Source organism: Klebsiella sp. BIGb0149 (genome assembly GCF_004362605.1).
Lineage (GTDB): Bacteria > Pseudomonadota > Gammaproteobacteria > Enterobacterales > Enterobacteriaceae > Klebsiella > Klebsiella terrigena.
Map to the genome: position 1 here is coordinate 57,672 of NZ_SNYG01000003.1, position 55,727 is coordinate 113,398.

56 protein-coding genes (2 of these 56 cut by a window edge) are annotated in these 55,727 nt (G+C 58.1%); 24 read left to right on the forward strand and 32 right to left on the reverse strand.

The window, feature by feature from the left end; all coding sequences use genetic code 11:
* The 5 genes in view from EDF75_RS12015 to EDF75_RS12035 are tightly spaced (at most 18 nt apart) and all read left to right on the forward strand, a layout consistent with a single transcriptional unit that may run on beyond the window.
* Positions 1–30, forward strand: partial view of a C45 family autoproteolytic acyltransferase/hydolase gene (locus EDF75_RS12015; RefSeq protein ID WP_045858584.1) — the 3' portion only. Its footprint begins 1,077 nt before the window's first position; 30 of the gene's 1,107 nt are visible here — the last part of the coding sequence; the start codon falls outside the window, past its left edge; the stop codon is at positions 28–30.
* Positions 31–43: 13 nt separating this feature from the next.
* Positions 44–1,588, forward strand: coding sequence for an ABC transporter substrate-binding protein (locus tag EDF75_RS12020; protein WP_133599535.1), 1,545 nt, complete (start codon positions 44–46; stop codon positions 1,586–1,588).
* Positions 1,589–1,606: 18 nt separating this feature from the next.
* Positions 1,607–2,548: an ABC transporter permease gene (locus tag EDF75_RS12025; protein ID WP_045858579.1), complete on the forward strand. Its 942-nt coding sequence runs from the start codon at positions 1,607–1,609 to the stop codon at positions 2,546–2,548.
* Complete coding sequence (locus tag EDF75_RS12030) at positions 2,545–3,366, forward strand: ABC transporter permease (protein WP_133599536.1); 822 nt, start codon at positions 2,545–2,547, stop codon at positions 3,364–3,366. The genes EDF75_RS12025 and EDF75_RS12030 overlap by 4 nt, the downstream gene beginning before the upstream one ends.
* Positions 3,366–5,003 carry a dipeptide ABC transporter ATP-binding protein gene (locus tag EDF75_RS12035; protein ID WP_133599538.1) on the forward strand — a complete coding sequence of 546 codons (1,638 nt, stop codon included), beginning with the start codon at positions 3,366–3,368 and terminating at the stop codon, positions 5,001–5,003. Before EDF75_RS12030 ends, EDF75_RS12035 begins: the two co-directional genes overlap by 1 nt.
* 88 nt (positions 5,004–5,091) lie before the next feature.
* Here the strand turns inward: EDF75_RS12035 and nemA are convergent, their stop codons facing one another.
* The gene (gene nemA / locus EDF75_RS12040; protein ID WP_133599540.1) at positions 5,092–6,189 is read right to left on the reverse strand and encodes an alkene reductase; all 1,098 of its coding nucleotides are present in this window, start codon (positions 6,187–6,189) and stop codon (positions 5,092–5,094) included.
* Between the two features lie 53 nt (positions 6,190–6,242).
* Positions 6,243–6,842: a TetR/AcrR family transcriptional regulator gene (locus tag EDF75_RS12045; protein ID WP_041145842.1), complete on the reverse strand. Its 600-nt coding sequence runs from the start codon at positions 6,840–6,842 to the stop codon at positions 6,243–6,245.
* A 143-nt stretch (positions 6,843–6,985) separates the two neighbouring features.
* On the opposite strand from EDF75_RS12045, the gene EDF75_RS12050 reads away from it, so the two are divergent.
* The gene (locus tag EDF75_RS12050) at positions 6,986–7,225 is read left to right on the forward strand and encodes a DUF1289 domain-containing protein (protein WP_045858568.1); all 240 of its coding nucleotides are present in this window, start codon (positions 6,986–6,988) and stop codon (positions 7,223–7,225) included.
* Between the two features lie 48 nt (positions 7,226–7,273).
* Positions 7,274–8,170, forward strand: a complete 897-nt coding sequence (locus EDF75_RS12055) for an aldo/keto reductase (RefSeq protein WP_123708160.1) — start codon at positions 7,274–7,276, stop codon at positions 8,168–8,170.
* A gap of 95 nt (positions 8,171–8,265) precedes the next feature.
* Here the strand turns inward: EDF75_RS12055 and EDF75_RS12060 are convergent, their stop codons facing one another.
* Genes EDF75_RS12060 through EDF75_RS12070 form a run of 3 tightly spaced genes read right to left on the reverse strand, consistent with a single transcriptional unit; the run spans position 8,266 to position 11,433 of the window.
* Positions 8,266–10,290 (reverse strand): FUSC family protein, encoded by a 2,025-nt coding sequence (locus tag EDF75_RS12060; RefSeq protein ID WP_133599542.1) that lies wholly within the window; start codon positions 10,288–10,290, stop codon positions 8,266–8,268.
* Entirely contained in the window at positions 10,290–11,186 is an 897-nt protein-coding gene (locus EDF75_RS12065; protein WP_133599544.1) for an efflux RND transporter periplasmic adaptor subunit, read from the reverse strand. The genes EDF75_RS12060 and EDF75_RS12065 overlap by 1 nt, the downstream gene beginning before the upstream one ends.
* 10 nt (positions 11,187–11,196) lie before the next feature.
* On the reverse strand, positions 11,197–11,433 hold the full coding sequence (locus EDF75_RS12070; protein ID WP_133599546.1) for a DUF1656 domain-containing protein: 237 nt from the start codon (positions 11,431–11,433) through the stop codon (positions 11,197–11,199).
* Positions 11,434–11,603: 170 nt separating this feature from the next.
* On the opposite strand from EDF75_RS12070, the gene slyA reads away from it, so the two are divergent.
* Positions 11,604–12,044, forward strand: a complete 441-nt coding sequence (gene slyA / locus EDF75_RS12075; protein ID WP_071844932.1) for a transcriptional regulator SlyA — start codon at positions 11,604–11,606, stop codon at positions 12,042–12,044.
* A 38-nt stretch (positions 12,045–12,082) separates the two neighbouring features.
* Here the strand turns inward: slyA and EDF75_RS12080 are convergent, their stop codons facing one another.
* Positions 12,083–13,438 (reverse strand): sensor domain-containing diguanylate cyclase, encoded by a 1,356-nt coding sequence (locus EDF75_RS12080; RefSeq protein WP_133599548.1) that lies wholly within the window; start codon positions 13,436–13,438, stop codon positions 12,083–12,085.
* A gap of 224 nt (positions 13,439–13,662) precedes the next feature.
* Positions 13,663–14,130, reverse strand: a complete 468-nt coding sequence (gene slyB / locus EDF75_RS12085; protein WP_095103095.1) for an outer membrane lipoprotein SlyB — start codon at positions 14,128–14,130, stop codon at positions 13,663–13,665.
* 363 nt (positions 14,131–14,493) lie between these two features.
* Between slyB and anmK the strand changes: the two genes are divergently transcribed.
* The 5 genes from anmK to pdxY all read left to right on the forward strand — a co-directional run bounded on the left by anmK (position 14,494) and on the right by pdxY (position 19,192).
* A complete protein-coding gene (gene anmK / locus EDF75_RS12090) occupies positions 14,494–15,618 on the forward strand; it encodes an anhydro-N-acetylmuramic acid kinase (protein WP_133599550.1) in 1,125 nt (374 codons plus the stop codon).
* Between the two features lie 91 nt (positions 15,619–15,709).
* On the forward strand, positions 15,710–16,033 hold the full coding sequence (gene mliC, locus EDF75_RS12095) for a C-type lysozyme inhibitor (protein WP_041145832.1): 324 nt from the start codon (positions 15,710–15,712) through the stop codon (positions 16,031–16,033).
* A 57-nt stretch (positions 16,034–16,090) separates the two neighbouring features.
* Complete coding sequence (pdxH, locus tag EDF75_RS12100) at positions 16,091–16,747, forward strand: pyridoxamine 5'-phosphate oxidase (RefSeq protein WP_045859593.1); 657 nt, start codon at positions 16,091–16,093, stop codon at positions 16,745–16,747.
* Between the two features lie 248 nt (positions 16,748–16,995).
* Positions 16,996–18,270: a tyrosine--tRNA ligase gene (gene tyrS, locus EDF75_RS12105; protein ID WP_045858552.1), complete on the forward strand. Its 1,275-nt coding sequence runs from the start codon at positions 16,996–16,998 to the stop codon at positions 18,268–18,270.
* 61 nt (positions 18,271–18,331) lie between these two features.
* Positions 18,332–19,192: a pyridoxal kinase PdxY gene (gene pdxY, locus EDF75_RS12110; RefSeq protein ID WP_133599552.1), complete on the forward strand. Its 861-nt coding sequence runs from the start codon at positions 18,332–18,334 to the stop codon at positions 19,190–19,192.
* A gap of 46 nt (positions 19,193–19,238) precedes the next feature.
* Here pdxY and gstA read toward each other — a convergent pair whose 3' ends face one another.
* The 13 genes from gstA to blr all read right to left on the reverse strand — a co-directional run bounded on the left by gstA (position 19,239) and on the right by blr (position 31,392).
* Positions 19,239–19,844, reverse strand: a complete 606-nt coding sequence (gstA, locus tag EDF75_RS12115) for a glutathione transferase GstA (RefSeq protein ID WP_133599553.1) — start codon at positions 19,842–19,844, stop codon at positions 19,239–19,241.
* Positions 19,845–19,952: 108 nt separating this feature from the next.
* Entirely contained in the window at positions 19,953–21,458 is a 1,506-nt protein-coding gene (gene dtpA / locus EDF75_RS12120) for a dipeptide/tripeptide permease DtpA (protein ID WP_133599556.1), read from the reverse strand.
* A 599-nt stretch (positions 21,459–22,057) separates the two neighbouring features.
* A complete protein-coding gene (nth, locus tag EDF75_RS12125) occupies positions 22,058–22,696 on the reverse strand; it encodes an endonuclease III (protein ID WP_041145827.1) in 639 nt (212 codons plus the stop codon).
* Complete coding sequence (locus EDF75_RS12130) at positions 22,696–23,400, reverse strand: electron transport complex subunit E (RefSeq protein WP_133599557.1); 705 nt, start codon at positions 23,398–23,400, stop codon at positions 22,696–22,698. The genes nth and EDF75_RS12130 overlap by 1 nt, the downstream gene beginning before the upstream one ends.
* 3 nt (positions 23,401–23,403) lie before the next feature.
* Complete coding sequence (gene rsxG / locus EDF75_RS12135; protein ID WP_133599559.1) at positions 23,404–24,024, reverse strand: electron transport complex subunit RsxG; 621 nt, start codon at positions 24,022–24,024, stop codon at positions 23,404–23,406.
* Positions 24,025–24,033: 9 nt separating this feature from the next.
* Positions 24,034–25,086: an electron transport complex subunit RsxD gene (gene rsxD / locus EDF75_RS12140; RefSeq protein ID WP_133599561.1), complete on the reverse strand. Its 1,053-nt coding sequence runs from the start codon at positions 25,084–25,086 to the stop codon at positions 24,034–24,036.
* Complete coding sequence (rsxC, locus tag EDF75_RS12145; protein ID WP_133599563.1) at positions 25,087–27,366, reverse strand: electron transport complex subunit RsxC; 2,280 nt, start codon at positions 27,364–27,366, stop codon at positions 25,087–25,089.
* On the reverse strand, positions 27,359–27,937 hold the full coding sequence (rsxB, locus tag EDF75_RS12150; protein ID WP_045858534.1) for an electron transport complex subunit RsxB: 579 nt from the start codon (positions 27,935–27,937) through the stop codon (positions 27,359–27,361). The genes rsxC and rsxB overlap by 8 nt, the downstream gene beginning before the upstream one ends.
* Position 27,938: 1 nt before the next feature.
* Complete coding sequence (gene rsxA, locus EDF75_RS12155) at positions 27,939–28,520, reverse strand: electron transport complex subunit RsxA (RefSeq protein ID WP_015366851.1); 582 nt, start codon at positions 28,518–28,520, stop codon at positions 27,939–27,941.
* A gap of 78 nt (positions 28,521–28,598) precedes the next feature.
* The gene (locus EDF75_RS12160; protein WP_045858531.1) at positions 28,599–29,039 is read right to left on the reverse strand and encodes a DUF2569 domain-containing protein; all 441 of its coding nucleotides are present in this window, start codon (positions 29,037–29,039) and stop codon (positions 28,599–28,601) included.
* Between the two features lie 146 nt (positions 29,040–29,185).
* Positions 29,186–29,401 carry a transcription modulator YdgT gene (ydgT, locus tag EDF75_RS12165; RefSeq protein ID WP_041147653.1) on the reverse strand — a complete coding sequence of 72 codons (216 nt, stop codon included), beginning with the start codon at positions 29,399–29,401 and terminating at the stop codon, positions 29,186–29,188.
* 366 nt (positions 29,402–29,767) lie between these two features.
* Positions 29,768–31,138, reverse strand: coding sequence for a GH1 family beta-glucosidase (locus tag EDF75_RS12170; RefSeq protein WP_133599565.1), 1,371 nt, complete (start codon positions 31,136–31,138; stop codon positions 29,768–29,770).
* A 116-nt stretch (positions 31,139–31,254) separates the two neighbouring features.
* On the reverse strand, positions 31,255–31,392 hold the full coding sequence (gene blr, locus EDF75_RS12175) for a division septum protein Blr (RefSeq protein ID WP_071844930.1): 138 nt from the start codon (positions 31,390–31,392) through the stop codon (positions 31,255–31,257).
* 190 nt (positions 31,393–31,582) lie between these two features.
* Between blr and EDF75_RS12180 the strand changes: the two genes are divergently transcribed.
* Entirely contained in the window at positions 31,583–32,623 is a 1,041-nt protein-coding gene (locus tag EDF75_RS12180; protein ID WP_133599567.1) for an oxidoreductase, read from the forward strand.
* Between the two features lie 37 nt (positions 32,624–32,660).
* Here EDF75_RS12180 and add read toward each other — a convergent pair whose 3' ends face one another.
* The gene (gene add, locus EDF75_RS12185) at positions 32,661–33,662 is read right to left on the reverse strand and encodes an adenosine deaminase (RefSeq protein WP_045858525.1); all 1,002 of its coding nucleotides are present in this window, start codon (positions 33,660–33,662) and stop codon (positions 32,661–32,663) included.
* 278 nt (positions 33,663–33,940) lie between these two features.
* Between add and EDF75_RS12190 the strand changes: the two genes are divergently transcribed.
* The 4 genes from EDF75_RS12190 (at position 33,941) to EDF75_RS12205 (ending at position 37,230) form a co-directional block, all read left to right on the forward strand.
* Positions 33,941–34,891, forward strand: a complete 951-nt coding sequence (locus EDF75_RS12190; protein ID WP_133599569.1) for a bifunctional helix-turn-helix transcriptional regulator/GNAT family N-acetyltransferase — start codon at positions 33,941–33,943, stop codon at positions 34,889–34,891.
* Between the two features lie 234 nt (positions 34,892–35,125).
* The gene (gene cspA, locus EDF75_RS12195) at positions 35,126–35,341 is read left to right on the forward strand and encodes an RNA chaperone/antiterminator CspA (protein ID WP_041145816.1); all 216 of its coding nucleotides are present in this window, start codon (positions 35,126–35,128) and stop codon (positions 35,339–35,341) included.
* A 536-nt stretch (positions 35,342–35,877) separates the two neighbouring features.
* Positions 35,878–36,066, forward strand: a complete 189-nt coding sequence (gene ymcF, locus EDF75_RS12200; RefSeq protein WP_128878043.1) for a cold shock small protein YmcF — start codon at positions 35,878–35,880, stop codon at positions 36,064–36,066.
* A 348-nt stretch (positions 36,067–36,414) separates the two neighbouring features.
* Positions 36,415–37,230, forward strand: a complete 816-nt coding sequence (locus tag EDF75_RS12205) for a MetQ/NlpA family lipoprotein (RefSeq protein ID WP_133599571.1) — start codon at positions 36,415–36,417, stop codon at positions 37,228–37,230.
* A 44-nt stretch (positions 37,231–37,274) separates the two neighbouring features.
* On the opposite strand, the gene EDF75_RS12210 is transcribed toward EDF75_RS12205, so the two are convergent.
* The 3 genes from EDF75_RS12210 to yedE form a co-directional block, all read right to left on the reverse strand.
* Positions 37,275–37,721: a GNAT family N-acetyltransferase gene (locus tag EDF75_RS12210; RefSeq protein WP_133599573.1), complete on the reverse strand. Its 447-nt coding sequence runs from the start codon at positions 37,719–37,721 to the stop codon at positions 37,275–37,277.
* 270 nt (positions 37,722–37,991) lie between these two features.
* Positions 37,992–38,225, reverse strand: coding sequence for a sulfurtransferase-like selenium metabolism protein YedF (gene yedF / locus EDF75_RS12215; RefSeq protein WP_041145813.1), 234 nt, complete (start codon positions 38,223–38,225; stop codon positions 37,992–37,994).
* Positions 38,222–39,433 (reverse strand): selenium metabolism membrane protein YedE/FdhT, encoded by a 1,212-nt coding sequence (gene yedE / locus EDF75_RS12220; RefSeq protein WP_133599575.1) that lies wholly within the window; start codon positions 39,431–39,433, stop codon positions 38,222–38,224. Before yedE ends, yedF begins: the two co-directional genes overlap by 4 nt.
* 263 nt (positions 39,434–39,696) lie before the next feature.
* Here yedE and EDF75_RS12225 point away from each other — a divergent pair, with 263 nt between their 5' ends.
* On the forward strand, positions 39,697–40,725 hold the full coding sequence (locus tag EDF75_RS12225; protein ID WP_045858516.1) for a CorA family divalent cation transporter: 1,029 nt from the start codon (positions 39,697–39,699) through the stop codon (positions 40,723–40,725).
* A gap of 84 nt (positions 40,726–40,809) precedes the next feature.
* Positions 40,810–41,169 carry a TonB family protein gene (locus EDF75_RS12230; RefSeq protein ID WP_133599577.1) on the forward strand — a complete coding sequence of 120 codons (360 nt, stop codon included), beginning with the start codon at positions 40,810–40,812 and terminating at the stop codon, positions 41,167–41,169.
* A gap of 42 nt (positions 41,170–41,211) precedes the next feature.
* On the opposite strand, the gene EDF75_RS12235 is transcribed toward EDF75_RS12230, so the two are convergent.
* Both EDF75_RS12235 and malX read right to left on the reverse strand, forming a co-directional pair.
* Positions 41,212–42,384, reverse strand: a complete 1,173-nt coding sequence (locus EDF75_RS12235; protein WP_133599580.1) for a MalY/PatB family protein — start codon at positions 42,382–42,384, stop codon at positions 41,212–41,214.
* A 50-nt stretch (positions 42,385–42,434) separates the two neighbouring features.
* Complete coding sequence (gene malX / locus EDF75_RS12240) at positions 42,435–44,027, reverse strand: maltose/glucose-specific PTS transporter subunit IIBC (RefSeq protein ID WP_133599582.1); 1,593 nt, start codon at positions 44,025–44,027, stop codon at positions 42,435–42,437.
* Between the two features lie 172 nt (positions 44,028–44,199).
* Between malX and EDF75_RS12245 the strand changes: the two genes are divergently transcribed.
* The gene (locus EDF75_RS12245) at positions 44,200–45,228 is read left to right on the forward strand and encodes a Mal regulon transcriptional regulator MalI (protein ID WP_041145808.1); all 1,029 of its coding nucleotides are present in this window, start codon (positions 44,200–44,202) and stop codon (positions 45,226–45,228) included.
* Between the two features lie 26 nt (positions 45,229–45,254).
* On the opposite strand, the gene EDF75_RS12250 is transcribed toward EDF75_RS12245, so the two are convergent.
* Entirely contained in the window at positions 45,255–46,799 is a 1,545-nt protein-coding gene (locus EDF75_RS12250) for a YdgA family protein (RefSeq protein ID WP_133599584.1), read from the reverse strand.
* A gap of 98 nt (positions 46,800–46,897) precedes the next feature.
* Entirely contained in the window at positions 46,898–48,076 is a 1,179-nt protein-coding gene (gene manA, locus EDF75_RS12255; RefSeq protein WP_133599586.1) for a mannose-6-phosphate isomerase, read from the reverse strand.
* 196 nt (positions 48,077–48,272) lie between these two features.
* On the opposite strand from manA, the gene fumA reads away from it, so the two are divergent.
* Together fumA and fumC are read left to right on the forward strand one after the other, a co-directional pair.
* Positions 48,273–49,919 (forward strand): class I fumarate hydratase FumA, encoded by a 1,647-nt coding sequence (gene fumA / locus EDF75_RS12260; RefSeq protein WP_133599587.1) that lies wholly within the window; start codon positions 48,273–48,275, stop codon positions 49,917–49,919.
* A 204-nt stretch (positions 49,920–50,123) separates the two neighbouring features.
* Positions 50,124–51,524, forward strand: coding sequence for a class II fumarate hydratase (fumC, locus tag EDF75_RS12265; protein WP_045858502.1), 1,401 nt, complete (start codon positions 50,124–50,126; stop codon positions 51,522–51,524).
* Here fumC and tus read toward each other — a convergent pair.
* The 3 genes from tus to rstA form a co-directional block, all read right to left on the reverse strand.
* Positions 51,514–52,446, reverse strand: coding sequence for a DNA replication terminus site-binding protein (tus, locus tag EDF75_RS12270; RefSeq protein WP_133599589.1), 933 nt, complete (start codon positions 52,444–52,446; stop codon positions 51,514–51,516). The two genes, fumC and tus, sit on opposite strands and share 11 nt — an antisense overlap.
* A gap of 73 nt (positions 52,447–52,519) precedes the next feature.
* Positions 52,520–53,821 carry a two-component system sensor histidine kinase RstB gene (gene rstB, locus EDF75_RS12275; protein WP_133599591.1) on the reverse strand — a complete coding sequence of 434 codons (1,302 nt, stop codon included), beginning with the start codon at positions 53,819–53,821 and terminating at the stop codon, positions 52,520–52,522.
* 15 nt (positions 53,822–53,836) lie between these two features.
* Positions 53,837–54,553: a two-component system response regulator RstA gene (gene rstA / locus EDF75_RS12280; protein ID WP_045858496.1), complete on the reverse strand. Its 717-nt coding sequence runs from the start codon at positions 54,551–54,553 to the stop codon at positions 53,837–53,839.
* Positions 54,554–54,680: 127 nt separating this feature from the next.
* On the opposite strand from rstA, the gene EDF75_RS12285 reads away from it, so the two are divergent.
* The gene (locus EDF75_RS12285) at positions 54,681–55,016 is read left to right on the forward strand and encodes a GlpM family protein (RefSeq protein ID WP_045858494.1); all 336 of its coding nucleotides are present in this window, start codon (positions 54,681–54,683) and stop codon (positions 55,014–55,016) included.
* Here the strand turns inward: EDF75_RS12285 and folM are convergent.
* On the reverse strand, positions 55,013–55,727 hold the 3' portion of the coding sequence (gene folM, locus EDF75_RS12290) for a dihydromonapterin reductase (RefSeq protein WP_133599593.1). It continues 11 nt past the right edge of the window; the window shows 715 of its 726 coding nt (coding positions 12–726); the start codon falls outside the window, past its right edge — the gene reads right to left on this strand; it ends in the stop codon at positions 55,013–55,015. The two genes, EDF75_RS12285 and folM, sit on opposite strands and share 4 nt — an antisense overlap.

Here is a 55,727-nt window from a genome sequence, read left to right on the forward strand (position 1 = left end):
CGCGACTTCACGCGCTACACGCTTGATTAACAGAGAGATCGCTATGAAAAAATTATTATCAGCTGTTGCCCTGTTACTGCCGGGCATGGTGGCGCAGGCGGCCGATGGCGAGGTTATCCGTTTTGCGCTGAATCAGGATATCCGCAGCAGCCAGCCGGGCGTCAACCGGGACGGAAACACCGATGATGTCCTGATGCACGTGGTGGAAGGTATGGTGGGCTACCGTGAAGACGGTACCGTGGGGCCGATGCTCTCGTCATCGTGGGACGTGAGTAATGAAGGTAAAACCTATACCTTCCATCTGCGTGAAGGGGTGAAGTTTCACAACGGCGACGCCATGACGGCGCAGGACGTGGTGTGGAGCTGGAAGCACTGGAACGACCCGAAAACCCAGTGGCGATGTTTGCGCGAATTTGACGGCAGCGGGTTGATTCATGTTACCGACGTCAGCGCGCCGGATGCGCATACCGTGGTCATGACGCTGGAGAAACCGGTGGCGCTATTTCTGGACACGCTGGCGCGCACCGATTGCGGCGCGGCTGCGGTTATCAGCTCTAAATCGGTTGCCGCGGACGGAACCTGGATCGCGCCGATCGGCACCGGGCCGTTCAGCTTTGGGGAGTGGAAGCATGGTGAGTACGTTTCATTGAAGCGTTTTGCCGACTACAGCGCGCTGGCGGGGAAAGAGAACGGCTTTGTCGGCGGGAAAAAAGCGCTGGTGGAGGAAGTGCGCTTTATGGCGATCCCCGATGCGGCAACGGTGAAGGCGGGCCTGCAGTCGGGAGCCGTGGATCTGGCGCAGGTGAGCCCGATTGACGGCATCGACCTGAAAAAAGACCCCAATATCTCCCTCGAAGTGGCGCCGAACGCCCAGCGTCACGTGATGCTGATCCAGACCGACGATCCGCTGCTGAAAAACGTCAAGCTTCGTCAGGCGATAGCCTCTGCGCTGGATAGCGAACAGATCGCGCTGGGAACCAGCCAGAATCTGGCGCAGGCATCCAACTCCAACATTTCCGTGGCCTCGGCGTTTTACAGCAATATTCAAAAACAGGGCTATAAGTACGATCCGGCCCGCACGGCTCAACTGCTGAAAGAGGCGGGCTATAAAGGCGAGCCGCTGGAGATTATCGCCAATAAACGGGCGACCGTGCCGAGCTTTGACATGGCCATTATTATCCAGGCGATGCTGCAGTCGGCGGGAATTAACGCCCGCGTTACCACCATGGAGTGGGCGACCCAGCTTGAGCGCTATCAGTCAGGGCGCTATCAGATGATGACCTTCACCTACTCCGCGCGCTTTAACCCGGCGCTGGCGTTTGAGCAACTGGTGGGCGATAAAACGAAGCAGAAACGCAAGGTATGGGGCGATCCGCAGGCTATCGCTATGACCGATGAGCTGGCCACCGTCGACGATCCGGCGCGGATCCAGGCCATCACCGATAAGCTGCACCAGCAGATGATTGCTGATGTTCCGCTGATCATCTTTTATCCCGGGCTGGATATTGTCGCGCACCGTAAGGCTATCAGCGGCTATAAATCCTGGCTCGCCGCCGCTGCGCGGCTGTGGAACGTCAGCAAAGCCTGATGAGATAAGGAGACGCGCATGTTGCAGTTTCTGCTTACCCGTATTTTGACCGCTATTCCGACGCTGCTGCTGGTGACCGTGCTGGTCTTTCTGCTGACGCGCATGGTGCCGGGCGACCCGGCCCTGCTGATGCTGGGGGATATGGCGACGGAATCCAGCCTTGCCGATCTGCGCCATAGCATGGGGCTGGATCAGGGGATAGTGCAGCAGTTCTTTATCTGGTCCGCTAACGTGCTGCACGGCGACTTTGGCCACTCAATTCAGAGCGGTCAGGCGGTGCTGCCTTTGATTCTGCAGCGCTTCGGTGTGACGCTAAGCGTGGTGCTGGTCGCCATCGTTATCGCTTCGCTGCTTGCGGTGCCAGCGGGAATGCTGGCGGCGTGGAAACAGAACTCCTCCCTGGATACCGGGCTGGTGATGTTCTCCACGTTTCTGCTGTCGATCCCGAGCTTCTGGATGGGGCTGCTTATCCTGCTGCTGCTCGGCCTGAAGCTCGGCTGGCTGCCGGTTGTCGGCTACGTCTCATTGAGCGATGACCTGAAGGCGGGGCTGCTGTATCTGCTGATGCCAGTGATGACGCTGGTGCTGGTGGAGATCGGCGCGCTGGTCCGCATGATGCGGGCCAGTACGCTGGAGGTGCTGCGGCTTGATTATGTTTCCCACGCCCGGGCGAAGGGGCTGCGCGAGCGCGCGGTCCTAACGCGCCACGTGTTCCCGAATGCCTTTGGGCCGACGTGGACGCTGATTGGCCTGACGCTCGGCAACCTGCTCAGCGGGGTGGCGGTGACGGAAACGGTCTTCAGCCTGCCGGGGCTCGGCCGCCTGCTGGTGGATGCCATTTATGCCCGCGACTATCCGGTTATTCAGGGATGTATGCTGTTTATCGCCACGCTCTATGTGCTCACCAATCTGCTGATTGATGCGCTCTATCCACTGTTCAATCCGAGGGTTTCTGCGTGAAGAGAAAACATATCGTCCTCGCGCCAAACGCGCTGCTGGGAATCGCGCTGATTGGCACCATCGCGCTGGCCGGCATCGTGGGCTTCTTCTGGACCCCGCTGGACCCGTCGCGGATCAATATTCTGGCGCGCCTGCAGTCCCCGGGAGCGGGTCACCTGCTGGGTACCGACGAATACGGTCGCGACGTGCTGAGTCGCCTGCTGGCCGGAGCCAATGCCAGTATGACTATCTCTCTGGTGACGGTTGGCTTTGCGCTGTTGGTCGGTATTACGCTGGGGCTGATCAGCGGCTACCTGCGCGGCGCGGTGGACCGGCTGATTATGATGCTGACCGATGCGCTGCTGGCCTTTCCCGGCATCCTGCTGGCGCTGGCGCTGTTGAGCATTCTCGGCAACAACCGCTACGGCATTATTCTGTCGCTGGGCCTCGCCTACACCCCGTCGGTGGTGCGCATCGTTCGCGGGACCGTGCAGGGATTGCGCGAGGCGGAGTTTGTCTCTGCGGCCAGGGTGATGGGGCATAACGAATGGGCGATCCTGCGCCGTCATATTCTGCCCAACTGCCTGGCGCCCTTGACGGTGCTGGCAACCTCGATGCTGGGCTGGGTGCTGATTTCAGAAAGCGCGCTCTCATTTCTCGGTCTCGGCGTGCCGCCTCCGGAACCGACGTGGGGCAATATGCTGGCCGCCAGCCGCAGCTATCTCGCCCAGGCGCCGTGGCTGGCGCTCCTGCCGGGCCTCTGTATATCGCTGGCTCTGCTGGGAGTGAACATGCTGGGCGACGCGTTACGTGATTATCTCGATCCGAGGATGCAGTGATGAACAATACAACCGCCTTATTGCAGGTTAGCAACCTGCGGGTTAGCGTCGCGGGGCGAGAGGTCGTAAAAGGCATCTCATTTGCGCTCGCGCCCGGCGAAGTGCTGGCCGTGGTCGGGGAGTCCGGCAGCGGTAAAACCCTGGCGATGCGTTCTTTAATTTCGCTGCTGCCGACGGGAGTGACCAGCTTTGCCGATTCGCTGGTTTTTGACGGCCGCGACCTCAATCATCTTACGGCGGAGCAGCTGCGCGACCTGCGCGGCGCGGGCATTGGCATGGTTTTTCAGGAGCCAATGACGTCGCTAAATCCGGCTATGACGATTGGCCGTCAGCTTGATGAAGGGCTGGCATTACACACTCGCCTTAGCGAGCCCGCGCGAAGGGCAAAGATTATTGCGATGCTGGAGCGCGTCGGCCTGGCGGATGCCGGGAAATTACTAGGCGCTTACCCCCATGAGTTTTCCGGGGGCATGCGCCAGCGGGTGATGATCGCTGCGGTCATGCTGCTTGAGCCGAAGCTGATCGTTGCCGATGAGCCGACCACCGCGCTGGACGTGCTGGTGCAGCATGAGGTTATGGATCTGATGCTGGCGCTCACCGCCGAAAAGGGCAGCGCCGTTATTCTGATTAGCCACAATCTGTCGATGGTGGCACGCTATGCGTCGCGCATTATGGTGATGGAACAAGGCGAAATCGTTGAGCAGAACGACAGCCAGCGGCTGCTGGCCGAACCGCAGCACGCCTACACCCGGCGCCTGCTGGAAGCGCTGCCGGTACGCCAGCCGGCGCCGGACCGCCAGCGGCTGCTGGCGGCAGAAAGCGTGATTGCGCTGACGGATGTCGATATCCGCTACGTAGGCCGCAAGTCCTGGTTCCGCCCGCAAAAGGTGACGCACGCGGTCAAAGGGATCAGCTTTAACGTGCGCGCCGGCGAAACGGTGGCGCTGGTCGGCGCGAGCGGTTCCGGTAAAACCACCATCGGTAAGCTTATTGCGGGCATGCTAAAGGCCAGCCAGGGCGTGCTGGCGTTTCGGGGGCGGGCGCTTAATCCGGCGGATAAGGCGCTGATGACCACCTGGCGGCGGGAGTGCCAGATGATCCAGCAGGATCCCTTCTCCTCGCTTAACCCGAGGATGCGCGTCGCGCAAATTATCGAAGAGCCGCTGCTGCTGCTGGCGACGATGAACCGCAGCGCGCGCGAGCAGCGGGTGCGCGAGGTGCTGGATGAGGTTGGGCTGGGAGACCTGTTTACGTCCCGCTATCCTCATCAGCTTTCGGGAGGACAGCGTCAGCGGGTGGCGATTGCGCGGGCGATTGTCCGGCGTCCGGCCTTTATCATTGCCGATGAGCCGACTTCAGCGCTGGATATGACGGTGCAGAAACAAATTCTCGAACTGCTCAAGCGGCTACAGCAGCACTACGGGTTTGCCTGTTTGTTTATTACGCACGATCTCGGCGCCGTGGAGCAGATAGCGGACAGGGTGCTGGTGATGGAAAAGGGGGTTCTGGTCGAGAGCGGCTGGAGTGATGAGGTTCTGGATAATCCTCTTCATCCCTACACGCAGCGGCTGTTGAGCTGCCTGCCGGTTCTCAAACCGCGGGAGCAGGGAGGATACCAGCTGCAGCAGCCGGCCTGAACGCGTCGCTAAGCGGATTGCGGGCGGGCAGATGAAAAAATAGCGGCGTCAGGCCGCCGCTATTATTTTGTCGCTATAAAAGAAAGCGTTACAGCGTAGGGTAGTCGGTATAGCCTTCCGCGCCGCCGCCGTAGAAGCTCTCCGGGCGCTGCGGGTTCAGCGCCGCCTTGTGCTTCAGACGGGCAACCAGATCCGGATTGGCGATAAAGTCGCGGCCGAAAGCCACGGCGTCAATCAGCCCTTTGCTAATCAGATCGTTAGCCTTTTCAACCGTATAGGCACCCGCGCCGATGATGGCACCCGGGAAACGGTCGCGAACCTTCTGACGGAACTCGTCGCTGTACGGCTGGCCGCCGGCCCAGTCCGGCTCGGACATGTGCAGGTAGGCGATCCCGCGTTTAGCCAGCTCTTCAATCAGATACAGGGCGTCGGCCTCTTCGTTCGGGCCGTTATCGACGTTCTGGAAGCTGCCGATTGGCGATACGCGGATACCGATGCGATCGGCGCTCCACTCTTGACTGACCGCATCAACCACTTCCAGCACCAGGCGCGCGCGGTTTTCAACGCTGCCGCCGTATTGATCGCTACGCTGGTTAGACGTTGGTGACAGGAACTGGTGCAGCAGGTAGCCGTGGGCCGAGTGCAGCTCAACGAGATCGAAGCCGGCGTCGCGAGCGTTGCCTACCGCCTGGCGGAAGTCGTTGACGATCCCCGGGATCTCATCGAGCTCCAGCGCACGCGGCATCGAGGTATCGGCGCGCACGGCGTGGCCGTTCTCATCGCGCAGCGACGTACGGGTGCCGGCGCTGATTGCGGACGGCGCAACCGGCGCCGCGCCGCCCGGCTGCAGGCTATTATGTGAGATACGACCGGTATGCCACAGCTGTACCGCAATATGTCCCGCTTCGGCGTGAACGCCGGCGGTGATTTTCTGCCAGGCCGCGATTTGTTCCGGGCTGTGCAGACCCGGGGCGCCGGCATAGCCTTTAGCCTGGGCGGAGATCTGCGTCGCTTCGGAGATAATCAGCCCGGAGCTGGCGCGTTGACGGTAGTACTCGGCCATCAGCGGAGTCGGGATATCGCCGGGTTCGATGCTGCGCAGGCGGGTCAACGGAGCCATAAACACGCGGTTAGGTACGGTGACCGCACCCACTTTCAACGGGGTAAACAATTTTGATTCGGACATAATGACTCCTGAGTAGACCGGTCGTCTTGCAATTCGTTAAATAAAAACGCCTGTCAAACGCCAGGCGCGGCAATAATACTTTTGGCATGGGCAAGGGCGCTTTCAAGCGGCGTTGCGCTGCGTGTAATCTTGGCCTGCAGGTTTGCACCCAGCCACAGGGAGTAGAGCACCTGCGACAGGGTTAACGCGTCGCCGCTGAAGACCAGGCTGCCTTCCTGACGGCCCTTTTCCAGCGCTTCGCCAAGCAGGGTAATAATCTGGCTGGCGCCTTTATCCATCTCGGTACGCATCGACTCCGACAGATCGCAAACTTCCGCAGACAGCTTCACCGTCAGGCAGCCGCTGATAATGCCCTGCTGGCAGAACTGGGTCAGCGTATGCTGATAGTAGGCCAGCAGACGATCGCGATAGTTGCCTTCGCCGTGGGCGAAATGCTCCACCAGCCGCTGCAGATAGCCAGCGTAGTGATGTTCCAGCAGCGCAACCCCGTAAGCTTCCTTCGAGCGAAAATAGTGGTAGAAAGAGCCCTTCGGCACTTCCGCCGTTTTCAGCAGTTCGCTCAGGCCCATTCCGGTAAAGCCGCGGTGCATGCACAGCTGTTCGCCGGTGGCCAGGATATGTTCGCGGGTATCGCATTCGCTATGTTTGTTCATGCCGCTCACTGTATTAGACCGATTGGTCTAATGCAAGTGATAATTTTAAATGATGCGTGGCGCAGAGGCTGAGCAACAAAAGTTGCCAACCGCGGATGAAACGTCTTCAATGAGAGAGAGAACGAGGTGACCGGAGGCGTGAGGTGGCAGAGCAGCTGGAGTTTTTCCCGGTACAGAGCCCGTGCCGGGGAATTTGTCAGTCGGACGAACGCGGCTACTGTCGCGGCTGTTTGCGCAGCCGCGAGGAACGTTTCGCCTGGCAAACGATGAGCGACGTACAAAAGCAGGACGTTCTGCGGCTGTGTCGTCAGCGCCTGTTGCGTAAATTACGCGCGACTAAGGCGGAAACAGCGGAAGAACCGCAGCAACCCTCACTGTTTTAATGGCAAAAATGAGTATACTCAAAGCACTTTTTTGTTGAGGACGTTGTTATGGTTCAGCGTATTGCTATGGCCCCGCAGGGGCCGGAATTCTCGCGTTTTGTTATGGGCTACTGGCGTTTAATGGACTGGAAAATGTCCGCCAAAGAGCTGGTCGGCTTTATTGAGCAGCACCTGGATCTTGGCGTCACAACCGTCGATCATGCGGATATTTACGGCGACTATCAGTGCGAGGCGGCGTTTGGTGAAGCGCTGAAGCTGGCTCCGCACCTGCGTAGCCGGATGGAGATCGTCAGCAAATGCGGCATCGCCACGATGGCGCGCGCGGAAAACACCATTGGTCACTACATTACCGATCGCGACCATATTGTGCTCAGCGCCGAGCAGTCGCTGCGCAACCTGGCTACCGACCACCTGGATCTGCTGCTGATTCATCGCCCGGACCCGCTGATGGATGCCGATGAGGTCGCCGAAGCCTTCCTCGCGCTGCACCACAGCGGCAAGGTGCGCCACTTCGGCGTCTCTAACTTCACGCCGGCCCAGTTTACCCTGCTGCAATCGCGTCTGCCGTTTACGCTGTCGACTAACCAGCTGGAAATCTCTCCGGTACATCAGCCGCTGCTGCTGGACGGCACCTTAGATCAGCTGCAGCAGCTGCGGATCAGGCCGATGGCGTGGTCCTGCCTGGGCGGCGGTCGTCTGTTTAATGATGAAAGCTTCCAGCCGCTGCGCGATGAGCTGGCCCGGGTTGCCCAGGAGCTGAATGCCGAAAGCATTGAGCAGGTGGTTTACGCGTGGATCCTGCGCCTGCCGTCGCAGCCGCTGCCGATTATCGGCTCCGGCAAAATTGAGCGCGTCCGCTCCGCGCTGGTGGCGGAAAAGCTCAATATGTCCCGCCAGCAGTGGTTCCGCATCCGCAAAGCCGCGCTGGGATACGACGTCCCGTAAGCGCAGCCAGAGCGCCCGTGGCGCCGGTAATACGCCCGATAAACCCGGATACGGCCCGCGCCGCTATCCGGGTTTTTTCTTTCAGCGCCGGCGCCTCACGCCGTTCTCTCTTCTATCGTTCCGGCAACCGGGGCCTGCTCCAGCTGCGACAGCGCGCAGTAGAGGCGCCAGATAACCGCCGCCAGCTCCCTGGCCGCCGGCTGATGGTGATGATTAAGCGCGTTGCAAATGCGCTGCAGCTCCTGCAGCGTTGACGCCAGCGGCCGCTGCTGCACGCCGCGTTCGCTCATCACGTCCCGCAGCAGGCTGATGCACAGGTCGCGCACCTGAGAGAGCGGGTCGGAGCGGGTTTCCCACTCCCGAAGCTGCCACACCACGTGGGAGCAGTTAAGCAGCACAACCCCCCAGCGCAGCAGCCAGCGGCGCGCCAGAGCATCCTGGCTGTTGCTCAGCTGGCTGATATGGTGATAAACCAGAGACTCAAACTCGTGTTCGCTATGCTGCGGATGGCGGCTAAGCTGATCGACAAAGTGACGCCGTAACGCTTTGATGTGGCGACGGCTCTTGCGCGCATCCGAGCCCGGGCTTATCACCGCGAAGGCAAGCCAGGCAAGGCCTACGCCGATGATTTTCCCGAGGTTATCGTTAAGGAATGCGGCAAAGTCGTACACCGGCGGGTTGGTCACCGAAATAAACGAGCCCATAAATACGATCAGCTGCCCCCACAGGCCCGCCAGCTTCGGCATCTGCAGCTTGAGCAGCTGCATGGTGGTGAGCAGCGGAAAAAGAAACAGCAAAAATTGCCATAAATCGGTTATCTGCACCATCAGGCCGAACTTCACCACGAAGCTGAACAGCGAAAGCAGCACCAGGGTGCGCATCAGCAGCGTCAGCGATTTAAACGGCGAGGGCGAGACGGAGTAGAGCACGCAGCAGATGGCGGCGAGGGTGAGCGCGGCGGCGCTGGACTGCCACTGGGTGCTGATGCCCCAGGCCCCGACCATCACCAGCGCGCAGAAGGTTCGCACGCCGTTCCACAGCGCTTCTGCCTGGTCGGTGTGACGGGCCAGCGCGGGCGCCGAAGGGACGTTGAATTCGCTCACCGCCGTCGCGTTTTCCACCCGAGCTATCCAGCGGCTGCTCCGCAGGTAGAGGCGACAGAAGTAGCGCAGACGCATCCAGAACGCCAGGTGCCGGTAGTCGGCGGCGGCACCGGGCGCCAGCGGGGCAATAATGCGGGCGACGGAGTAGAGATCGGCGCGCGGGCTGGCCAGCTCGCTCAGCAGGGTCTCCAGCACCGCACGAGTATTTTTTGGCGCATCGGGCCAGTTGAGCAGCAACCGGCGCAGGCTGGAGATGACGCTGGTCATACGCAGCTGCTGGTGCAGCAAATAGTTCAGCAGCGGGTTCTGCCGGCGGAAGCGGTAGTGGCTCCAGAAGGCCTGAATGCGCAGCAGGTTCATGGTGAGGATCTGACCAATAACGCCTTCGTGGGCGGTGCGAATGGCGTCGGTGGTTTCCGGCACCCACAGCAGGCTAGCGTGCTCCAGCAGACGGGCGTGCATATTTTTTAGCGCCGTCAGCAGCGTGGTGCCGTCGGAGGTGCTGGGCAGGATCATCATCATGACCCCGCCGCAAAGGATCCCGACGATGACTTCGCAAACGCGCGACTGGGCAATGGTCCACAGCTCGTTGGCGTCGGTCACGTTGATGACCGGGAAGGCAATAATGGCGCAGGTATAGCCGGCAAGCTGGAAAGCGTAGGCCACGTTGTTGGTGTACATCGCGCAGGCCCAGGTGCAAAGCGCGATCCATGCCGAGATGCTAAATAAGAACAGCCACGGATCGTTCAGCGTATGGCCGGCCAGCAGCAGGGCGGCGCAGGCGCCGAGCAGGCTGCCGGCGATGCGGCCAAAGCTTTTGCTGATAACGCCGCCGACGGTAGGAAAGCTGACCACCGCTGCCGAGGTCATCGCCCAGTAGGGTTCGTCCAGGTTCAGCCAGTAGGCAACGCTCAGCGCCAGGCACATGGCAATGCCGTTGCGCAGCGCGTATCGCCACTGCGCCCGGCTGGCCTTAACCCACGGAAGTGCGCGCCACGTCAGGGCCTGCACGTTCACTACGGGCGGCCAATAGAGACGGTGCAGGTGGTACCGGAGATAAGCGTTATCTCCGGCGGCAGGCCGCTCAACTCGATGCGTACCGGCACCCGCTGGGCCAGGCGTACCCAGGGAATGTTCGGTTTAATATCCGCCACCAGCCCGGCGCCGCTTTCAACGCTTTGGTCAACAATGGCGCGGCCAATGCTGGAAACGTGACCTTGTAACTTTTGCTTGCTGCTATACAGAATAACCTCGGCGCTATCGCCGGCGCGGATATGGCGCAGCTTGGTTTCTTCAAAATAGCCAATGACGTAGAACGAATGGCTGTCTACCAGCGCGAACAGAGGGCGGCCAACGGAGGCGTAGTCGCCCACGCGGGTGGAGAGATTGGTGACCCAGCCGTCAACCGGCGCCTTAATCAGGGTCTGGCTGAGCTGCCACTGGGCGTGTTCGAGGCTGGCCTGGGCGACGCCGGTGACGGCTTTGGCCGCTTCGAGGACCGCGTTCGCGGTACTCAGCGCGGTGCCGGCGCTTTCAAGATCTTCGGCGGAAATCACGTTGCGCGACAGATTTCGGCGGCGGGCGGCGTCGCTGGCGGCTTTCGACTGCTCCACCCTGGCTTTCGCCAGGTCGGCGCGGGTTTTGGCCAGCTGCGCCTGGGCGTCGAGTAGGGCAATTCGATAGGGAGTGTCATCAATCTTAAACAGCACGTCTCCGGCCTTCACCAGCTGGTTATCGCGGACGTTGAGCTGCAGAATGCTGCCGGAGACCTGAGGCGTGATGCCGACCTGCTCGGCGCGCACCTTGCCGTCGCGGGTCCACGGCGATTGGGTGTAGTAGTTCCAGACCAGCCAGGCAGCAATAATCGCCAGCGCAACAATCAGTAAAGTTGAGAAGTATTTTAGTTTTTTCATCGAGTTAACATTACCAGGCGGTCAACAGAACCAGTGCAAGACACACTGAAAGCGCAAACAGGGAGAGATCCATCAGCAGCGGGTGCCAGATGTCGCCGGCGTACATCCAGTCGCGCAGCTGACGATGCAGCACCAGCCAGAGAAAGAATCCCAGCAGGACGGCTTTAAACAAGGGAGGGAAATAGATAGAAGCGCCAAACACCAGGTCCTGGAGCGACAATCCGCAAGCGTTAAGACTCAGTTTCACAAGCAAAAATCCTTTGCCGTTGCAGGGAGAATGTCAGGTAATGCTATTATTTGCATTGTAAATCATTGTTTTCATATTAGTGAATCAGGTAATTCATTTGTTTTGATTATTTAAATGCTGCACACTATTCTAAAATCAGTATAATAACTTAGCAAGCTAATTATAAGGAGATGAAATTGGAATCGCCACTGGGTTCTGATCTGGCACGTTTAGTGCGCGTCTGGCGCGCGCTGATCGACCATCGCCTGAAACCTCTGGAGTTAACGCAGACGCACTGGGTCACGCTGCATAACATCCATCAGCTGCCGCCCGAGCAGTCGCAGATTCAGCTGGCGAAAGCCATCGGAATTGAGCAGCCCTCTTTGGTGCGTACGCTGGATCAGCTGGAGGAGAAAGGGCTCATTTCTCGCCAGACCTGCGCCAACGACCGGCGGGCGAAGCGTATTCGGTTGACGGAAAAAGCGGAGCCGCTGATCAATGAGATGGAAGAGGTTATCAGCAAAACGCGCGATGAAATTCTGGCCGGCGTCTCGACGCAAGAGGTTGAAATGCTGCTCGGTTTGATTCGCAAACTGGAACACAATATTCTGGACCTCCAGGCAAAAGATTAACCTGTCCAGGGCCTTGATCTCTCAAGGCCCTTCATCATTTACTTCTCCTCACACCACACGACGACGCGGTTGCGTCCGCCGTTTTTCGCTTCATACATTGCCGTATCTGCCCGCTTCACGCACTCCTCGGCGCTCAGGCTGCCGTCAACAGCGGTAAACACCCCGGCGCTGATCGTCATCCTTTCCGGCAGGGCGTCCTTTCGCTCGTTGACCGCGAGACGGATGCGCTCGGCGATAGCGCCGGCGTCCCCTGGACCGGTATCCACCAGCAGTAGGGCGAACTCTTCGCCGCCAATGCGGGCGGCAACGTCCTGCGGCCGGACGTTTTTTTGCAGCACGTCGGCGGTAAACTGAATGACTTTGTCCCCCTGCACGTGCCCGTAGCTATCGTTAATGCGCTTAAAGTAGTCGAGATCGCTGACAATCACCGACAGCGGCTGGGATGCCGAGGCTTTCGTCAGCTGTGCGTTGAGGGCGTCGTAGAAATAGCTGCGGTTATGCAGGCGGGTCAGCGGGTCGCGGATTGAGTTTTGGTATGACGCGAGATATTTATCGTTGGAGCGACGGTACAGCGTAAAGACATCACACAGCAGGATAAAAAACATAAATAACGTGCTGATGGCTTCGAACGTCCGCGCGTGATACCACGAATACAGCATGTCACTCTGCGGCATGAGCACCAGCAGTGTAAATATATAAGCCGAACAAAAGAATGCGCCGCTATACCAGAATATATTTTGCAATCGGCTTATATAAATTAAAAATGTCAGCGTTATTAGCCAGCTGGCGACTAAAATCCGTCCGATAAAATTATGCCAGAGCGGAGAGAACTGATGGCTGAAATTGTCGACCAGCGCGATATTCAATAGCGGATGATTGCTTGAATAAAGCCACGACAGAGTAATTATCAGCGTGGTAAAACTCAGGCAGCCCGTCAGAATAACCGCATGTACCCTTTTGGTGAGGCGCGGGCTATGGCGGAAGCGATATAAAATAATCGCGACGGTGAACAGTATTACCATCATCGCGTTGCGGAAGGTAAAGAAAATCAGCGCATCGTTGGCGTTAGGCATGGGGCCCTGGCTGCAGAGTAACCAGCCCGAGTGGCCGCTTAGTGCTCCCAGCATCAGCAGCGCCGAGCCGGCGAAGGCGCAGGCAATGGCGGTCAGGTACAGACGCTCCCGAACGCACCAGTACTTCATTATCATGAAGCAGGAAATCGTGAGATGTAATATCAATAAAAATATCGTCAGTACCGGCAATAGTACCGGGCTGGCCGTAGATGTACGACTAATTAATGAGGAGGCAAATAAATGTATCAGGCCAGTGGCAATAATACAGATAAGTAAATAGAGTAACGCCTTGTTTAATAAAGGCCGTGAGTTTATTAGCATCTTCTTCATCCCTGGGAAATAAGACGGCACGGAGCGACGTCACTGTCGCGCATGATGATATGGGGCAGGGACTATAATAAGGCCACGTGCGCGATTAATATTGCGCCAGCGCAAATCTCCGGTTGTTAACGCCGCGGCAGGCTGAATTCAAAAGGAGAAAAAGTGGGGTTAATAGATTGATATTTGGGGAATAAGGCGGCCCCGAAAGGCCGCATGAAAAAAGATTAACGCGGGGATACAGTGACCTGGCTGCCGCTGCCGGCAATCGCCACGCGCTGGCCAACGGAGAACGGGGTGCTGCCCTGTTTCTGGACCACCAGAATGGTGTTGCCGTCATCCTTACGGATTTCCAGCTCAACGCCCTGGGTTTTATTCATTGCGCCCTGGACGCCCTGGCCGGCTACGCCGCCCGCAACTGCGCCTGCTGCCGTTGCCAGCGAACGGCCCGTGCCGCCACCGATGGTGTTACCGAGGAATCCACCCAGAACTGCGCCGCCGATAGCACCGATGGCGTTGCTGTCATCGCCGCCCTGGATCTGAACCGCGCGGGTATGAACGATGGTGCCGTAAGTTACGCTCTGGACCTGTTTGGCTTCGGATGCGGAGTAAACATCACCGGAAAGGCCGCTGCTGCTCACGCAGCCCGCAAGAGTAAAACCAATCATCGAGACAGCCAAAACACGTAAAATCATTTATGAATCTCCTTCACCAAATAGCGTTCTGTTGAACTTCCATGTGGTCAATTATATGGCATTTAAGCGTCAGCTGGCATAGCTTCCACATGAACAATACAAAAAATAATAAGCACAGACGTCTTAACCGCAGCTAAACGTACGCGCTTTACGCGAAGCGCCACGTTGATAACCACGAGGCTTCGGGCTTCTCTGCTCGGGCTTTTGCGCCGTTTGAAAGCGGCTAAAACCTGATTATCTGACAGCTGGAATGATTTAAGGTTTATCCGTTTTAGTGTTAAAAAAAATTATTGTCCCATAGCAATGACCCCGTCTTTATGATGGAGTGTCGCTATACCAGAGTCATGGAATGAAGGAAGGCGTATGAAATCAGGTCGCTTTATTGGCGTAATGTCCGGCACCAGCCTGGATGGCATCGACGTTGTTCTGGCGGTAATTAATGAAAGTATTGTGGCCCAGCAGGCCAGCCTGTCTTATCCCATCCCTGTTGCTATAAAAGAAGAGATTCTGGCCATCTGTCAGGGACAGACGCTCACCTTATCGCAGCTGGGGCAGCTTGATACGCGCCTGGGGCGGCTGTTTTCCGATGCGGTGCGGGCGTTAATGCGCCAGGAGAATCTTCAGGCCTCGGAGATTGTTGCGATTGGCTGCCACGGCCAGACGGTCTGGCACGAGCCGATGGGCGATGCGCCTAATACCCTGCAGATCGGCGACAACAACCAGATTGCCGCCCATACCGGCATCACGGTGGTGGGGGATTTTCGCCGTCGCGATATGGCGCTTGGGGGCCAGGGCGCGCCGCTGGTTCCGGCCTTTCACCACGCGCTGCTGGCCCATCCGGTCGAGCGCAGGATGGTGCTAAACGTTGGCGGCATCGCCAACCTCTCGCTGCTGGCGCCCGGCCTGCCGGTACGCGGCTACGACACCGGTCCGGGCAACATGCTGATGGACGCGTGGATCTGGCGCCAGTGCGGCAAGCCGTACGATAAAGATGCGCAATGGGCCAGCGAAGGAAAGGTGCTGCTGCCGCTGCTGCAGGATATGCTCAGCGATCCGTGGTTCGCGCTGCCCGCGCCGAAGAGTACCGGTCGCGAATACTTCAACTACGGCTGGCTGGCGCGGCATCTGGCGCGCTATCCCGGCGTCAGCGCGCAGGACGTTCAGACCACCCTGACGGAGCTTACCGCGGTGACGATCGCCGAGCAGGTGCTGCTCAGCGGCGGCTGCGAGCGGCTGCTGGTGTGCGGCGGCGGGGCGCGTAATCCGCTGCTGATGGCGCGGCTGGCGGCGCTGCTGCCGGGTACGGAGGTCTCTACCACCGACGCGGCGGGGATCAGCGGTGACGATATGGAAGCGCTGGCCTTTGCGTGGCTGGCGTGGCGGACTATCTCCGGGCTGCCCGGCAACCTGCCGTCGGTGACCGGCGCCAGTGAAGCCTCCATCCTTGGCGCTATTTTCCCGGCGAATGCGCCACAGAATCAGAGTTAACTGAACTCGCTCTATTTTATTAACCGGTAAACTGGATGAAGTGAGTGGAGGGTCAACGCCCTCCTGGACCGGGAAAGTCGAAGGCAACCAAATGAAAAAAATCCTTATCGCAGTGATCCCTTTTATGCTCGCAGGCTGCAGCTATTACAATCAGTTTGCCGAGCGCATGCAGACCGATACGCTGGAGTATCAGTGCGATCAGAAACCGCTGACCGTTCATCTCAATAACGTCCGCCAGCAGGTGAGCTTCATTTACGATAACCAGCAGCTGAATCTGCAGCAGGGGCTCTCGGCGTCGGGGGCTCGCTACACCGACGGCGTATACGTCTTCTGGTCAAAAGGCGACGGCGCTACCGTCTACAAGCACGACCGCGTGGTGCTGGAAAACTGCCAGCTGCAAACCGCCAAACGTTGAGATTTCCGTCCCGGGGGCGCACAATAACGCCACCCGAAGACTCTTTTCTCAATGGCCATGTCAGACAACGACGAATTGCAGCAAATCGCGCATCTGCGCCGAGAGTATACCCGTGGCGGCCTGCGTCGCCACGATCTTCCCGCTGAACCGCTGACGCTGTTTGAGCGCTGGCTCCGACAGGCCTGCGATGCCCGCCTGGCCGACCCCACGGCGATGGTGGTGGCCACCGTTGATGACAGCGGCCAGCCCTACCAGCGCATCGTGCTGCTAAAGCACTATGACGAAAAGGGGCTGGTGTTTTATACCAACCTCGGGAGCCGCAAGGCGCACCAGATCGAAAAAAATCCCCGCGTCAGCCTGCTGTTTCCGTGGCATATGCTGGAGCGCCAGGTGATGGTCACCGGCAAAGCTGAACGTCTGTCGACGCTGGAAGTGGTGAAGTACTTCCACAGCCGCCCGCGTGATAGCCAGATCGGCGCCTGGGTCTCACAGCAGTCGAGCCGTATTTCTGCCCGCGGCATCCTTGAAAGCAAATTCCTTGAGCTGAAGCAAAAGTTCCAGCAGGGCGAAGTGCCGCTGCCGAGCTTCTGGGGCGGGTTCCGCGTCAACATCGAGCAGATGGAGTTCTGGCAGGGCGGCGAGCATCGTCTGCACGATCGTTTTCTGTACCAGCGGCAAAACGAAGGCTGGCAAATCGACCGTCTGGCGCCATAAAGGACGCAAAATGTTGTTTTAAGCGCTGGTGCTACGTTCCCCGGCGCTTTATTCTATAGGCTTCATTTTTCACGCTGCATCGTAGCCATCCGTGCCTGCTCGCTCCGGTAGCTTACCCGCGTAAGCGCCAGAGGATCCCCACGCTTGCTGCTGCGATGCCGCCTGAATCATTTTGTGCAGTATTTTTTCGCGTCTGGCGAAAAGTCGTGTACCGGCAAAGGTGCAGTCGTTTATAGATGGAGAATTTGATGGCAAGCAGTAACTTGATTAAACAATTGCAAGAGCGGGGGCTGGTAGCCCAGGTGACGGACGAGGAAGCGTTAGCAGAGCGACTGGCGCAAGGCCCGATCGCGCTCTATTGCGGCTTCGATCCTACCGCCGACAGCTTGCATTTGGGGCATCTTGTTCCATTGTTATGCCTGAAACGCTTCCAGCAGGCAGGCCATAAGCCTGTGGCGCTGGTGGGTGGCGCGACCGGTCTGATTGGTGACCCGAGCTTTAAAGCCGCCGAGCGTAAACTGAACACCGAAGACACGGTGCAGGAGTGGGTTGATAAAATTCGCAAACAGGTCGCGCCTTTCCTCGACTTTGACTGCGGTGACAACTCGGCTATTGCCGCGAATAACTACGACTGGTTTGGCGGCATGAACGTGCTGACCTTCCTGCGTGATATCGGCAAGCATTTCTCCGTTAATCAGATGATCAATAAAGAAGCGGTTAAGCAGCGTCTGAACCGTGACGATCAGGGCATCTCCTTTACCGAGTTCTCCTACAACCTGCTGCAGGGCTATGACTTCGCGTGCCTGAACGAACTGCACGGGGTTGCGCTGCAAATCGGTGGTTCGGATCAGTGGGGTAACATTACCTCCGGTATCGACCTGACCCGTCGCCTGCATCAGAACCAGGTATTTGGCCTGACCGTTCCGCTGATCACCAAAGCGGACGGCACCAAGTTCGGTAAGACCGAAGGCGGCGCGGTATGGCTGGATCCGAAGAAAACCAGTCCGTACAAATTCTATCAGTTCTGGATCAACACCGCGGATGCCGACGTCTATCGCTTCCTGAAGTTCTTCACCTTTATGGAAATTGACGAGATCAATGCCCTCGAGGAAGAAGACAAGAACAGCGGTAAGGCGCCGCGCGCGCAGTACGTGCTGGCGGAACTGGTTACGCGTCTGGTTCACGGTGAAGAGGGCCTGATCGCCGCTAAGCGCATTACCGAGAGCCTGTTTAACGGCAACCTGAGCGAGCTGAGCGAAGCGGACTTCGAGCAGCTGGCGCAGGACGGCGTGCCGATGATTGAAATGGAACAGGGTGCCGACCTGATGCAGGCGCTGGTGGATTCCGAGCTGCAGCCGTCCCGTGGCCAGGCGCGTAAAACCATCGCCTCCAACGCGGTGACCATCAACGGTGAAAAACAGGCCGACCCGGAGTACGTCTTCGGCGATGGCGACCGCCTGTTTGGTCGCTATACTTTACTGCGCCGCGGTAAGAAAAATTACTGTCTGGTCTGCTGGAAGTAATTGCGTAAAGGCAGGGGCGTGGGAAACCACGCCCCTTATTTTTTGCTGTCAGGTATCCAAGATGAAGAATATCCTCGCCATCCAGTCCCACGTTGTGTTTGGCCATGCCGGCAATAGCGCCGCCGAGTTTCCAATGCGCCGCCTTGGCGCCAACGTCTGGCCCCTCAACACCGTGCAGTTCTCAAACCATACCCAGTACGGTAAATGGACCGGCTGCGTTATGCCGCCGGCGCACCTGAGCGAAATCGTACAGGGCATCGCTGATATTAATCAGCTTCAGCGCTGCGACGCGGTGCTCAGCGGCTATCTGGGATCGGCGGAACAGGGCGAACATATTCTCGGGATTGTTCGTCAGGTGAAAGCGGCCAATCCGGCGGCAAAGTATTTTTGCGATCCGGTGATGGGCCATCCTGAAAAGGGCTGTATCGTCGCGCCGGGCGTGGCCGAGTTTCACGTGCGCCACGCGCTGCCTGCCAGCGACATTATCGCGCCGAACCTGCTGGAGCTGGAAATTCTCTGCGAGCATTCGGTGGCGAACGTCAGCGAAGCGGTAGCCGCCGCGCGGGAGCTGATTGCTCAGGGGCCGGAAGTGGTGCTGGTGAAGCATCTGTCGCGCGCCGGGATTAGCATGGATCGTTTTGAAATGCTGCTGGTGACGCGTGACGAAGCCTGGCATATCAGCCGTCCGCTGGTGGACTTTGGTCTGCGTCAACCGGTAGGCGTCGGGGATGTGACCAGCGGCCTGCTGCTGGTGAAGCTGCTGCAGGGAGCCAGCCTGCGCGATGCGCTGGAGCACGTAACCGCTGCGGTATACGAAATTATGCTGGCGACTAAAGGAATGCAGGAGTATGAGCTGCAGGTCGTGGCGGCGCAGGATCGCATTGCGCAGCCGGAGCATCTCTTCAGCGCCACGCAGCTCTAGGCACCGATAGCCTGCCCGGAATCGCGTCCGGGCAGGGACATCAATCTTACTTCAGACCTTCCGCTTCCAGCGCGGCCGCCACCGACGGGCGCGCGGCGATGTGCTTCATCCACGCCCCGATATGACGATAGCCTTCCATATTCAGCTTCACCGCGTACGCCCAGCGCAGTACGGTAAACAGGTAGCCATCGGCGATGGTGAAGCGATGGCCGTTGAGCCACTGCTTATCCTGCAGCGATTCGTCAATATACTGCAGCTTCTTCTCCAGCTGCGCGCGCGCCGTCGGTTTGTAATCCTCCGGCGTATCCGGACGAAACAGCGGGGTGAAGCCTTTGTGCAGCTCGGTAGCAACGTAGTTGAGCCATTCCAGAGTCTGGTAGCGGGCAACGGTGCCCACCGGAGCCAGCAGCTGCCGGTCCGGGACGCGGTCGGCAATGTACTGCATAATCGCCACCCCTTCCGTCAGCAGCAGTTCGTCGTCAAGCAGCAGCGCCGGAACCTGGCCTTTCGGGTTAATCAGCAGGTAATCCTCCCCGTTTTCAAGGCGTTTTTTCATCAGGTCAACGCCCTGTAAGGTGAAGTCCAGTCCGCTTTCGCGCAGGGCGATATGCGAAGCAAGAGAACAGGCGCCGGGTTTGTAGAACAGTTTCATCGGTAACTCCTCGTAGCTGCAGTTTTCTGTATGTTAGTCCGCCCACGGGCAAAAAAAAAGCCGCTAACGGCAGGTTAGCGGCTAAATTAAAGGGTTTTCCCGACGCGATTAGGCGGTTGCTGTCTCGCGCTCTTTCGCGACGCTATCGTCGTCCAGAGTCATACGATTCAGCTTCGGCGCCGTCAGCAGCATCAGCGCGGCGATAACGGCCGTCACGATACCAATCTGCATGAAGACGTGGCCGTAAACGTTCAGAGAGACCAGCGGGTCGGTCACGTTTTCCGGAACGGCCATCAGGTTAGCAATCTTACCGGCAATAATTGCTGCACCCGCGGTGGTCAGGAACCAGCTGCCCATGATGAAGCCCATCAGACGCTGCGGAACCAGCTGAGCAACCATGGCCAGGCCGAGGCCGGAAATCATCAGCTCACCGATACTCTGCAGCGCGTAGCTCAGGATCAGCCAGTTTACCGACACGATACCGGCATCGCTGGCGAACTTGGTGCCCAGCGGCAGCACCAGGAATGCGCCAGAGCACAGGATCATCCCGATAGCGAACTTGTGCGGCATCGGCAGACGGTCGCCCATCTTGTTATAGATGGCGGCCAGAATCGGGCTACCGACCATGATCCAGAACGGGTTCAGCGCCTGGAACTGCTCCGGCTGGAAGCTGATGCCCATAATGGCGTGCTCAACGTTGCGGATGGCGAAGAAGTTCAGAGAAGTCGGCATCTGGCTGTAAAGGACGAAGAAGACGATCGCCTGCACCATCAGAATGAAGGCGACAATCATCTTACGACGCGCGGCACCCTTCAGGGCGATAGCTTCTTTGGCGAAGATGATGACGATACCCAGCGCGACCACGCCCAGAACCATACGGGCGATGCCCTGGTTGTGCAGCAGCCAGGTAGCAATCACCACCAGGATAACCACGCCCACGATAGTCGCCAGCAGTTTGCCGTAATGAACCGGCGCGAAGTCGGGTTTAGAACCGTAGTTTTTCACCCATTTCTTGCAGAACATAAAGTTCACCAGCGTAATCAGCATGCCGACAAAGCTCAGGGAGAAGGCGATACTCCAGCCGAACTTCGCTGCCAGCCACGGGGTCGCCAGCATCGAGAAGAACGAACCGATGTTGATGGACATATAGTACATGGTAAATGCACCGTCCAGACGCGGGTCGTCTTTCTCATAGCAGGTAGAGAGCAGGGAGGACGGGTTCGCCTTAAACAGGCCGTTACCGACGGCGATAGTCGCCATACCCATATAAACGATAGCGGCGTCGTGGCCGGAGTACGCGACCAGCGCGTAGCCGATAGCCAGGACGATAGTCCCCAGCATAATGACGCGCTTGGTGCCGAGCACTTTATCGCCCAGCCAGCCGCCGATAGCCACGAGGCCGTAGACCAGCGCGCTGAAGGAGGAGAAGAGTGTAATAGAATCCGCTTCTGACATACCCAGCTGTTTGACCAGGTAAACGGCCATGATCCCTTGCAGGCCGTAATAACCAAAACGCTCCCATAATTCGATCGAGAAGATCAGATAGAACGACTTCGGCTGCTTGAAAGCGTTCAAACTCACGCTTTCTGCTGGTTTATTGTTTGCAGTTGACACATATACCTCTTTTTTTACATCCCATATTAACGGGGGGTGTTCGGGGCGCAATCTTCGATGACCGCCGCCTTTATAGTTATTCTGGAGGGAAAACGGCAGGTAATGTTCACTATCCTGACCGTTCAGGCAATACCTTTGTAATAAACTGTTACACATAACCAACGCATTATAATACGCCAGTCATTCAAATGTTATGCAGAGTTAAACTTCACCAATTTGCTATTGGTGATATTTTTATCTGTCCGCATCCGCGAGATGGCGGATAAAGGCGATATATTCTGCTGATTAGCCTTGAACCCAGTGATATAGGCCATAATCCTAAAAAATGATGGGTTATTCTCCTGGTCAGCAGGGCTCCGCTATTGCAATTGCTGGCTTTTGTTATCAAATGAGCAACAACAAATTAACATTAAGTTGCGCAGATGATCTGGATCACAAATGTATAGAAATTTTTTCTTCGTAAAAAATGATTAACCTGGCTGGGCGTTATATAAGCAGATGATCGGCCTGTTAACTGGCGAAATTATGGCGAAAGTGGCAGGGATGAAAGGGTATGAGCAGAACCATTACCCCAGGCAGGGTAATGGTATTATCGATTTTCAGGCAGCGTAGACTTTTTCTTTGAACTCGCAGAGGTCTTCGATCAGGCAGGAGCCGCAGCGCGGCTTGCGGGCAATGCAGGTGTAGCGCCCGTGGAGAATTAGCCAGTGGTGGCAGTCCACCTTAAACTCGGCGGGAACCACCTTCAGCAGCTTCTCTTCAACCTGCTCGACGTTCTTGCCGGGGGCAAATTGCGTCCGGTTGCACACGCGGAAAATATGCGTATCGACCGCAATCGTCGGCCAGCCGAAGGCGGTATTGAGCACCACGTTGGCGGTTTTGCGCCCGACGCCGGGCAGCGCTTCCAGCGCGGCTCTGTCCTCCGGAACTTCGCCATTATGCTGCTCCAGCAGGATCCGGCAGGTCTTAATCACGTTTTCGGCCTTGCTGTTAAACAGGCCGATGGTTTTGATATATGACTTAACCCCGTCGACGCCAAGGTCGAGCATCGCCGCCGGGGTATTGGCCACCGGATAGAGCTTTGCTGTCGCCTTATTGACGCTGACGTCGGTCGCCTGCGCCGAGAGCAGCACCGAGATCAGCAGCTCAAACGGCGAGCTGAAGTTGAGCTCGGTGGTGGGATGCGGATCGTTATCCCGCAGGCGGGTCAGAATTTCCAGACGTTTGCTCTTATTCATCAGGCTTTCCCTGCGGCATCAGAGGGCGCGACGACCGGGGCTTCGGCGATTGCCGCCTGGGCCTTACGCTGTTTGCCGCGCTCATCAATAAGATATTTGACCGCCAGCATCATTCCGAGACCGATAAACGCCCCCGGCGGCAGCATCGCCAGCAGGAACGGGGTGTCGGTATGGAAGACTTCGATGCGCAGCGCTTTCGCCCAGCCGCCGAGCAGGCTATCGGCGCCGTCAAACAGCGTACCGTTGCCAATGATCTCCCGCAGCGAGCCGAGGACAAACATGGCGCAGGTAGCCCCCATGCCAATCGCGAAACCATCCAGCGCCGAGAGGGCCGGGCCCTTTTTCGCCGCGAAGGCCTCGGCGCGACCGACGACAATACAGTTGGTCACAATCAGCGGGATAAAAATCCCCAGCGACTGGTAGAGGCCGTAGGCGTAGGCGTTAATCAGCATCTGCACGACGCTCACCACCGAGGCGATGATCATCACGTAAATGGGAATACGGATTTCGGCCGGCGTCCAGCGGCGCAGGCTGGAGATAGTCAGGTTGGTGAGGGTCAGCACCAGGGTGGTGGCCAGCCCTAGCCCCAGCGCATTGGTGGCGGTCGAGGTCACGGCAAGCAGAGGGCACATCCCCAGCAGCTGAACCAGCGCGGAGTTGTTTTTCCACAATCCCTGGACAATAACGTCTTTTACTTCGCTCATGCTCTAGTCTCCGCAGGCGGTGAATTCGGGAATCTGCGCTGGCAGCGTTTGTGCGTACAGGCCAGCGCGCTTAACCGCGTTGACGACCGCGCGCGGCGTAATGGTCGCACCGGTAAACTGGTCAAAATCGCCGCCGTCTTTTTTAACCGCCCAATGGCTGTCGCTCTGCCCATGAATAACTTTGCCGGCAAAATAGGTGATCCAGTCAGAAAGACGCAGCTCAATTTTATCCCCGAGGCCCGGCGTTTCGTGATGCTCGGTGACCCGAGTGCCGAGGACGGTGCCTTTAAAATCTGCGGCGACCAGCAGCTGAATCGCCCCGGAGTAGCCGTCCGGCGCGGTGGTTTCCATGACCGCGCCCACCGGAATGTCGTTATTTTTAGCGATCCAGACCTTATGCTGTCCTTTGCCCAGCGCCGGGGCGGAGGCCAGATAGCAGCTCTTCAGCAGATCGTTATTATACAGCTCTGCCGGCAGTACCTGGTCAAAAAGCGCCTTTTGCTGTCGGGACGCCTGATCTTCAATCGTCGATTTGGTCAGCTCATTGATAGCCGCCGTCAGGCCGGTGGAGCCGGCGGCGAAAAGTGCCAGCGTGATGCCGTGTTTGCGCATGCTTTTTAACATGACGGGTCCTCAGCGGTGGCCGTACACGCGGGGGCGCGTGTAGTAATCAATCAACGGAACGGTAATGTTCGCCAGCAGCACGGCGAAGGCTACGCCGTCAGGATAGCCGCCGAAGCTGCGAATCAGCCACACCAGCAGGCCAGCCAGCGCGCCGAAAATAAGGCGCCCGCGGTTGGTGGTGGAGGCGGTTACCGGATCCGTCAGAATAAAGAACGCGCCGAGCATGGTGGCGCCGGACAGCAGATGTATCTGCGGCGCGGCCAGGCTCTGCGGCGAGAAAAACCAGCCGAGCGTGGAGCAGACGGCCAGGCTCAGCAGGAAGCTGAGCGGAATATGCCAGCGAATCGTCTTCTGCCACAGCAGGAACAGCCCGCCGACCAGATAAGCGATATTCACCCACTGCCAGCCAAGCCCTGCCAGAGCGCCGCCAAAAATCGGGTACTGGAGGATCTCCTGCACCTTATGGCCGGCGTGCAGGGAGGTTTTAAAGGTGTCCAGCGGCGTGGCCTGGCTGATACCGTCGATCCCGAGGCGCAGGGCGTTCATATCGCCACCGGCGGCGGTGTGGCCGGTGAAAATGACCCGCAGCGCGTCGGTAAAGCCTGGAATGTGGGCCGCAATCTCCTGCGGCGGTAGCCAGGAGGTCATCTGCACCGGGAAGGAGATCAGTAGCACCACGTAGCCAATCATGGCCGGGTTAAAGGGGTTATGTCCCAGCCCGCCGTACAGCTGCTTGGCGATGATCACGGCAAAGGCGGTACCGAGGACGACCATCCACCAGGGCGCCAGGGGCGGAATGCTGACGGCCAGCAGCAGGCCGGTCAGCAGCGCAGAGTTGTCGGCCAGAATAGCGGCAACATTCTGCTTGCGCAGCTTGAGGATAGCGGCTTCGGTTCCCCAGGCGGTTAAGGCGGCGAGAATAAGCTGCAGCACGGTGCCCCAGCCGAAAAACCAGGTCTGCACCACGATGCCGGGCACGGCGGCGAGCAGCACCAGCAGCATAATCCGCGAGGTCTGACGCTGGTTGTGGGTATAGGGAGAGCTTGCGATTCTGAAAACCATTTAATCCTCGTTAACTGCCTGCCGGGATGCTTTCCTGGCCTGAACTCGGGCGATTGCTTCTGCGACTGCAGCCTTGCGCGCATCGTCATTGGCGGCGGACCCTACGTCGTCCGCCTGCTGCTGTTCGGCCTTGCGGGCCTTAGCGCGGGCGATAGCGGCCTCTACCGCGGCCTTACGCGGATCGACGGCTTCGGCTTCCGGGGCGGCAGTAGTGACCTCAGCCTGCTGCTGTTCGGTCTTGCGGGCCTTAGCGCGGGCGATGGCGGCCTCTACCGCGGCCTTACGCGGATCGACGGCTTCGGCTTCCGGGGCGGCGGTGACAACCTCAGCCTGCTGCTGTTCGGCCTTGCGGGCCTTGGCGCGGGCGATGGCGGCCTCTACCGCGGCCTTACGCGGATCGACGGCTTCGGCTTCCGGGGCGGCGGTGACGACCTCAGCCTGCTGCTGTTCGGCCTTGCGGGCCTTGGCGCGGGCGATGGCGGCTTCTACCGCGGCCTTACGCGGGTCGACGGCTTCGGCTTCCGGGGCGACAGTAGTGACCTCCGCCTGCTGCTGCTCGGCCTTGCGGGCCTTAGCGCGGGCGATGGCGGCCTCTACCGCGGCCTTGCGCGGGTCGAGACCTGCGCCAGCCGACGCCTCGGGAGCGGACTCAGCCAGTTCGTTTTTACGGGCGCGCGCCTGCGCTTTACGCGCTTCGCGCGCGGCGATGGCTTCACTATTATCCGGCTTAGCGCCCGCCTGAACGACGATCGGCTGCGCCGCGTCCTGCTGTTTTTCCCGCACGCGGGCGAGGGCGGCGTTAATCGCCGCGCTATCCTTGGCGGCGGGCTGCACGGCAGACTGTTTATGCCGCTCGAGGCGCGCGGCCTTATCGCGCTCCAGACGCGCCTGGCGGGCTTCAAAACGGGCTTTGGCTTCCGCCGCGCGCTTCTCTTCCAGACGAATTTCCGCGATCTCGGCCTTCTCCTGACGGAAGTACTGCACCAGCGGAATATTGCTCGGGCAGACCCAGGCGCAGGCGCCGCACTCAATGCAGTCTGCGAGGTTGTGGGTGGTGGCCTTGTCGTGCTGCTGGCCTTTGCTAAACCAGTACAGCTGCTGCGGCAGCAGATCGGCAGGGCAGGCATCGGCGCAGGCGCTACAGCGAATGCAGCCCTTTTCCTCTTCCGCCTCGCCCATTTCGCTGGCCGACGGGGCCAGCAGGCAGTTGGTAATTTTGACCACCGGCACGTCGAGCCACGGGAGGGTAAAGCCCATCAGCGGGCCGCCCATAATCACCATCGGCTCAGCGCTGGGGCAGAAACCGGCATCATCCAAAAGATGGCGCACCGGCGTGCCCAGCCGGGCCCAGACGTTGCCCGGGCGCGAAACCGCTTCCCCGGTTAAGGTCACCACCCGCTCGGTCAGCGGTTCGCCGTCGATCACCGCGCGTTTAACCGCGTAGGCGGTACCGACGTTTTGCATCAGGATCCCGATATCGGAAGAGCGGCCGCCGTGGGGCACCTGCTTACCGGTGAGGATCTGCGTCAGCTGCTTAGCGCCGCCGGAGGGATATTTGGTTGGGATCACGCGCAGGGAGATGCCGTGCGCATCGCTCAGTACCGCACGCAGCATGGAGATTGCCTGCGGCTTGTTGTCTTCAATGCCGATCAGCACCTGGCTTGGCTGTAAAATATGGGCCAGGATGCGAATGCCGTCGATAATCTGCGCCGCACAGTCCTGCATCAGACGATCGTCGGCGGTAATGTAGGGCTCGCATTCGGCGGCGTTAATAATCAGGGTGTCGATTTTGTCGCCGCCGCCGCGCAGCTTGATGCCGGTCGGGAAGCCGGCGCCGCCCAGCCCGGCCACGCCGAACTGGTGGATACGCTCGATAAGCTCTTCGCGGGATTTGCTCTGGTAGTCGCTCCAGCCGTCGCGTTCAATCCAGCGGTCTTCGCCATCGGCGTCAATGATAACGCTCATCTCCGCCAGCGCGGAGGGATGCGCCGTCGAATGCGGAGCGATGGCGCTGACGATACCCGACGTCGGGGCGTGAACGGGCAGCATTTTTCCCCAGCCGCGGGTAAGAGGCTGGCCGCGCAGAACGCGATCGCCGGGCTGCACGCAAAGCTCGCCCTCTGCGCCAATATGCTGCTTAAGCGGAATAACAAACTGCTGCGCGAGGGAGACCTGGCGCAGCGGCGTACCGTTTGACTGGGTTTTCATCTCCGGAGGATGAATTCCGCCGTTGAAATCCCAGATCTTGTCTTTTTTGAACGCGGAAAATAGCTTAAACATGTTGTTCCACAGGAATGATGCGCACCGGGATGGTGTGTAGATCCCATTTCCAGGTTTCAGTGGTCGCCGCAACCGGAACCATCTCTATACACTGCGTCGGGCAGGGCGCGACGCAAAGGTTACAGCCGGTACAGAGGTCGCTCATCACCGTATGCATCGCACGGGTCGCGCCGACGATGGCGTCAACGGGGCAGGCCTGGATGCATTTCGTGCAGCCAATACAGTTCTTTTCGTCGATGACCGCCAGCATACGCGCGGGCTCAGCCTGCTGAGCATCGCCGTCAGCAGGCTGCGGGTCGACGTTCAGCAGGGTGGCAATTTTTAACATTACCGCTTCGCCGCCGGGGGCGCAGCGGTTGATTTTCTCGCCCTGCAGGCCTACCGCTTCCGCATAGGGGCGGCAGCCGGGGTAGCCGCACTGGCCGCACTGGCTTTGCGGGAGAAGTTCGTCGATCTTTTCAACGACCGGATCGTCCTCTACCTCAAAGCGGCGGGAGGCGTAACCCAAAATTAAGCCGAAAATCAGCCCGAGAAGGCTGATCGCAACGACGGCTATCCAGACAGCGCTCATATTACAACTTCACCAAACCACTAAAGCCCATAAATGCCAGCGACATTAAACCTGCGGTCACCAGCGCAATGGCGTTGCCGCGAAACGGCGCCGGGACGTCCGCAACCACCAGACGCTCGCGAATGGCGGCAAACAGCACCATCACCAGAGAGAAGCCGACCGCCGCCGCAAAACCGTACAGCGCGGACTGCAAAAAATTGTGCCCAAGGTTAATATTCAGCAGCGCTACGCCGAGCACGGCGCAGTTGGTGGTGATCAGCGGCAGGAAGATACCCAGCAGGCGGTAGAGCGCCGGGCTGGTTTTGCGCACCACCATTTCGGTGAACTGCACGACCACCGCAATGACCAGAATAAAGGCCAGCGTGCGTAAATAGACCAGATTCAGCGGAATAAGAATCCAGGTATCAATCAACCAGGCGCAGATAGAGGCCAGCGTCATCACAAAAGTGGTGGCCAGCCCCATTCCCATGGCGGTCTCCAGCTTTTTGGACACCCCCATAAACGGACACAGCCCAAGAAACTTCACCAGCACGAAGTTGTTGACGAGGACGGTACCAACAAAGAGCAGTAAATAATCAGCCATCAATTCGACCTGAAACGGAAAAAGCCGCCTATTATCGAATAAAACGATACCGGCGACAACAGGTTAACTGTGGGGTTATTACGGATTAACAAAGGTCCGTTTAACCCGTTCGGAGCGCTTGAAGTAAGGAACCAGCAGCGCGGCAGCAAGAAGAGGGAACAGCAGCTGGCGCAGGGCCAGAACGTCCGATATTGGCGAAAAGGCAAAGGCCTTAATCGCCAGCAGCAGGGAGATCAGCAGCCAGATAATATAGTGCTTCGGCACCACCTTCCGCCGTTTGAAAAAGGCCAGCGTCAGCCACAGGGTGTAGTACCACATGGCGACGGCGAACAGCAGGGATGCGATCCACAGAATAAGATTCCCGGCGCTCATTGCGCTCAGCAAGGAGAACGTTTGGGGCGCCATGAGCGCGTTGGCAAAGATAAGCAGCGATAGCGAAGCGCTTAACAGCGCAACCAGTAGCCACGCAAGCGGCCCCAGCAGCCATCCGCCAATTCGTTCTGCAGAGTCAGAGGACATACTTTCTCCCGGATTTAACGCCAGTGAAATACCCGTTGAGCGTCAGGCTGCGCGCGCTTGCCCGGCGGGTCGGCGCTCAACCTGTTCAGGTACGGATCAAAATCAAGGGCGGGAGTATAAGCAACTGGCGTGCTTCAGAACAGTTTTTATTGCACGTAACGCCAGACGGACTTAGGAACCTGGCCAATATCGAACAGTTTACCGCCAGAAACCAGCTCGGCCCGGCGATGGTCAGCGGCGCGGTACATATTAACAATCTCTTCGTTATCGGTCAGGGAGTAGTTAAGGTGGTCAAAAAGCTTTTCCAGACTTTCCAGCGAGCTGATTTTACGAAATTTTAATAAATAGTCCTGAACGGTCATTTGCGTATCCATTTTATAATCGGAATAAATATGAGCCTGTCCCATTAGGTTATTTGATTGGCCATTTTAGCCCAGGGTCGTGCTCGCATCCTCACGCACTTCGCGCGCGCTGCGGTTGCTCCACGCTCCCGGTATCACAAACAGCGGCACCGTTACCCGGCGGGATCGCCTCTAAGTCGAATATTACCAACTTTCAGTAAACCTGCTCTAAACCAGCGGCACCTTATTAATTAACGCTGCCTGGGCGGAATTATTTCGGTTGTAAATACTAAAGACAAGAACTGATTACATTCCTGGTGTAGTAACAAGAAATTTAAGAATATTCTAGCGCTGAATCAGGCGCCGGACGGCGCCTGGAGGAGAAGATTAACGCTGTTGGCCGCGGCTGGCAATAACGTTTTGATACCAAAAATAGCTCTTTTTCCGTTTGCGGGCGAGCCCCTGCTGATGGTCGACAAAAACGAAGCCGTACTGTTTCTGATAGCCGTTCAGCCAGCTCAGCAGATCGATAAATGACCAGGGATAATAGCCGCGCACGTCGGCCCCGGCGTCGATCGCCTTCTCCAGCGCACTGATGTGGGCGCTGAGGTAGTCGATACGCGGATCGTCGACTATTTCGCCGTCAATAATTGGGTCTTTGGCGCCCAGGCCGTTTTCGGTGATGTAAATCGGAATATCACCGTAGCGCTCTTTGATCATCATAATGCCGTCCGTTAACCCCTGGGGCCAAATTTCCCAGCCCCATTCGGTATAGGTGCTTTGCGGATTACGCACGAAGTGGAACAGGCCCTCAACGCCAGGCTCGCCGCCGCTTAATCCTTCCTGCGGATGGGCTGAAACGGTTTCGCGGCGATAGTAGTTCAGGCCGATAAAATCGCTGTGGTTTTCACGCAGCAGCGCGTCATCGCCGGGGGCAAAGCGCGGAACGCCCCACAGCGCCTGGGTTTGCTGCAGCAGCCCTTCGGGATAGGTGCCTTTTAACACCGGATCGTACAGCCAGTGGGTATGGATAGCGTCAGCCAGCTCGGTCGCCTGGCGGTCCTCTTCGCTATCGGTGAGCGGCGTATGCGGCTGCAGAACGTTGACGAAACCAATCTCGCCCTTAATACCCATTTCACGAAACGCTTTAATCGCCATCGCGTGGGCCACAAAGACGTGGTGACAGGCCTGAATGGCGCGGGCCGGATCGCGTACCGCCGGCGGATGGCAGCCGTTAATGTAGCCATGACCAATAAAAACGATGGTCTCGTTAAAGGTGGCCCACAGCTTGACCCGTGAACCGAAACGCGCGTAGCACAGGCGCGCGTATTCGGCGAAAGCCTCCGCCGTGCTGCGGGCTTCCCAGCCGCCCTCATCCTGCAGCGCCTGCGGCAGATCCCAGTGGTACAGAGTGATCATCGGCTCGATATTGTGCGCCAGCAGCTCGTCGATCAGATCGCTATAAAACTGAACGCCGGCTTCATTGACCTCGCCGCGGCCGCCGGGCAGCAGGCGCGGCCAGGAGATGGAAAAACGGTAGCTCTGCAGGCCCATTTCGGCCATTAGCGCGACGTCTTCGCGAAAGCGGTGGTAGTGATCGACGGCGACGTCGCCGTTGGTCCCCTGGAAGGTGGCGCCCGGCTGGTGAGAGTAGATGTCCCAGATCGACGGCCCTTTGCCGTCGGCATCGTGGCCGCCCTCAACCTGATAGGCTGCGGTAGCGGCGCCCCAAAGAAAATTTTGCGCAAATGCGGCCATGAGAAAAACTCCTTAGCAAATGATAAGGAGAGTGTAATGAAGGGGTACACAGATATGCAACCGGTTTCAGAAACCGGTTGCATACTTGCGAAGCGGGTCACTCTTTAGCGTTAACGCTATTTTGTCTGCACAACATTAGCGGGAGGCGGGGATTGGTAGTTATCAATGTGATGCGCGATAACCAAAAGCAGGGCCGAAACGCCAAGAACAACCCAACCTATAAGCTCTACAATTCTGCTGAAAACGGCTGCCATAATTCTGCTATTGAAAGTTAAAACAGAGCTAAATGTTACTAAATGCCGCAAACAACGCAAGTATTAGCTGGCGAAGTTTTCACGATTGGTGCAAGAGTGAGCGGTCGACGATGCATAAGCAAAGCTAATAAGACATTTGGGTCTTATAGTTATGGTGAACCCCCGAACTTTTCGCCAGAGAGGTGGCAAGATGAGTGACAATATTCGCGTCGCAATAATCGGCTACGGGTACGCCAGTAAAACGTTCCATGCGCCGCTGATCGGCGGTACGCCGGGAATGACCCTTGCCGCGGTGTCGAGTAGCGATGAAGCTAAGGTGCGGAACGATTGGCCAACGGTGCCGGTTGTGGCCGAACCCCGCCAGCTGTTAGACGACCCCAACATCGACCTGATCGTGATCCCTACGCCGAACGATACCCACTTTCCGCTGGCAAAAGCCGCGCTGGAGGCGGGAAAGCATGTGGTGGTGGATAAACCCTTTACCGTGACACTGTCACAGGCCCGCGAGCTGGATGCCGTTGCCAGGAGCCGGGGACGGCTGCTGTCGGTGTTCCACAACCGCCGCTGGGACAGCGATTTTTTAACCGTTAAATCATTGATTCACGAAGGTCTGCTGGGGGAAGTCTGCTATTTCGAATCGCACTTCGACCGCTATCGTCCCCAGATACGCGACCGCTGGCGGGAGCGGGGCGGCCCGGGAAGCGGGATCTGGTTCGATCTTGGCCCCCACCTTCTCGATCAGGCGATCGGCCTGTTTGGCCTGCCGGTCAGCATGACCGTTGACCTCGCCCAGCTGCGCCCGGGGGCGCAGTCTACCGACTATTTCCATGCGGTGCTGGTTTACCCGCAGCGTCGGGTGATCCTGCACGCTACTCTGCTGGCGGCGGCGGAAACGGCGCGCTTTATCGTGCACGGATCGCGGGGAAGCTATATCAAATACGGTCTCGACCCGCAGGAAGAGCGGCTAAAAAACGGCGAGCGCCTTCCGCAGGAGGACTGGGGATACGATATGCGCGATGGCATTCTGACGCGCGTTGACGGGGAGGAGCGCAGCGAGGAGAGCTGGCTAACGCTGCCCGGTCATTATCCAGCGTACTATGCTGCCATCCGCGATGCGCTAAACGGGAATGGCGAGAATCCGGTACCGGCGAGTCAGGCTATTCAGATTATGGAGCTGATTGAGCTGGGGATTGAATCAGCAAAGCATCGGGCCACGCTCTGCCTGATTTAAGATAAAACGCCCGGCAGGATTGCTGCCGGGCAGGATCCTAGACGCGCTGCACGCGCTGAATCAGCGCCGCTTTTTCCTCTGCGCTGAGGAAGGCGAGCTCCAGACCGTTGATTTGTGCCTGGCGGATTTGCTCGCGGCTCAGGCCCGCAGCCGGGGCGGCAACGTTATATTCATGAATAATATCGACGCCCTGTACCGCCGGATCGTCGGTGTTAATCGAGGCCAGCACGCCGTGCTCGAGGAAGGTTTTTAACGGATGCTCGGCCAGCGACGCGACGGTGCTGGTCTGAATATTTGAGGTCAGGCAGGATTCAATCCCGATACGCTGCTCGGCTAAAAAGTCCATCAGCGCCGGATCCTGCACCGCCTTCACCCCGTGGCCGATACGCTCGGCGCCCAGCTCACGAATGGCCTGCCAGATACTTTCCGGGCCAGCGGCTTCGCCGGCGTGGACGGTAATGCGCCAGCCGGCGTCGCGGGCCTGGGTGAAGTGTTGCATAAACAGGGTACCCGGGAAGCCGAGCTCATCACCGGCCAGGTCGAGGGCGGTGATGCCGTCGCGATGGGCAAGCAGCGCGTCAAGCTCCTGCTGGCAGGCGGCCTCGCCGAAGGTGCGGCTCATAATACCAATCAGCCGCGCTTCAACGTTAAAATCGCGGCTTCCGTCGCGCACGCCGGCAATGACCGCCTCAACCACGCCGTCGACCGGCAGCTGATGGGTCATCGCCATATAGCGCGGGGAAAAGCGCAGCTCAACGTAGTGCAGGCCGTTGCGCGCCGCGTCTTCTACGTTTTCATACGCGACGCGACGGCACGCTTCCAGCGAGGCGAGCACCTTTACGCCCCAGTCAAGCTTGGCAAGGAAGCTCACCAGATCGGGTTCGTTGCTGGTGACCTGGACATGCGGACGAAGGGTATCGAGGGTGGTTGCCGGGAGCGCGATGTTAAACTGGCGGCCAAGATCGAGAATCGTTTGGGCCCGGATATTGCCGTCAAGATGGCGATGAATGTCGGTTAATGGCAAAGCTGAATCAATCATGGTCGCACTCATTTTTTAGTAAAAGTGCACATCATTATACAACAGGGCTATAACTGTTTAAAAGTATTGAAAAAAATCCTGTCTATACAAGCATCTGGCGGCGCTGCGGGAACCGCCGGCCCTGTTTAAGATCCCACATTGCGATTTTGTTCCCGCCTTTGCCGCGCGTCTATTGCTGCCTGCGCGCACATTTTCAGCAATTGCGGCGCCGGTGAGGGCGTTGACAGCACGCGGGTGATTATGGTTGTATTATACAACTATGTGGTCAGGGTGGTTTTATGAATACTGAAATGCAGATCGTCGAAGAGATACGCGTGGCTTCCCGGCAGATGGTGCGGGAGCTCGGATTCATGAACAACACTCTGGCCGCGAGCCCATACTCTCCCTCGATAGTGCATACTCTGCTCGAAGTGCATGCGCAGGGTCTGATGACGGCGGCGCAGCTGGTGCAGGTTCTGGGCCTTGAGAAGTCCAGCGTTAGCCGCATGTTGGCAAAACTGGTCAGCGCCAACGAGCTGGAAGAGGTGCCCTCGACGGAGGATGCGAGAGTCAAATACCTGGGCCTGACGGCAAAAGGCCGGGAAACGGTGGCGAAAATTAATCAGTACGGTAGCGAACAGGTGATTGCCGCGCTGAAAAAAATGAATCCCCATCAGCAGCAGACGGTGTCACAAGGGCTTAAACACTACGCCGGTGCCCTGGCCGCCTGTCGTGAAAACAGCGAGATCGCGGCCGGGGATGCGCCTGAAATTATTACCGGCTATCACCCCGGTACCATCGGCCGCATCGTGGAAATGCACGGTACCTACTATGCCAGAGAGCATAATTTCGGCGTTTTCTTTGAATCCAAAGTTGCCGCTGACCTGGCTGATTTTTCGGGCCGTCTGGACAAGGACTGCAATCAGATTTGGCTGGCCGTGTTGAACGGGCGCATCGTCGGCTCTGTGGCGATTGACGGCGAGGATCTTGGCAACGGCGAAGCGCATCTGCGCTGGTTTATCCTTGATGACGGATGCCGCGGCAGCGGCGCGGGGAGAAGGCTTATCGGCGAAGCGATGAGGTTCTGCGAAGCGAGCGGCTTCAGTTCCGTTCAGCTCTGGACCTTCAATAAGCTTGCGGCCGCGCGTCGGCTATATGAATCGTTTGGCTTTATGCTGGCCGAAGAGTGGCAGGGCGATCGGTGGGGAAGCCTTCTCATCGAGCAGCGGTTTACCTGCAGGTTGCGCTAATTATTCACGGCTTCTCTGTGGGGGCAGAAAATAATGCTTGCTATCAATGGTTATCTATGTGATCAATAGCAGGTCGGTTTGGTACACAGAACCAATAAAGCGGTTTAGTAAAGCAGTCCTCATCTCAAGCGTTATTCCTAAATAATCCTTTTTTCGAGCCTCCTTATCGTTATTAATTAATTTCTGTGATGCGAACTTTTTCGCCGCAAGGCTTTGAACATTGGGATAATACTTATGTCTGGTAAGATGATTGGTTTAGTAAAATGGTTTAATGAAGGTAAAGGTTTCGGCTTTATTTCTCCAGTAGACGGCAGTAAAGATGTTTTCGTGCATTTTTCTGCGCTGCAGGGCGATGGCTTTAAAACTTTATTTGAAGGGCAGAAGGTCGAATTCACTATCGAGAGCGGCGCCAAAGGCCCTGCTGCCGGTAATGTCGTTCTGCGCGACTAATTAATTTCGCTTTTTTATGAATCTGCGATAACGATGACGGTGTAATCCCGAGTAGTCAGATTGATAAAAAATGCATGCGGTTGAACTAAGTCAGCAGTATCTGCTGGCTTTAATCGATGCGGTAAATTGGTTTTTGTCTGAAATTTCAGCAGGCTGAATGCCGTATGTTGTGCTGTAGCGTGAAGAGTTCTGTGGGCTGATGCAACTTAATCATCACCCTGAGCTAACGTACGTAAAAGGAGTGACCGCCTCCTGAAACAGGACACTATTTTACATTGTGTAAATTTTTGTATTTCGTACGCCTGCGGGCAAATTAAAAACTAACAACATCCAAAATAATCGCTGATAAAGTAACATGGTTCGATCTGGAGTGATTTTCAGATTTATCGTTAAGAAATAATGACAATGATGTCTTTGTTTTACCAACCATTCGAACAGTGATTTCCGCTGTCATTGAAGGTCAAGAAGAACCTTCAGTTAAATATGGCTAAATGCCCCTGCGGTAGTGAATGTTGTAGCAAAAGAAGGCTAACATCATGACTGACCACATTCATTTCAGGTGCCCATGCTGCCATGGGTCACAGTACAGAACATCAAACTATGATGTATCTGAAAGCAATCCATTCGGTGCGAAATGTATCTTTTGTAAATCCTCGATGATTACATTTGATAATATTGCCCCCTATATTTCGGCAAAAGCCACCGTATCTGGATTACGCAATTAATCAAAAGGCCCCGAAAGGGGTCTTTTAACATCTGTGCGACGGTGTCAGGCTCCACCACGGGATGATTCAAATGCTCCCAGGGCGCTGGCGCCCGCGCATCTGACGAAATTCGCTGCGAACCCCGTAAATCTAGCCCCGGCCAGCGCCGGGGTTTTGCTATTTTGGCGTACAGCGTTGGCCGCGCCGCAGAGAGCGTGGACCAACGGCGGCCTGCCGTCCGCGCTCATAGCAAAACGCTATTAATCATAGTGAATCAGTATTTAATTTTGGCGATGATATTTTCTATAGTTCCGGGTGCTACTTTTCCTGCAATGACTGGCAGGCTATTTTAAAAAGGACTCCGGGACTATGGTATTCACTCTAAAAAAATTTGCTGTTTCGCTGGCCGTTGCCGGCTCGCTGCTCCTGACCGCCTGCGGCCCCGCGGGAGGGGATCCTAATCATATCAAGGTGGGGATCAGCGCCGGTATTGACCAGCAGGTGTGGTCGGTGGTGCAAAAGGTGGCGAAAGAGAAGTACAACCTCGACGTCGAAGTGGTGACCTTTAACGACTTCGTTCTGCCGAACGAGGCGCTCAATAACGGCGATCTCGACATCAACGCTTTTCAGCATAAGCCGTATCTTGATAAGCAGATTCAGGAGCGCGGCTACAAGCTGGTAGCGGTGGGCAACACCTTTGTCTATCCTATTGCCGCCTATTCGAAGCAGATTACCGCTATCGACCAGCTGCCGGACGGCGCGCAGGTTGCCGTGCCGAACGATCCGACAAACCTTGGGCGTTCGCTGCTTCTGCTGCAAAAGCAGGGGCTGATTACCCTTAAAGAGGGCGTTGGTCTCCTGCCGACGGCGCTGGATATCGTCAATAATCCGAAGCGCTTAAAAATTGTTGAGATTGAGGCTCCGCAGCTGACGCGCGCGCTGGACGACAGGCAAATATCTCTCGCGGTTATCAATACGACGTTTTCCAGCCAGATCGGACTCTCGCCGAGCCGTAACGGGCTATTCGTCGAAGATAAGAACTCGCCGTACGTCAATATTTTTGCCAGCCGCGTCGATAATAAAGATAGCGATAAGGTAAAAAATTTGGTGAAAGCGTATCAGACCGATGAGGTGGCCGCGGCGGCGGCGGAACTGTATAAAGGCGATGCGGTTAAGGGCTGGTAATCTCTTTTTCGATATCAGGGCCACGCCCTGATATCGACTATCTCTTATTTGTTCAGCATCTTATTGTAGACAAAAAAGTCCGTATCTCGCACAAAGCCGTTGCGCTCGTACAGCGCCTGCGCCGGGGCGTTGTCGGTCGCGGTACTGAGCATGATAAAGGCGGAATCTGTTTCCGTAGCCAGCTGCTCTGCGCGCTCGATAAGCTTCTGCGCGACGCCGTGTTTACGTGATTTGCCATCGACGAAGAGATCGTACAGCAGCCAGATTCTTTTCATTTCTAATGAGCAGAACAGCGGATAGAGCTGCGCGAAGCCGGCGGGCTGGCCGTCAACTTCCGCGAAAAAGATAACCGATTCATTCAGCTCTAAACGTTTGAGAATAAACTCACGGGCCTGAACCGGCTGGGCTTCTACCTGATAAAAATTACGATAGCCTAGATACAGCGGCAGAATTTTATCGACATCCTGGGGCTGGGCTTGAAATATGTTCATTACGTACCTCACGCTAAAAGTAGGCTAATTGTATTACAAATCGGCTTCAGGTAAACCGCGGGAGAACGGGGGCTGGCCGCTGTACGGCGAGGTTGCCGCGCGCGTGGCGTCTTATTGACGTCCGTTCGCCAGGCAATTGCCCTGGGAGCGAAATAAGGTGCGGGAATCGCGATCGAAATCATATCCTGGCCAAAAAATAGCCGCTTATCGTTCTGGTCTCGCTGCTTTTTTGGCCGAACGGCAGGCCGGCGGCCTGCCGCTTTTACCGATCTATTTCTGAATCAGGTAGCGGATGGTGGGCCCATCCTGCTGAATATCCAGTACGGTGTAGCCGTAGTTTTTCGCATCGTGCGGAATATTGTTGATCGACTGCGGGCAATCGCTGACCACTTCGAGAATTTCCCCCTTCTTCAATGACGGCATCGCTTCAAGCGTCGCGACGGCAGGATAGGGGCAGGGCTCGCCGACCATATCGAGGCGGTAATCAGGAACGATAGTTTTCATGCGGTTTCCTTAGTGCCGGCAAGGGCAGCGGATTTTTGACGGAAAAAGCGTTTCTCCCAGGCAATGACCAGCATCAGGGCGATAAACAGCAGGAGATAGGTGACCAGCAGGCCGCCGAAAGGACCGAAGGTGCTCAGCAGATTGACCTTATCCCAGCTGGTGGCCAGCGCCGGCGACAGGTCGTCCCAGAAGTAGGCCAGAATGGTTGAGCCGATAACGTTGCCCAGGCCGACCCACCAGTAGTGAACCTGGCCTTCAACGGCGCGATACATCCAGCCGGTTTCACAGCCTCCGGCGAGAACAATCCCAAAACCGAACAGCAGACCGCCGATGACCGCATTAGGGCCGGCCCACATAATTTTCGGCTCCATCCCGAGCTGCACGTAGCTAAAGATGCCTATTGCGCTGGCGGCCATACCGAAAATAATGGCTTTGGCCATATAGGTCCGGCCGGTTATCCACATATCGCGAAACGCCGAGGTAAAGCAGATCTGCGCCCGTTCGATCAGCAGGCCGAAACCGACGCCAAACAGCATGGCCAGGCCCAGCTTCGGCCGGTCGACCGCGGTCAGCAGTCCCCAGGCAATCATGGCGAAAAAGACCAGCATCCCGAGACGAAAACGGCGCCGTGCCTGCTGAGGTTTTTGGGTTAACGGCGAGGCCGCGGAGACTTTCTGCATCTTCACCGCGATACGAAAAACCGGCAGCAGGGTAAAGCGGGCGCCAAACCAGGTCCCAATCGCGGTGGCGATGGCGAAAAACCAGGCGTGCAGCGAGAACTGTGGGATCCCGGTGAAAAATGCCGCCAGGTTACAGCCCATCGCCAGGCGGGCGCCGAATCCGGCAATAATACCGCCAGCGACGGCCTGGATAATGCGGATTCGGCTACGCGGCATACGCAGCTTAACGTTATTAGCCCAGAGCGCGGCGGCAAAACAGCCGCCAAACATGCCAATAATCATCATTCCATCAATGCGGGTTAACGGCGTCCCGTCGAGGTGAATGAGCTTATAGTAGCCCCACTGCTCGCTATGTACGCCGGCAAGCTGCAGTAATTGCCCGCCCCAGCGGGTAAATTCGCCGGTAACGGCCCAAAAGGTGCCGGTAATACCAAAGTAATAAGTCGAAAGAATCCCTGCGGCAATAACCGCCGGGGCGGGTGCCCAGAATTTAATCAGATAGGTTTGTTTGAACTGCTGCCATGTCATAGAGAGGCCTCTGAACTCAGAAGGTAAATCACCCCTGGCGGGGTTTAAGAGCAGGGAATAATACGCTGGTGGCCATGCCAAAACGCTCGACGGGATCAAAAGGCCTATTTTTCCTGCGCATAATTAACGCCCCTGGATAAAGCAAATATGTCAGTCAGGCTACCGTTTTATGACCAAATCATTAACCTTGCCAAGGTGGCTAAAATAGCGAAAGATGACCGCGTTCGGGCCCGAATACTGCTCAATGAGATCCTGAGGGATATATGAGTCAAGACGTTACGTTAAAAATGTTAAAGCCCGATTTTGATATGGAAGTGTCCGGGTTGGTTTATGGCTATCTGTTCCGTGAAGGCAACGCGCCGCGGCAAATATCCTCCAATGAGGTCTGCGCCGAATACCATGAGCTGGCTGGCGAAAATGATTTTGTCTGGCTGCACCTCAACCTGAATCATGCCACCGCCGAAAAATGGCTGATGGCGCATTTTCCCGTCGACGACTTCTTCTTTGAAGAGATCCGCGATGGTTCCCACACCACGCGCATCGAACGCCAGGGCGACAGCCTGTTTGCCGTCCTTAACGACGTGCTGTTTAACCCCAAAGAGACCACCTCTGAAACATCAACCCTGTGGCTGTATTGCAGCCAGAAGCTGGTGGTGACGGCGCGCTATAAGCCGCTGCGCTTTATAGAATGGATGCTGCCGCGGCTGGCAGCGCTAAAGGTGAACTCCTCTACCGAGCTGCTGGCCTTTTTACTGGAAGAGCAGGAGGAGGTGCTGGAGCAGGTGGTCCGGCAGGCCAGCCGCCACGTTGATGCCATCGAAGAGCGGCTGCTCAGTAACCACGTTCAGCGCAACCGTGCCGATCTGGCGCGCCTGCGGCGCATGCTGCTGCGCTTTCAGCGTCTGCTGGCGCCGGAACCGGCGGCGATGTTCCGTCTGCTGAATCGCCCTCCGGCATGGATTGACCGGGCGGTAGTTCAGGAGTTTCGCCAGTTCACGGAGGAGTTTACCGTGGTGCTGAACGATTTATCCGGCCTGATCGAGCGGATTAGCCTGCTTCAGGAAGAGATCACCGCCAGGCAAATGGAGCAAAGCAACCGCACGCTGTATACCCTGACGGTGATTACCGTTCTGGCGCTGCCGATTAACATCGTGGCCGGCTTCTTTGGCATGAACGTCGGCGGCATTCCGCTGTCGACCAACCATCATGGCTTCATGTTGCTGGTGCTCATTGTCGGCATCTTTACGGTCGGCGCCGGGTACCTGGCCTTTCGGCGGCGGGACGATCTTTAGGCGTCAGCTATTATTTTCGGTAGAAGACCGCGGCGCCGGCTTGCGCTACCTTATTGATAGGAATTATCAATAAGGAGTTAAGGGATGACGAGAATCGGCGCAGTGCTGGCCCCATGCCTGCTGTTGCTTCTGCTGTCGGGTTGCGCGACCGACGGCGTTAAAAAACCATCATCACAGCCGAAGCTGCTGAAAAAGAGCCAGCCGGTCTATCCGATTGTGGCCTACGCCAACCATCTGACGGGCTACGTTCAGGTTGTCTATGATGTCAACGCGCAGGGCAAAGTTGAGGAGCTGCGGATTGTGGATTCGCAGCCCCGCTATCTGTTTGATGAGGCGGTGGTGCGGGCGATGGCGCAGTGGGAGTTCGAGAAGAATAAACCCTACAAGGATATGGAGATACGCGTTAACTTCCGCTTGTCCCAGCCCAACCCGCCCGGCCAGTGAGGGCGGGTGAATGCGCGTTACGCAACGGCCCCGCGCGCAGCCCTAGGTCAGCGAACGCAGGGCGGCAATCAGCCCCTGAACTCCTTTCTCAAGCTTGACCCGCGGACACCCGGCGTTGAGGCGCACAAACCCCGCGCCCTCCTCGCCGTAGGTCGAACCCGGCATGATAGCAATCTTTTGCTCGTGGATTAACGCCTGCTGCAGGGCGCTATCGTCCACCTTGAGCGCCCGCAGGTCGATCCACGCCAGATAGGTCGCCTCCGGCGGCTGCCAGTTCAGCTGCGGGAAAGCCTGATTCAGCTCGCGGGCAATATAGCGCAGGTTCTCCTGCAGATAGGCCCGCAGCGCGTCCAGCCAGCCGGCGCCTTCGCGATAGGCGGCAATATGGGCAACCAGCGCCGGTACGCTGGGCGAGGAGAGGCCATCCCGCGATTTCAGCGCGTTGAGGTAGCCATCGCGGGTGGCCGCGTCGTCAATCAGGCCATAGGCGCCGGTCAGCGCCGGAATATTGAAGCTTTTCGACGCGGAGGTAAACAGCGCCCACGGGCCGCGGGCGACGTCGCACCACGGCGTATGCCGGTGGTTTTCCCAGGTCATATCCATATGGATTTCGTCGCTGATAACCTTGACGCCGTGCTTGTTGCAGAGCTCGGCCATCGTCGCCAGCTCGTCGCGGCTCCAGACCTTACCGGTGGGATTATGCGGGCTGCAGAGCAGCAGGATTTTATTGCGCGGCTCGGCCAGCGCCCGCTCCAGCTCGGCCATATCGCAGCGCCACTGGCCATCGTGAGCAACGAGCGGGACCGGGACCAGCCGGCGCTGGTTGCCGGCAATGGTCTTATAGAAAGCATCGTAGGCCGGGGTATGGACGACCACGCCGTCGCCGACCTCGGACCACTGGCGCAGGGTTTCTGCCACCATATAAATCACCGATGGCCCGTAGACGATGGCATCGCTCTCGACGGGGCTCTGAAAACGGCTGGCAAACCAGTGGCTAACGGCGCCGAGGAACTCGTCGTTTTTCCAGCGGCTGTAGCCCAGCACGCCGTGGGCCAGGCGCTGGCTGACGGCGTCAAGAATGCACGGCGCGGTGGCGAAATCCATGTCGGAGATGGTGAAGGGCAGCAGGTCGGCGGTGCCGAAGCGGTCGGCGACGTAATCCCACTGCGTACACCAGGTACCGTGGCGATCGACGGGCGTTGAGAAATCAAACATCGGAACTTCCTTTATCTGAAACCCCCTCCTGGTGGGAGGGGGCGCGGCGTTTATGCCTGGACGGTATTCATCAGGACGCTCATCTCATCCTTCACCGACTGGACCTGCGGCCCAATGACCACCTGTAGATTATGCTGATTAAGCTGAACGACGCCAATGGCGCGGTTGGCCTTCAGCGCGGCGGCGTCGACTTTGCTCATGTCGCTGACCGACAGGCGCAGGCGGGTAATGCAGTTATCCAGGGAGGTGATGTTCTCCGCGCCGCCCAGCGCGGCGAGGATCGCCGGCACGTTATAGCCGGACTTGCCGACGCTACCGGCGGTGGCTTTCTCAAAGGCGGCGCTGTTTTCGATATCGCGACCCGGCGTTTTGAGGTTAAAGCGGGTGATGGCGAAGCGGAAGATGCCGTAGTACACCGCGAACCAAACGGCGGCGACCACCGGAACCAGATACCACTTGGTCGAGAGGCCGTGCAGGATGCCGAAGACCACAAAATCAATCACGTTACCGTCGGTATTGCCGATGGTTACCCCAAGCACCGCCATGATGGTGAAGCCAAGGCCGGTCAGCAGGGCGTGGATGAGGTACAGCGCCGGGGCGACGAACAGGAACAGGAACTCCAGCGGCTCGGTGGTGCCGCCAATAACGCAGGCAATCACGCCGGAGATCAGCAGGCCCTTAATTTTGTGGCGATTTTCCGGGCGTGCGCAGTGGTACATGGCCAGCGCCGCGCCCGGCAGGCCGCCGAGGAACGCCGGCATTTTGCCCTGCGAGAGGAAGCGGGTGGCGCTTTCGGAGAAACCGTGGGTTTCCGGACAGCTCAGCTGGGCCTGGAAGATGGTCAGCGCGCCGCTGACGCTGTGGCCGCAGACGTCCATGGTGCCGCCCGCTTCGGTAAAGCGGATCAGCGCCACCAGAATATGCTGCAGGCCGAAGGGCAGCAGCAGACGCTCGCCGGTGCCGAAAATCATCGGACCAAAGTTGCCCGCGCTGTTAATGACGCTGCCCAGGGCGTTGATACCCATCGCAAAGATCGGCCAAACCAGCGGGATGGCGAGGCCAACCAGCCCCATCACCACGGTCGTCGCAATAGGCACAAAGCGGGTGCCGCCGAAGAAGGCGAGCGCATCCGGCAGGCGGATATTGTGAAAACGCTCGTGCAGCATCCAGATAATAATCCCGGCGATCACCGCGCCGAGGATCCCGGTATCGATCGACTGAATGCCGATAACGTTCTGGATATTGTTGGCTTTAAGGATGGCCGCGTCGGTGGTCGGCAGAATGCCTTTCGCCGTCAGCCAGAAGTTGACCGCGAGATTCATTACCGCATAGCCGACGAAGCCGGCAAAGGCGGCGACGCCTTTATTTTCGCGGGCCAGGCCAAGAGGAATGGCAATACAGAACATCACCGGCAGGAAGCTGAAGGCGAAAGAGCCGATCTTGCTCATCCACACGAACACCGCCTGTAGCAGCGGGGTATTGAGCCACGGCTGCAGGGTGAGGACATCATGGCTACTTAAGGAACTGCCGATGCCCAGCATGATCCCGCAGAATGAGAGCAGGGCCACGGGTAACATAAAGGTTTTCCCTAACTGCTGGAAAAATTCCCACAACGTAATTTTTGGAGTTGTTTTCGCCGTCATAACACGAATCCTGCTGCTTAGGTTATTGGTAGGATGTAACATCACGGAAAGATAAAACGTTTTACCACTTTTTAGTGCGATAAAAATCACATAATCAAGCGATAATAACGTTTATAAAGGTCACTCATTGATAAAACGTTTTATCGACAGCCACAGGGAGTCGGTTGCAGGTATGGCTATCGCAAGAAAGATCACCATTAACGATGTGGCCCAGGCCGCGGGCGTTTCGGTCAGCACGGTGTCGCTGGTGCTGAGCGGCAAAGGCCGCATCTCTTCCGCCACCGGCGAACGCGTCAATCAGGCCATTGAGCACCTGGGCTTTGTCCGCAACCGCCAGGCGGCCTCGCTGCGCGGCGGGCAGAGCGACGTGATTGGACTCATCGTCAGTGACCTCTCGAAGCCCTTCTACGCGGAGCTTACCGCAGGGCTGACGGATGCTCTCGAATCCGCAGGCAAGATGGTCTTCCTCACGCAGGGCGGGCGTCGGGGCGAAAAAATGCTCCAGCGTTTTGAAACTCTGGTTTCGCAGGGGGTCGATGGGGTGATTATTGCCGGCGCTATCGACCAGGGCGGCGAGCTGCGCGACCGGGCGGCAGAGGTCGGCATGCCGCTGGTGTTTGCCTCCCGGGCCAGCTACCTCGAGGATATTGATTTAATCCGCCCGGATAATATGCAGGCCGCGCAGATGGTCACCGAGCATCTTATCCGCCGCGGGCATCAGCGTATTGCCTGGCTGGGCGGGCAAAGCTCGTCGTTAACCCGCGCCGAGCGGGTGGGCGGCTACTGCGCGACGCTGCTGAAGTATGGCCTACCGTTTCATAGCGAATGGGTGGTGGAGTGCGAGTCGAGCCAGAAGCTGGCGGCGGAGGCGATGGCTTCACTGCTGCGGCAAAATCCGACCATCACCGCGGTGCTGTGCTACAACAGCGTGATCGCCACCGGCGCGTGGTTTGGCCTGATGCGGGCAGGGCGCCAGAGCGGCGAAGACAGCGTGGAAAGCTATTTTGAGCAGCGGATTGCGCTGGCGGCGTTCGCCGAAGTACCGGAGGCCGCGCTGGATGACGTGCCGCTAACCTGGGTGACCACGCCGGCGCGAGAGATGGGCAAAAGCCTCGCCGGGTGTATTCTGCGTCGTCTTGAAAAGGGGCCGGAATCAGCGCGCAACCAGATCATGCCGCCGCGGCTGGTGACCAGAAAATAGCCCTCCGGAGAGGGCTATTTCGCGTCTTACTGCTGAGGCGTCACCGGCGGGACCAGTTCTTCCGGCTCCGCGCTCTGCGGAGCGGAATCTGGCGCCGCGGGAACCGACAGGCCGAACATCCCGGCGAACTCATCCAGCGGCATTTTCTGCCCGTTCAGGGTGACCTGGCCTTCGGCATACTGCAGGCTGGAGGTGATGGCGTTATTCTCCATGGCGGTGATGCGGAACATCTGTCCCATAGCCGCCAGGCCTTTGACCTGCTGATCCGCAAGCTTCGCCGCGTCAGCCGGCTGATAGCCTTCGAGACCCGCAATCTGGGTCATAAATTCGGTCGCCATCTCTACCGGAACGACCAGCTTGCCGTCCAGAGACTTCACGCTGCGGTCAATTTCGTCGGCCAGGGTTTGCGCCGGCGCGGTAACCACGGTCGGATCTTTCAGCAAAATTGAGAGATTAAAGGTGCTTTCGCCCTTCGCGTTGCGCCAGCTCAGCGGGGCGATGGTCAGCGACGGGCCGCCCTTCAGCAGCACCGGCAGCGCCTTAAAGAAGGTCTCGGTCAGCGCCTGCTGGTAAAGCTCCGGATTCTGCGCCAGCTCCGGCTTCGCCATCAGCGCCTGCGCTTCGCTATTGTACTGCTGGCTAAACTGGTGCCACGCCTGGCCGTCGAGATTATCCAGCTTCACGGTCAGCTTGCCACTGCCCAGATCCTTGTTCTGCAGCTTGAGGCTGTTAACGGTGTAATCAAGCTGGCTGTTGATGCCCTTGCCGTCTTCGGTCAGCGTCGATTTGCCGTCGATACTCATCCCTTCCAGCAGGGCCAGCTCTTTGCCTTCGACGCCAATCGCCAGCTTCTCAAGAGACACTTTTTGCTTGCCGATGCGCTCGTTAAAGCTGGTCATCTCGGTGGCACCGTCGGTTTTCAGATTGCTGAAGTTGAGCTGTACTTTCTGGTTGTACTCGTTGACCGCGTTGATCTGGCCGCTGCCCGCTTCACCGGTCAGCGCGATCGCCTTGCCGTCACGATCGGCATTGAGCTGGAACTGGCCGCCGCTAAAGGTGACCTTTTCGTCGCCTTTACTGTAATCCAGGGGCTTCAGGTCGATAGCCGACCGGCTGTCGCCGCTGTAGGCAATCAGGGTGTCGATGGTAAACGGCGTGCTGCCTTTAGCGATATCAAACAGCGCCTTACTGGCTTCGTTATTGACCAGCGTGGTTTTGACCGAGGCCATCGACGGGGCAAAGTGGCCGCTTTTCAGCGCCGCCAGCGGGAACGGCCCGTGGCTGACGACTTCGTCAAACACCAGCGGCTGTCCGGCCGCGAGCCAGCTGCTCTCTTTGCCCGCTGCAGGCTTCACAACCAGCTGCAGGTGACTGCTGAACAGGCCGCGCTGATAGTTCTGCCAGCCCAGCTCCAGCCCGGCTTCCGGGGCGCTGTTTTGTAGCTGAGCATTAGCCTGCTGTACCACCTCGGCGATCCGGCTTTCCAGCTGCTTGCCCGTATACCAGGAGCCTCCGGTCCAGACCACGCCCAGGGCCACGATAATTCCTGCTGCGACCAGCGATTTCTTCATAGTATTTGTCCATAAATAAAACCAGGCGCAAGAAGCCGCCTGGTTGTGCTGTCATGATGGGTCAAAGTCTAGCAAGAGCGGCTAAAAACTTCAGTAACTTACTGGAGCTTATTGAAGACGCGCGCCAGGCGGCCGCTGCCGCTCACCGTGACCGGCGATTCATCGCTGGCAATAAACGCCGATTCGCCGGGCTTCAGGGTCAGAGCCTGCTCGCCTTTGCGGATCGTTGCTTCGCCTTCGACGCAGAAAACAATCGCGGCGCTCTGCTGGGCGAGGGTGGACTCCTGCGCCGACAGCGCGTGCAGGGAGAAGGCAAAGTCATCGACCGGGATCGGGAAGTCCAGCTCGTTGCCGTGCTGCTGCGGCTGCGTCAACAGCTCGGCGGCCGGTTTGGCTTCGAACTTAACGTTGGCAACCAGCTCCGGAATATCGATGTACTTCGGCGTCAGGCCGGCGCGCAGCACGTTATCCGAGTTGGCCATCACTTCCAGCGCCACGCCCTGCAGGTACGCGTGCGGCGTTTCCGCAAACAGGAACATGGCATCGCCAGGGTTCAGCTTCACCACGTTGAGCAGCAGAGGAGAGAACAGGCCGCTATCGTCCGGATAGAACTCGGCGATCAGGCGAATAGTCTGCCAGGGTTCGCCCTGTTCGGCGTCGAGCGCCGACTGCAGAACGCTCAAGGCGTGAGATTTTTCCTCGCCCTGCATATTCAGCAGGCTGGCGAACAGCTGGCTTAAGCGTTCAGCATCCGGGCTGCTGAGAAACTCGCCGATCGCCGGATGGGCGCTGGCAACCGGCTGCAGAAGCGCGGCGATTTCCGCAAATTCGCGGAAGGCGTTCATGGCGAGGAACGGCGTCAGGGCAAAGACCAGCTCCGGCTTGTGGTTCGGATCCTTGTAGTTGCGCTCCGCGGCATCAAGTGGGATCCCGGCGGCATTCTCTTTGGCAAAGCCAATTTCAGAGGCCTGCTTATTCGGGTGGACCTGAATCGACAGCGGCTGGGCGGCGCACAGCACTTTGAACAGGAACGGCAGCTCGCCGAAGCGCTCGGCGACCTTGCTGCCGAGCAGGCTGGCTTTATCGCTCTCGATAAATTCGCGCAGCGAGCGCGGGCTGCCGCCGGCATCGAGGATCTGTGAACTACTTTTCGGGTGCGCGCCCATCCACAGCTCCGCCATCGGCAGATTGTTGGGGTTAGCAATTCCATAAAGTTCGGTTAATGCGGTGTGACTTCCCCAGGCATAGTTCTGTACTGAGTTAATGAGCTTCTGCATTCTCAATCCCTGTTTCCACTTGATAGTAATCGCTCTATTAAACCAGTAAACGCCTGAGAATCAACTGCTGAAAGAAAAAGTCGACCTTGTCTCAGTTTTTGTTAAAAAATTGTGTAAAATCGATCGACTCGCTTTTCTACAGGCAAATGGAGTGTCTGCCTGAAATATAATCAGCCAAGCAGTAAGTGAGAGCACAATGTCGAATAAACCGTTTGTTTATCAGGATCCTTTTCCCCTCAAAAAGGATGACACCGAGTATTATCTCCTCAGCAGTGACTACGTCTCCGTTACCGAATTCGCCGGTCAGGAAGTCCTTAAAGTTGAACCCCAGGCGCTAACCCTGCTGGCCCAGCACGCCTTCCACGACGCCTCCTTTATGCTGCGCCCGGCGCATCAGCAGCAGGTGGCCGATATCCTCAGCGACCCGGAAGCCAGCGAAAACGACAAATACGTCGCCCTGCAGTTCCTGCGTAACTCCGATATCGCCGCTAAGGGCATTCTGCCGACCTGCCAGGACACCGGCACCGCCATTATTACCGGCAAGAAGGGCCAGCGGGTGTGGACCGGCGGCGGCGATGAGGCCGCGCTGGCGCAGGGTGTCTACAACACCTACATTCAGGACAACCTGCGCTATTCGCAGAACGCTGCCCTCGATATGTATAAAGAGGTCAACACCGGCACCAACCTGCCGGCGCAGATCGACCTCTACGCCACCGACGGCGAGGAGTATAAATTCCTCTGCATCGCCAAGGGCGGCGGCTCGGCCAACAAAACCTATCTCTACCAGGAGACCAAGGCGCTGATCACCCCGGCAAAGCTGAAGGACTACCTCGTCGAGAAGATGCGCACCCTCGGTACCGCCGCCTGTCCGCCGTACCACATTGCTTTTGTTATCGGTGGAACCTCTGCGGAATCGACGCTGAAAACCGTTAAGCTGGCCTCCACCCACTATTACGACGGCCTGCCAACCGAAGGCAACGAGCACGGCCAGGCGTTCCGCGACGTGCAGCTCGAACAGGAGCTGCTGCTGGCCGCCCAGAATCTCGGCCTCGGGGCGCAGTTCGGCGGCAAGTACTTTGCCCACGACATCCGCGTTGTGCGCCTGCCGCGCCACGGCGCCTCCTGCCCGGTTGGGATGGGGGTTTCCTGCTCCGCCGACCGCAACATCAAGGCGAAAATCAACCGCCACGGGATCTGGCTGGAGAAGCTGGAAAGCAATCCGGGCAAATATATTCCGCAGGCGCTGCGCCAGGCGGGCGAAGGGGAGGCGGTAAAGGTTAACCTCAACCAGCCGATGAGCGAGATTCGGGCGCTGCTGTCGCAGTATCCGGTGTCAACGCGCCTGTCGCTGAGCGGCACGATTATCGTCGCCCGCGATATCGCCCACGCGAAGCTCAAGGAGCTGCTGGATAACGGCGAGGCGCTGCCGCAGTACGTCAAAGATCACCCGATCTACTACGCGGGTCCGGCCAAAACGCCGGACGGCTACGCTTCCGGTTCGCTGGGGCCGACCACCGCCGGGCGCATGGATTCCTACGTCGATCAGCTGCAGTCCCACGGCGCGAGCATGGTGATGCTGGCAAAAGGCAACCGCAGCCAGCAGGTGACCGATGCCTGCCACAAGCACGGCGGCTTCTACCTTGGCAGCATCGGCGGGCCGGCGGCGGTGCTGGCGCAGCAGAGCATCAAGAGCCTCGAGTGCGTGGCTTATCCGGAGCTGGGAATGGAGGCTATCTGGAAAATCGAGGTGGAAGACTTCCCGGCGTTTATTCTGGTGGATGATAAAGGCAATGACTTCTTCCAGCAGATCCAGACCTCGCAGTGCGCGAGCTGCGTGAAATAATCGCCCCGATCGTCGGGTGAGCGCCTGCCGGCGAATCCACCGGCAGGTATTTTTAACACGCCGCCGCTGCGCTCAGCGGGGCGGTTATTTGTGTCGCTTAGCGGCACGAACGACTAAAACTAATTATAAATCTGACCAATACTTAACGCTTTTAAGCCAGTGGGCTTTGTCGAAATTACGTACTTTTTATTCAAGGAGACAGTAATGACAACGCATCGCAGTGAAAAAGACTCTATGGGCGCGATTGAGGTTCCTGCCGACAGGCTATGGGGCGCGCAAACCCAGCGTTCGCTGGAGCATTTCCGTATCTCAACGGAAAAAATGCCGGGCGAACTGATCTACGCCCTGGCGTTGACCAAGCGCGCGGCGGCGAAGGTGAATCAGGATTTAGGCCTGCTGGCCGGCGAAAAAGCGCAGGCCATCGTCGAGGCCGCCGATGAAGTGCTGGCGGGAAAGCATAGCGCAGAATTTCCGCTGGCTATCTGGCAAACCGGCTCCGGTACCCAAAGCAATATGAATATGAATGAGGTGCTGGCAAACCGGGCCAGCGAGCTGCTGGGCGGCGTGCGGGGCATGGAGCGCAAGGTGCATCCGAATGATGACGTCAACAAGAGCCAGAGCTCCAACGATGTCTTCCCGACGGCGATGCACGTGGCGGCCATTATCGCGCTGCGGGAGACGCTCATTCCCCAGCTTAACGTGCTGAGAAAAACGCTCAGCGATAAATCCGCCGCGTTCAGCGATATCGTTAAAATCGGCCGTACGCACCTGCAGGACGCTACGCCGCTGACGCTGGGGCAGGAGTTCTCCGGCTGGGTCGCCATGCTCGAACATAACCTCCGCCACCTTGAGCTGAGCCTGCCGCATCTGAGCGAGCTGGCGCTGGGCGGTACGGCGGTGGGAACCGGGCTGAACACCCATCCCGAATACGCGGTGCGGGTCGCGGCAGAGCTGGCGCAGAGTAGCGGCCAGCCGTTCGTTACCGCGCCGAATAAGTTTGAGGCGCTGGCAACCTGTGACGCGCTGGTCCACGCCCACGGTGCGCTGAAGGGGCTGGCGGCGTCGCTGATGAAAATTGCCAACGACGTGCGCTGGCTGGCCTCGGGGCCGCGCTGCGGTATCGGCGAAATTGCGATTCCGGAGAATGAGCCGGGTTCATCGATCATGCCGGGCAAGGTCAACCCGACGCAGTGCGAAGCGCTGACCATGCTGTGCTGCCAGGTAATGGGCAACGACGTGGCGCTGAATATCGGCGGCGCTTCCGGCAACTTCGAGCTCAACGTCTATCGCCCGATGGTTATCCATAACTTCCTGCAGTCGGTGCGGCTGCTGGCCGACGGTATGGAGAGCTTCAACGAACACTGCGCGGTCGGGATCGAGCCCAACCGGGAGCGCATCAACCAGCTGCTCAACGAGTCTCTGATGCTGGTGACGGCGCTGAATACCCATATCGGCTATGACAAGGCGGCGGAAATTGCCAAAAAGGCGCATAAAGAGGGGCTGACGCTGAAAGCCTCGGCGCTGGCGCTCGGCTACCTGACGGAAGCCGAGTTCGACAGCTGGGTGCGACCGGAAGAGATGGTCGGCAGCATGGCTACTCGCTAGCCAGCCACAGGTGCAGGCGCGGGATCAGCAGGCGCAGCGACTGCGCCTGGGGTTTATAGCGATACTGCACGTTGTCGGCATCGTAATTCAGTAACTCGCCAATATCCGGCACGCTGACCCCCTGAGTGCCGGATATCAGCGTAATCAGCGGCCCGGGGCAGGCGTACTGCACCTGCTTTTGCTCGCCGGCGTACCAGACGCGGGCGATAGGCTGGACTTTCACCGGCCGCTTAATCTTTAGCTTTGCCCGCTGCGGCAGGGCGGCAATATCCTGATACTCCCGCTCCAGCTTGCTCTGCCACTGCTCGCGCGTCCACGGCGGCACCGCGCGCGGCGACTGCAGGCTTTTTTCCAGCTGCATCAGCACCTCATCGCGGGTTAAATTCTTAATCACGTGCTTATTGGCCCAGCCAAAGCGGATGGTGCTGGGATCGAACAGCGGCGTCAGCGTGCGGTAGGCGCTAAGGGTGATTAATCCCGGCAGATGACGATGCACCCACTCAAAGCGGGCAGCGGCGGGGAGGGCGGAGTCGACGGTAATGATTTTTTCGAAGGTGGCCTTTAGCGCGTTGATGCTGGCGATTTTTTGCCGCAGGTCGGCCTGCTCCTCGGCGCTGGTTTGCAGGCAGATAGTCCCGGGAAGGCGCACCGCCGCCTTGCTGCTGCGGCTTTCCGATTGCTGCTGGATAAACAGATGGCCGTAGTGCCTGAGGGCCATCTCCAGCGCCGTTTTACCGATATGCTGCACGACCTGAATCGTCTCAAGCGGATCGTGCTCGGCGTCTTTACTCACCGCCGGGAGCTCAAATACCCGCGCGGCAAGCAGGCGACAGCGGCTTAGCGCCAGCTTCAGCTCCTGCAGCTCCCGCTCAAGCTGGCGAAAGGTGCCATTGAGTCGTTCAACGAGGTCGTAATTTGCCATCTGCGCCACCTTAGTTACAACATACTAATCGATTTTTAACTATACGCAGGCCGCAGCGCCTGCGCAAGGGGGGTCAGCCAGAGGTAAAATTCGGCAGCTGGTGGTAGATAGGCCAGCTAAAGCTGAAGCATGCGCCGCCCAGCGGGCTGGTGCGGCAGCTCACCTCGCCGGACATCGCCTGGGCGATGCTGTGGACGATAGCCAGCCCGAGCCCGCAGCCGCCGGTCGCCCGATCGCGGCTGGGGTCAAGCCGGACAAACGGCTCAAACACGCGCTCGCGCTCGGCGGGGTCGATGCCCGGGCCGTCGTCGTTGACCTGCAGCGTCGCCCGCGATCCCGCCAGCGTCAGGCTCACCTGAATCTGCTGATTACTGTAGCGAAGCGCGTTGTTGACCAGATTATCAAGCACACGCTCCATCAGGCGCATATCCAGCGCGCCGTAGTCGCCGGCCACCACCTCGTGAAGGGTCACCTCGCGCTGCGGGTTAACCATCTGAATATCTTCCACGTGGGCCTCAATCCAGGCCGGGAAGTCAGGGGTGGTCAGGCTCAGCTCGTTTTGCGGCCGGTCAAGGCGGGCGTAGGTTAACAGCTCTTCGATAAGGGCTTCCAGCTGTCCGATATCGCGGTTTAGGGCCTGTGATTCGGCGGCGGTGAGATTTTCACTCATCTCAAGGCGGTAGCGCAGGCGAACCAGCGGCGTGCGCAGCTCGTGCGCAATGCCGTCGATCAGCTGCTTTTTGCTGGCGATCAGGGCGTTGATATTATCGGCCATCTGGTTAAAGGCCACGCCGAGCCGCTCAAAGCTGGACATGCTATCGAAATGGATGCGCTCGCTAAAATGCCCCTCGCCGAAGCGCTGGGCGGCGGTTTCGAGGCGCAGCATATCCTGCCAGTGCGGGCGCATCCAGACGAAGACCGGGAACGCCAGCGAAATGGCGATAAAGGCCATCAGCGCGACGTCCAGCAGGCGCATCTCATGCAAAAAGTAGAGATAGGGCACCGGACCCACCGACAGAACGTAGTGGCTGCGCGGAATGCGCTGAATAAAGGTGTACTCATCATCGAGGGCGACGATGTCGCCGGCGCGCAGATGCTGCATTGAGCTCTCCGCTAGCTTGAATTTGCTGAGCGGTTCAATATGCAGATCGAACGACAGGTTGAGGTCCAGCTCTTTGAGCGTTTTGCTCCAGTCGCGCGGCGGAATTTCCCGCAGCTCGCTGCGCATCAGATATAGCGAGCTTTTCATCAGATCGTCCAGCGACTGGCGGCCCGCACGCTCGGCGGTAAATTTATACACCAGACCGACCAGCATGGTCATAACCAGAAAGCAGACGAACAGCAGGAGGTAAAACTGCACAAACAGCTTTTTCATAGCCGGACCCGTTAATTAATTGTCCCAGGCGTGGGGGGCAAACAGATAGCCTTTGTTGCGCACCGTTTTGATCCGGTAGGGTTCCGTTGCGCTATCGAGAAGCTTTTTACGCAGGCGGGAAATGGCCACGTCGACGCTGCGGTCCATACCGTCGTAGGTGACGCCGCGCAGGTTTTTCAGCAGCGCATCGCGATCCATAATTTGTCCCGCATGGGTCGCAAGCTCCCACAGCAGTTCGAAATCCGCCGTAGAGAGCGCGACGCTGTCGCCGGCGAGCAGCACCTGGCGGTTCACCGGGTCGATGGAGAGTGAGCCAAAGGCGATGGTTTTATGCGGCGTCAGCGAGGCGGGCGCGGAGGTGAGCGGAACGGCAACGTGCTGACGCAAATGCAGGCGCAGCCGCGCCAGCAGCACGGCGGGTGGGGTGGTTTTGAGGATATAATCGCTCGCGCCCATCTCCAGCGACAAAATATGGTTCATATCGCTATCAAGGGAGGTCAGCAGCACGATGGGGCCCTGCCACTGCCCGCGCAGGTCGCGGCAGAGCGTCATCCCGTCCTTGCCCGGCAGCATGATATCTAATAGCACCAGATCGGGTTTTTCTCGCGCAATAACCTCTTCCGCCCGGTCGCCGCGTGGTTCAACCACCACGTCCATATCATGCTTACCCAGATAGGCGGCGATCAGCGCGCCAACTTCCGGATCATCCTCAACAAACACGATCTTATTCATATTTTATATGTATATGTAAAAGGTTAAACATACACCGCCAGCAAATTGCCTGCCATTACTCTTTTATAAACAAATGTTCTTCCGCTATGCTGGCGTAACTTGTTGTTTAAATGTTAAGGCAAAAGGCATGGGGCTGTTGATTAAAGCGCTGCTCGGGGCGCTGGTGGTGGTACTGATTGGCGTGCTGTCCAAAACCAAAAATTACTATATTGCCGGGCTCATTCCGCTATTTCCGACATTCGCCCTGATCGCTCACTATATTGTCGCCAGCGAGCGCGGGATTGAAGCCCTGCGCACCACCATCGTATTTGGGATGTGGTCAATCATTCCCTATTTTATCTACCTGCTGTCGCTCTGGTACTTCACCGCAACGATGCGCCTGCCTTACGCGCTGGCGGGCGCCGTTGTGTGCTGGAGCCTGTGTGCCTGGCTGCTGATCCTCGGCTGGAGCCGTTTCCACTAGCGCAGGTGGCGGCCACCGTCGACGGCGAAGGAGCGGCCGGTGACGAAATGGCTGCTGAAGAGATAGTCGAGCAGTTCGATAATTTCCGTTTCGCCCGCCGCTATTTTCATCAGCGATTTATCCAGCGCCTGCAGGCGATATTCGGCATCGTCGCCTTCATTAAACATAATGAGCGAGGGGGCGATGGCGTTGACCTTTATTTCCGGCGCCAGCTTGCGGGCGAAGGAGCGGGTCATATTATCCAGCGCCGCTTTACTGGCGGCATAGGCGATGTGCTTATCGCTGCCGCGCTCAACCACGTAGTCAGTGATATGAATAATATCGCTGCCCGCGTGGCCGTGGCCGCGCAGCAGCGCTTCCAGGGCGTGATTGAGCAGGTAGGGCGCGTTGACGTGAATTTGCATCATGCTGGCGAGCACCGTGCTGAGGGGCGTCCCCGGCTTTTCCGCCATCCAGCCGCTGGCATTGTGGATAACGGCGCGCAGGCCTTGGCCGGCGTGGGATTTCACCGCCTCGGCGAAGGTTAAAATCCCGTCGTCGGTGCTAAAATCCGCCTCCAGACAAACGGCGCCGGCCGTACGCAGCGCGTCAATAGCCGGATAGTGGGTACGATAGCTGACGATGACGGGCTGCTGTTGCTGAAGAAAATGCTGTGCCAGAGCGAGGCCGATTCGGCGGCCTCCTCCTGTTATAAGGACCGGGCGGGGCTGT

What these genes read in the sequence shown, in the direction of transcription:
- rsxD (WP_133599561.1), bottom strand. Translation starts at nt 25,086, where the DNA reads ATGGTTTTCAGAATCGCAAGCTCTCCCTATACCCACAACCAGCGTCAG.
- EDF75_RS12080 (WP_133599548.1), bottom strand. Translation starts at nt 13,438, where the DNA reads ATGCTAATAAACTCACGGCCTTTATTAAACAAGGCGTTACTCTATTTA.
- yedE (WP_133599575.1), bottom strand. Translation starts at nt 39,433, where the DNA reads ATGACATGGCAGCAGTTCAAACAAACCTATCTGATTAAATTCTGGGCA.
- EDF75_RS12205 (WP_133599571.1), top strand. Translation starts at nt 36,415, where the DNA reads ATGGTATTCACTCTAAAAAAATTTGCTGTTTCGCTGGCCGTTGCCGGC.
- fumA (WP_133599587.1), top strand. Translation starts at nt 48,273, where the DNA reads ATGTCGAATAAACCGTTTGTTTATCAGGATCCTTTTCCCCTCAAAAAG.
- EDF75_RS12025 (WP_045858579.1), top strand. Translation starts at nt 1,607, where the DNA reads ATGTTGCAGTTTCTGCTTACCCGTATTTTGACCGCTATTCCGACGCTG.
- EDF75_RS12020 (WP_133599535.1), top strand. Translation starts at nt 44, where the DNA reads ATGAAAAAATTATTATCAGCTGTTGCCCTGTTACTGCCGGGCATGGTG.
- tus (WP_133599589.1), bottom strand. Translation starts at nt 52,446, where the DNA reads ATGGCAAATTACGACCTCGTTGAACGACTCAATGGCACCTTTCGCCAG.
- rstA (WP_045858496.1), bottom strand. Translation starts at nt 54,553, where the DNA reads ATGAATAAGATCGTGTTTGTTGAGGATGATCCGGAAGTTGGCGCGCTG.
- EDF75_RS12045 (WP_041145842.1), bottom strand. Translation starts at nt 6,842, where the DNA reads ATGAACAAACATAGCGAATGCGATACCCGCGAACATATCCTGGCCACC.
- rstB (WP_133599591.1), bottom strand. Translation starts at nt 53,821, where the DNA reads ATGAAAAAGCTGTTTGTGCAGTTTTACCTCCTGCTGTTCGTCTGCTTT.
- EDF75_RS12225 (WP_045858516.1), top strand. Translation starts at nt 39,697, where the DNA reads ATGAGTCAAGACGTTACGTTAAAAATGTTAAAGCCCGATTTTGATATG.
- ydgT (WP_041147653.1), bottom strand. Translation starts at nt 29,401, where the DNA reads ATGACCGTTCAGGACTATTTATTAAAATTTCGTAAAATCAGCTCGCTG.
- gstA (WP_133599553.1), bottom strand. Translation starts at nt 19,844, where the DNA reads ATGAAACTGTTCTACAAACCCGGCGCCTGTTCTCTTGCTTCGCATATC.
- EDF75_RS12230 (WP_133599577.1), top strand. Translation starts at nt 40,810, where the DNA reads ATGACGAGAATCGGCGCAGTGCTGGCCCCATGCCTGCTGTTGCTTCTG.
- slyB (WP_095103095.1), bottom strand. Translation starts at nt 14,130, where the DNA reads ATGATTTTACGTGTTTTGGCTGTCTCGATGATTGGTTTTACTCTTGCG.
- nemA (WP_133599540.1), bottom strand. Translation starts at nt 6,189, where the DNA reads ATGTCCGAATCAAAATTGTTTACCCCGTTGAAAGTGGGTGCGGTCACC.
- EDF75_RS12210 (WP_133599573.1), bottom strand. Translation starts at nt 37,721, where the DNA reads ATGAACATATTTCAAGCCCAGCCCCAGGATGTCGATAAAATTCTGCCG.
- EDF75_RS12190 (WP_133599569.1), top strand. Translation starts at nt 33,941, where the DNA reads ATGAATACTGAAATGCAGATCGTCGAAGAGATACGCGTGGCTTCCCGG.
- ymcF (WP_128878043.1), top strand. Translation starts at nt 35,878, where the DNA reads ATGACTGACCACATTCATTTCAGGTGCCCATGCTGCCATGGGTCACAG.
- mliC (WP_041145832.1), top strand. Translation starts at nt 15,710, where the DNA reads ATGAAAAAAATCCTTATCGCAGTGATCCCTTTTATGCTCGCAGGCTGC.
- fumC (WP_045858502.1), top strand. Translation starts at nt 50,124, where the DNA reads ATGACAACGCATCGCAGTGAAAAAGACTCTATGGGCGCGATTGAGGTT.
- blr (WP_071844930.1), bottom strand. Translation starts at nt 31,392, where the DNA reads ATGGCAGCCGTTTTCAGCAGAATTGTAGAGCTTATAGGTTGGGTTGTT.
- malX (WP_133599582.1), bottom strand. Translation starts at nt 44,027, where the DNA reads ATGACGGCGAAAACAACTCCAAAAATTACGTTGTGGGAATTTTTCCAG.
- rsxG (WP_133599559.1), bottom strand. Translation starts at nt 24,024, where the DNA reads ATGTTAAAAAGCATGCGCAAACACGGCATCACGCTGGCACTTTTCGCC.
- EDF75_RS12245 (WP_041145808.1), top strand. Translation starts at nt 44,200, where the DNA reads ATGGCTATCGCAAGAAAGATCACCATTAACGATGTGGCCCAGGCCGCG.
- cspA (WP_041145816.1), top strand. Translation starts at nt 35,126, where the DNA reads ATGTCTGGTAAGATGATTGGTTTAGTAAAATGGTTTAATGAAGGTAAA.
- EDF75_RS12160 (WP_045858531.1), bottom strand. Translation starts at nt 29,039, where the DNA reads ATGTCCTCTGACTCTGCAGAACGAATTGGCGGATGGCTGCTGGGGCCG.
- EDF75_RS12250 (WP_133599584.1), bottom strand. Translation starts at nt 46,799, where the DNA reads ATGAAGAAATCGCTGGTCGCAGCAGGAATTATCGTGGCCCTGGGCGTG.
- EDF75_RS12170 (WP_133599565.1), bottom strand. Translation starts at nt 31,138, where the DNA reads ATGGCCGCATTTGCGCAAAATTTTCTTTGGGGCGCCGCTACCGCAGCC.
- tyrS (WP_045858552.1), top strand. Translation starts at nt 16,996, where the DNA reads ATGGCAAGCAGTAACTTGATTAAACAATTGCAAGAGCGGGGGCTGGTA.
- EDF75_RS12235 (WP_133599580.1), bottom strand. Translation starts at nt 42,384, where the DNA reads ATGTTTGATTTCTCAACGCCCGTCGATCGCCACGGTACCTGGTGTACG.
- EDF75_RS12055 (WP_123708160.1), top strand. Translation starts at nt 7,274, where the DNA reads ATGGTTCAGCGTATTGCTATGGCCCCGCAGGGGCCGGAATTCTCGCGT.
- EDF75_RS12285 (WP_045858494.1), top strand. Translation starts at nt 54,681, where the DNA reads ATGGGGCTGTTGATTAAAGCGCTGCTCGGGGCGCTGGTGGTGGTACTG.
- manA (WP_133599586.1), bottom strand. Translation starts at nt 48,076, where the DNA reads ATGCAGAAGCTCATTAACTCAGTACAGAACTATGCCTGGGGAAGTCAC.
- rsxA (WP_015366851.1), bottom strand. Translation starts at nt 28,520, where the DNA reads ATGGCTGATTATTTACTGCTCTTTGTTGGTACCGTCCTCGTCAACAAC.
- rsxB (WP_045858534.1), bottom strand. Translation starts at nt 27,937, where the DNA reads ATGAGCGCTGTCTGGATAGCCGTCGTTGCGATCAGCCTTCTCGGGCTG.
- slyA (WP_071844932.1), top strand. Translation starts at nt 11,604, where the DNA reads ATGAAATTGGAATCGCCACTGGGTTCTGATCTGGCACGTTTAGTGCGC.
- EDF75_RS12180 (WP_133599567.1), top strand. Translation starts at nt 31,583, where the DNA reads ATGAGTGACAATATTCGCGTCGCAATAATCGGCTACGGGTACGCCAGT.
- EDF75_RS12130 (WP_133599557.1), bottom strand. Translation starts at nt 23,400, where the DNA reads ATGAGCGAAGTAAAAGACGTTATTGTCCAGGGATTGTGGAAAAACAAC.
- EDF75_RS12035 (WP_133599538.1), top strand. Translation starts at nt 3,366, where the DNA reads ATGAACAATACAACCGCCTTATTGCAGGTTAGCAACCTGCGGGTTAGC.
- add (WP_045858525.1), bottom strand. Translation starts at nt 33,662, where the DNA reads ATGATTGATTCAGCTTTGCCATTAACCGACATTCATCGCCATCTTGAC.
- nth (WP_041145827.1), bottom strand. Translation starts at nt 22,696, where the DNA reads ATGAATAAGAGCAAACGTCTGGAAATTCTGACCCGCCTGCGGGATAAC.
- pdxY (WP_133599552.1), top strand. Translation starts at nt 18,332, where the DNA reads ATGAAGAATATCCTCGCCATCCAGTCCCACGTTGTGTTTGGCCATGCC.
- pdxH (WP_045859593.1), top strand. Translation starts at nt 16,091, where the DNA reads ATGTCAGACAACGACGAATTGCAGCAAATCGCGCATCTGCGCCGAGAG.
- rsxC (WP_133599563.1), bottom strand. Translation starts at nt 27,366, where the DNA reads ATGTTTAAGCTATTTTCCGCGTTCAAAAAAGACAAGATCTGGGATTTC.
- anmK (WP_133599550.1), top strand. Translation starts at nt 14,494, where the DNA reads ATGAAATCAGGTCGCTTTATTGGCGTAATGTCCGGCACCAGCCTGGAT.
- EDF75_RS12065 (WP_133599544.1), bottom strand. Translation starts at nt 11,186, where the DNA reads ATGAAAAAACTAAAATACTTCTCAACTTTACTGATTGTTGCGCTGGCG.
- yedF (WP_041145813.1), bottom strand. Translation starts at nt 38,225, where the DNA reads ATGAAAACTATCGTTCCTGATTACCGCCTCGATATGGTCGGCGAGCCC.